We start from the raw sequence: 57671 nt of genomic DNA, 5'->3' as shown, positions 1-57671 counted from the left end.
TTGCGCACCCAGATTTAACACTTGCAGTTTTTTAGGCAATGGATTATCGCTGAACCTACAAATAAAGAAGACAAGTGGGTTGTTAAAATGCAGTTAAAACAATGGTTTAAAATGTTTCGGTTAACTTCTTGTTTGCTCTATTGGCAATGTGTTTATATTTTGTATCTTGTTTGTCTTTTTTATTGTTTTTTACTTATTGATTTTTAAAAGTATAAATATTTATATGTTTATTTTCATGGTTTTATAGTTATGTTTTTGGGGATTGTTTTGTTACTTTTGAGGTTTGTATCGTATAGGGTTAGCTTGATAATTTATTTTCATAAATTCAAGATTAAGTTCTGTCTTTTACCGCTAATACAAACTGTAAAGGGGCTTTACAGATAGCTTCCAAAGTTCAAGCAGTAGAGTTACTTTTTTTACTTTAATTGATACAATTAGGCGTCTTTCATTCATAAGGTTGTTCATGAAATATTTCTTATTAAATATTGCGTTATTATTTAGCTCATTGGTTTTAGCCGAGGAACCTGTCGATCTTGAAATAAATATGAAAAATACGGGCCTTGCGTATAAACAAGCAGTACAGGCAACTCAACTTAGTGAATTTAATACTGCGATTGATGAATTTATAAAGCTAGTAAAAGTAAGTAAAACAGGTAAGTTTTACAAAAAGCCTGAGCAGTCATTGCAGGGCCTTGATAAAGTGATTGCCCAAGCTGAGCTTGCTAAAAAAGCAGCGAACGAGCAGGGTCTAAGTGCAGCAAAAGAACCGTTAAAAAATATAGATAATTTACGTAAAAAATATCATGAGCTACATGAGCCTCCAGGGTTCTTTGAATTACTGTTCGGTTCATAAACCTAAACTATATGTATCTTTAGTCGCTACTTTTAAGCTAACTGCGTTAAAAGTATCTGCAGCAATAAATATAAGGAAACACAATGGAAATTTCAGTTTCAATGTTAGAAGGCCAAAAGCAAAGCGCTAAATTTGGCGACCTAGAAGTAATCAGCGATCAAAGTGTAAACGCTGGTGGCAACGCAGAGCATCCAGAACCGTTTGATTACTTTTTAGTAAGTATGGTTTTATGTGCAGGTTTTTATGCACGTACATTTTGTGAGCAGCGTGATATTTCAACGCAAGGTATGACGCTTACTCAAAATAATGAAAATGTAGATGATAACGGTAAAAAGTTATTTTCAATTGAGATTAACCTACCAGACGGTTTTCCTGATAAATATAAAAAGGCGCTTATTGCAGCCGTTAATACCTGTACGGTAAAAAAAGTAATTCAGGCAGTGCCAGAGTTTTCAGTAGTGGTAAAATAATCCTCCCTAAATTAGGTAGCCTTAACAGGCTACCTAATTATGTATAGTGCCCCACGGCTTAACTTATTTCTTTTTCATTCCTTGTACTGCTTTAAAGCGTGGGTTGTTTTTGCAAATTACAAATACACGACCTTTGCGTTTTACAATTTGACACCCCGGGCGTTGCTTCGCACTTTTTAGGGAACTTAATACTTTCATACCTTTTCCTTTTTAACAGTCGATAAACTTTTAAAACGACGGTTAAACTTTGCAACACGGCCATCTGTAGCAACAGTTTTTTGCTTGCCTGTATAAAATGGATGTGAGTCACTTGATATGTCAATAGGTACATATGGATAAGTATTACCGTCTATTTCTACTGTGCGGCTTGTTTTAATGGTTGAGCCAATAATAAAGTAAGAATCGGCAGCAGTATCGTGAAAAGCAACCACTTGGTAATCAGGATGAATATTTGGTTTCATAATACGCCTCAACAAATGATATGTGATAATGTATCATTTTAATTTAACGTATTTATTCTCTCATTGCAAATTATTTAAATGTTCCTCAAAAGGGGCGTAATTGCTGGCTATTTGTGCAAACAAATCAAAAAATAAGCACTTAAATTAAAAATGCTGGCTATTGGCGTTTAGGCTGTTATAACTATATTTAAGAGTTAAAACGTTAACAAATACGGTTATAAAGTTATTACAGAGGTTATGTATGAGTGACGCAACACAACAACAAGAACAAATTGACCAAGGGGTGATGGAAACCCTAAGAGAGCGCGACCACAGTACCTTGGCGCAACAAGTAAATCCGTTAACCTGCAACCACAATGATATTGTAGAGTTACTAGCAAGGTATATGGCACTTAGTGAGCAAGAAGATGATGAGCTGTTTGATACTTGGTTTGATAACCTAACTAAAGAGCAACATACTGTTTTAAAAGTATTTGAAGTTTACCGTGGACAATATGAGCACCAAAATTAAAGTGTTTATTTTTGTAAGTATGCCAAATCCAGTGGTTATTTAAATAAAACTAAATAGCCACTACTACTTTTTAACTAGAAAGTAGTAATGTTGTATCAACCACTACTCCCACCTGTTTTCATCATAATTTTTTGCGGATTTAATCTTATCTTTATTTAGGTACGACTTACTGATATTCATAAGTATTTATTGCTATTTTAAGGTAATGTTCTAGTTTTAATAGACAGACTGTTTATAATTTAAATAAGTTTATGGGTTATATACTCGAAAATATTCGCTCCCATTTCGTAATTCATAAAACACTTAAAATTAATTGAGCTTTAATGATTAAACCTGAGATCCCAAGTAACGAAGCAGAGCGATTACATGCGTTAAAAACATTAAAAATTCTAGATACGTCGCATGAAGAGCGCTTTGATCGTGTTACTCGTATTGCCAAGCGTATGTTTAATGTTTCTATTTCATTGGTTACTTTAATTGACGAAGACCGCCAATGGTTTAAATCTAGGCAGGGGCTTGATGCGCCTGAGCTTCCTCGCGAAACCTCATTTTGTGGCCATACCATAAATCAAGACGAGCTCTTAATAATCCCAGATACAGCCCAGGATAAAAGGTTTTTTGATAACCCTTTTGTTACAGGCGATCCTAAAGTAAGCTTTTATGCTGGCTTTCCTTTAAAATTAAGGCAAGGGGTTATTATAGGCACTTTATGCCTTGCCGATAATAAACCTAGACACCTTAATGATGAAGAAAAACAATTACTAAGAGATTTAGGCACGTTGGTTGAGCAAGAGATTCAATCAATTCAACTAGCTACAATTGATGAGTTAACAAGAATCTCTAATCGACGTGGCTTTTTGAACCTTGCTGAGCATACGCTAAATGTATGTAGGCGAAACAAAGTATCAATGTCGTTTATATTGTTTGATCTTAATAAGTTTAAACAAATTAATGATGTTTATGGACACCACGAAGGCGATTTTGTATTGAATAAATTTGCGCAAATTATGCTTAGTTCATTTTGTGATTGTGAAGTAATAGGCAGACTTGGCGGAGATGAGTTTGTAGTAATGCTAAGTGATTTAGATGAAACAAAAGCTGAGTTTGTTTTACAAAGGTTTGCGGATGCAATTGCGCATGCCAATAATACCTTAAATAAGCCTTATAAAATCGATTACAGTGTAGGGGTAACACACTTTAAATACGATACAGGTAAATCGGTTGAGGATATGATTCAAGATGCTGATGTTGCAATGTATCAGCAAAAAAAGCAGCAATCACTTTAGTGAGCTATTTAGTTTAATTGCTGCTTGAACTTCACTTAACTTCCTCATGCTAGTACGAATCTTATAATAGGTAGTTATTGGCTATTGCAGTCATTTTTTGCAGCGGGTGATGCTAAAGACACATTTGGTTGCCAAATCCTGTCCCATATTTTATGAAGATTGTTTAAGTTTGGTCTTTGACTTATTTTTTCAAAGTTACCAATGCTCACCTCTAAATCATTTTTTTGACCCACTACAAAATTAAACACATAGTTGCATTCCATGCCCATACGTAAATCAGAAAGTACAATATTGCTTTGCTGTTGGCGCACCGAATAAAACCCTTTAGTAAACCACTGCAAGCGTTTTATAGCCCATTCATCGCTAATATTATTTAACAATGAAGGCGTTGTTTGATAAGGCGTTAATGTAACATCGCTGGGCGCGTCAAATACTGATGCATAACCTTCGTAGTATTGTCCGTCAGACATCACAACAATACGCCACAGCAAAGTGGTTAGCGGAGCAGGCGTACTAACGTACGCATTTACTGGTATTTGCCTGTTGTTGAGAGCCGTTTTTACTTTGTCATCAATATTTACTTTTAAAATTAAAGCGCAAAATAAATATAGACTACTTAAAACTAAAGCCGCTGCATTTATACGATAAGCCGTTGCTGCTTTTATTTTGGGTATTAGCGTACATATTACGCCAATTAATAAAGGAAGCGTGTAAGCGGGGTCAATAATAAACACACTAGAAACCGCAAAGGGGTACTCAGTAAAAGGCCAAAGTAATTGTGTACCGTATACCGTTAGGCTGTCTAATATGGCATGTGTAGATAAACTTAAAAATACTAGCCAAAACCAGCGCACTTTATAAGTTTTCATTCCGGTGTGTATTTTTAATATTAGCCATACAATGAGCGGGCTAATTAATAAATGTATTAATAACGAATGGCTAAAGCTACGGTGGTAAGTAAATGCTTCTACAGAGCCACCATATGGCAAAAATACATCTAAATCAGGGAGTGTGCCTAAAATTGCTCCCCATAAAACGGCTTTTCGACCTATTTTATTGCCTAATACCGCATAACCTACAGCACTACCTAATGCTACCTGCGTTAAAGAATCCATTTTGATTAATACCTTTAATTACGACTTTTATTATTTATACTTTTTGATTATTCAAAAGCGTCAAAAAATAATGTGAAATATTTGATAAGCACATCAATGCCCAAAATTTATAAACTAAGCCTGGGTTTTATAAAATCTAAAAATGCTGTAATGCGAGACGATACAGCACTATTTTTATAATACACGGCTTGTACAATTTCTCGGTTATTAGGTGAGCTAACTGCACTGGGTAACACTTCAACTAATTTACCTGTTTTTAGGTCATTGCCAATCATAAAGTGAGAAAGTAGCGCCACACCTTGGTTTGCAATACATAGTTGGCGCACTGTTTCACCGCTGCTTGCGCTAAGCGAAAACGTAAATAAAGCGGGTTTTACTAGCGGCCAGGTGTTTAATTTAGGGGAGTCACTAAAACCAATTAACTTATGATTTTGTAAGTCATCAATTTGCGCAATTGCTTTGTTATTATTTATATATTCTGGGCTGGCTACAATACGCAACTGGCTGCTGCCAAGTCTACGAGCATGTAAGTTTGAGTCTTTTAAATCACCAATGCGTATGGCTAAATCGGTTTTATGTTCAAGTAAATCAATAATGCTGTCGTGCGAGGTTATATCAAGCATTATGTGGGGGTATTGCTTGGCAAATTCGCCAATTAAAGGCGTAAGTTGGTGCAATACAAAAGGGCTTGCCGCATCTATTCGCAGCTTGCCACTTGGCGCTTGTTTTAAAAGCTTTATGGCTTCTTCACCGGTATAAAGCGTATTTAACCCTTCGCGCGCATATTTTATAAAAGTATGGCCTTCTTCGGTAAGCTCTAATCGGCGTGTTGTTCTGTTTAGCAAAGTGCATTGCAGTGTATTTTCAAGGCGTGATACAGCTCGCGACACTTTAGCCACCTGTTGATCGAGCAAATTAGCCGCCCCCGAAAAGCTTCCGCAATCGACTACCGTTATAAACGTTTCTAAATCTTCAGTTTTTGAATGAACAGCCATAAATATACCAACACCATCTTTGCATTATTAACAAAAGTATTTTGTCACTAATGCTATTTTTTGCAAACGATATTTTAGCCAAACTACATTCTTCAAATATTAATGAGGATATAACTATGCCATTGGCTTTGTGGGCGCTTACCTTAAGCGCATTTGCAATAGGAACAACTGAGTTTGTAATAGTGGGATTAGTACCCACCATTGCAAACGACTTAGGCGTAAGCCTACCTTCAGCAGGTTTGCTTGTAAGTTTATATGCGGTTGGCGTTGCCATCGGTGCGCCGGTGCTAACGGCTTTAACGGGTCGCTGGAATCGTAAAGTGGTACTAATAAGCTTAATGGGCTTATTTGTTTTAGGTAACTTACTTGCATGGCAAGCGCCAGGTTACGAAACATTAATACTTGCGCGCATTTTAACGGGGCTTGCCCATGGTGTGTTTTTTTCAATCGGATCGATGATTGCCACTAGCCTAGTAAGCAAAGACAAAGAAGCCAGTGCAATAGCCATTATGTTTACCGGACTTACTGTAGCACTAGTAACTGGTGTGCCACTAGGTACATGGATTGGACAACACTTTGGTTGGCGTGCAACGTTTTTAGTTGTGTCGGTATTAGGTTTAATTGCATTAATCGGCAGCTCTATTTTAGTACCAAAAAACTTAAAACAATCAATACCAGCGACGTTTAAAGAGCAACTACAAGTAATCGTAAAACCGCGTTTATTACTCGTATATTTAATGACGATATTGGGCTATGGCGGCACGTTTACAGCGTTTACTTATTTAGCACCTATTTTAGAGCAACAAACAGGTTTTGCGCCTTCGGCTATTGCCTTAATAATGCTTGTTTACGGCGTATCGGTAGCGATAGGTAATATTTGGGGTGGAAAGTTGGCCGACAAACGCGGCCCAATTAGCGCACTGAGCATTATATTTAGCGCTTTGAGTATTATTTTACTGATATTTACCTTTACGATGGAATCAAAAATTGCTGCTGTACTTACTATTTTAGTATGGGGCGCATTTGCTTTTGGTAATGTGCCAGGCTTGCAACTTTATGTAGTAAAGCAAGCACAAAAGCACACGCCAAATGCGGTAGATGTTGCATCAGGTTTAAACATAGCCGCATTTAATATTGGTATTGCACTTGGCTCAATTATTGGTGGTAGCGTAGTAGAGAACATGACCCTGCAAGATACAGCATGGATAGGCGCCGTTATCTCTGTTTTAGCACTTGGTGTTACACGCTACAGCGGTATGCTTGATAAACGTGAAATTCAGCAAGCATAAAGCCTTAGCAGGGTCTGTTGACCTTTTAGGATTAAATTTGTTCAATCTAGGGACAAAGAGTAAATCCACCCTAGGAAGAACCTAAAGGCAGCGCGTATTTGGCATTTATGCTGCGTTATCGCCTATTAATGTGGAACAACCACACTGCATAGGCTCTGCCTTGCCTAAATACCAAATACACTGCTGCAAATGTAATCTCTAAAGATTAACAGACCCTAACCTTGAAACTAAAATTAATGACCTCATACCTGTTATGAGGTCATAGATTTTTAAGTGACAGTCGTAATAAGAAGTAAAAGGTGTATTTCGTAAAACTTTTAAAAGTTTGTATTTCAAAACCGATTATTTTATAAGGATAAACCATGACAAAACGTGTAATAGAAATGCCAGAACTAGGTATGGGAACATTCCGCTTAGAGGGCGACACTGCCTATAACTCAGTAAAAATGGCACTCGAAGTTGGGTTTCGCCATATTGATACTGCACAAATTTATGGCAACGAAGAGCAAGTAGGTCAAGCCATAAAAGATAGTAATATTCCGCGCAGTGAAATATTCTTAACCACCAAAGTGTGGAATAACAAATTAAATAAAAGCGACTTTATCCCAAGCGTTAAAAAGTCACTTGAAAAGCTACAAGTTGATTCGGTCGACTTACTACTAATTCATTGGCCATCGCCTGCTAACGACGAGCCAATGAGTGAATACCTCACTGAATTACTAAAAGCGAAGCAACTTGGTTTAACTAAGCACATTGGTGTATCAAACTTCACTATTGCAAACTTAAATGAAGCAATGCAAACGCTTGACTCGCGTGAAATATTTACCAATCAGGTTGAGGTTCACCCATATTTAACTAATACTAAATTGCGTGCATTTTGTGCTCAGCACGATATACATGTAACTGCGTACATGCCATTTGTAGTAGGTAAAGTACTTAAAGATAAAACCATTATCGACATTGCTAACAAGCACGATGCAAGTCCAGCACAAGTTGTTTTAGCATGGGTTAACGCAAGCGGCATGACGACAATTCCATCATCAACTAAGCGCAAAAACTTAGAAGATAACTTTAACGACCACGTTAAGTTAGATGATGAAGACATAGCCCGCATTGATGGCCTAGATTGTGGCGACCGCCAAGCAACACCAGACTTTGCGCCGCAGTGGGATCAATAAACTTATCTCAAACGCAAAGTTAAACTAAATATTTTAAGGTGTAGATTATCTACACCTTAACTTTTAAAAGGAATACACATGTTAACGGTTATAGCTGCACTGTCGTGCAAAAATATTGATGCAGATGTGATGCTTACAGCACTTGAAAACTTACAAAAGTCATCGCGCCAAGAAGTAGGGTGCTTACGTTATGAACTATCGGTAAAAAGTGATGATGAACATACCGATTACGTTGTTAGCGAACAGTGGGCGTCTGATGAGCACTTTGAAGCGCATAAAAACGAGCCACACTTTAAAGCGTTTGGTACGCAAGTTACTGGGCTTTTAACCAATAGTAGTATTGATGTATATAAATCAATTGGTTAAATTCTTTTTATAGTGCCTTTTATGGTACGTATTAAAATACTTAGCTAAATTACATATCATAAAGTAAATACCCAAATAGGTGCTGTTAACCTACATCACCTTTTATTCTTACACTCCAACCTGCCTAAATACCCAGCTTCGCCAATATCAATGAAACCTATTAGGACTCTTTTTTGTTAATTCGCACTCGTAGTGCTTCGAAATCAAAAGAGGTTTATAACTTTATTAAATGTCGTTTTGGTATCATAACCCACTCTAATAAATAGCCTATTTAATTTGTTGTTTACATTAAAGTTCTCTGGTGTAAATTATAGAAATATAACATGGCATTTTAGTCAGCCGTAAATAGTTCGAGTGGTACTCAATGTGAGGCTTAAAATAGCAAACTATTTATATATTTTTTGTGTGTTATATTTTTAGAGCTGAGTTAATTAAACTAATAATGGAGACATGGGTATGGAAATTAATAAATCTAATCAATCAATTCTTATTTTTGTAATCCCTTTATTAACTGCGTATTTTGGATCAAAAGTTATATTTCACTTATTTGCTTTTGAGTATCTTGTGTTTACAGATACTTTTGACATTCTAAAGCTACTCATTGATATTAGTGTATTTGGAGTGTTGTTCTATATTAGTTCGCTGGGCGTTGGTTATGTCATCAGAGCTAAAACATAAGTTTTTAATCATTAGCTGGTAAATTGCTAGCTAAAAAATCACAGCCAATAAAGCCTTAATAGCTTTAAACTGTATAATTTATATGGAGATAATAATGAAAAAATTAATCGCAATAGTAGCGTTGTTAGGCTTTGCCTCATTTGCACAAGCTAATGATAGTTTTGTAGTGAATGCTAAATTTTATGATAATAAAAACTTAATTGGTTCACCTATTTTAGTAGTCAATTCAAACGAAGAGGCGTCAGTTTCAGTTGATAATTTGTATAGTTTTGCTCTTACAGTAACGCCAATTGATGATTCTACTGTTAGTTTAGTAACTGACCTAAAACTAGGTGGAAAACATATGGCTCCCTCTTTAATTGTTGAAATAGGCAAAGAAGCAAGTATTAATATTGATGGTAAAGAGCTGTCAGTTTTAGTAAGCAAATCAAGCAGCTAATAATACCAACCTGCATAAATCTTTGATCAATTTAACGAATTAAATTGCACTATAACGTCGTTAAAAATTTTTTATTTAGAACAACTAGATATAAAAATTTTTGCCTAGTTCTAGCGTAATTTTCTTAACGTTAAATAGACCCCATATATAAGCAGATTGGTATAAGTTAAAAATTAGGAATATAACTAATGAGAAACTCAAGAAATGAAATAGTAAAATATGGAGTCTCTTTTGGTACGGCCCTAGCAATTGCTATTTCATGGAGTGCTAATGAGTCTGTGTTATGGGCAATTTTGCACGGTTTTTTATCTTGGTTTTATGTTATTTGGCATATAATTACGCGATAAGTATTTTCGCGTGTGCACTGATTGATTATGTAGATTGCGGTCAATGTTAATACTCGAGCAATTACCATCTAAAACTATTAAGTCAAAAATATAAAAGGAATAATTAATAATGAAAGGTGCTGGTGGAAGCTCTGGTGGTATTGGGCATTTTTTTATTGGTTTAATTATGATGTGCGGTGGCTTTTATATGCTGCTAAACGCAATTTCGGTGACCTCTAATTTTGGACTAAGTTCTCGCATTTATAGTGTTAATGCTTTAGGTGGCTTTGGCGTTACAGGCGGCATGGTTATGATCCCATTTATTTTTGGTGTGGGTCTGATTTTTTATAATTCTAAAAATATTTTAGGCTGGGTGCTATCTCTTGGCTCGTTAACCGCACTCATATTTGGTGTTATATCGAGTGTTCGATTTAGTATGCGAACTATGACGTCGTTTGATTTGATTGTTATTATAATTTTAGCGTTTGGTGGCTTAGGGCTATTTTTACGCTCTCTAAAATCTATTGATACTTAAATAATTGCCACGCTTTGTTTTCAATACAATTTTAATTATAGGCATTTAACATGATGTTCCAATGCCTAAGCTAATACATTAATAATGTAATCCTTCCTATTTACTGTTTAACCAGTAACGTATTTTAAAGAGATTTATGTGAACAACTCAATACAGCTAAAACTAATTGCTACTCACTTATTAGCACAAAGAGAAGAAAACCCAGCACGTTCAAACTTTCCTAAAGAGTTAGTACTAGACTCGACTGACGATGCGATAGAAGTACAAAAGTTGATGATTTATTTAAATGATCAAACCGTATATGGCTGGAAGTGTATGCTGCCTTTAGATGATGGCTCAATTATATTAGCGCCTCTTTTACATGCACCTATAAAACAAGCTGAAAATTGCCCACTGTATACAACAAACAATAAAGCGCTGATTGAACCCGAAATTGCATTTATTTTACAAAGTGATTTACCAAGTAATAAAACCTATACAAATAAAGACGTAGATACTGCATTTGCCAGCGCCCATTTAGCACTTGAGCTTATTCAAAAAAGGTTTGATGAAGACACTCCAAGCACTCACATTGAAAAGCTGGCTGATGGCCTATCTAATCAAGGCGTGTATTTAGGCCCACAAATAGATAAAGCCAAAGCGTATAACGCAAATACTGTAAATATTAACGTTAAGCAAACTGAGCTGGAGTTAAACTTGGCAGGTGTGCATCCTGCAGAACTTGCGCAGCTTCCACTTTATTGGGCGGTTAATTACTTATCAGCAAAGGGAATTAATTTAAAAACTGGGCAAGTGTTTATAACAGGCTCTTATTGTGGTGTTGTTGAGCTTAATACAGATCAGTTAACCACGGTTAGTTACGAAGACTTAGGGTCTGTTAGCACTACGTTTTTATCAAAGTAAATTTAGCGTTACTTAATAGATAAATCATATTTTAAAATAAGCGCATCTATGTAACGGGTGCGCAAAGTGTGTTGTTTTTCATGATCGGCGCCATGCCCTAACGCTTTGTTTAAAAGCTTCATGGCGGGGTGTAGTTGTGCTCTTTCTTCTTGGTTTAAACTCGCTTTACTGCGCAGTTCTGTAATGTCGTCAACTAATAGTCTGCCAATATCTACCGAGACTATTTCGTCTATTAAACCATTCTGAGTAAGTACACCGTACTTACTGCATAAAAACTGTTGCCAAATTTGCTGTAAGTGCTCGTCTATTTCACAGCCAAATAGCTCTTCGCTAAACGCAAATCCTTGCTGAGCGAGCTTAGTTAGGCTTGCAGTATATTGCTGTGCAAAATAATTAAAAGCGTGGCTTGATGATTCTATTTTTTGTTTTAAAAGACCCAGCCCCCAATTAACACAGCCGCGCGGGTAATAGTCGTCATACTCTTCGCATTCATACAAGCCTGAATATGAGCTGCAGCTAAGTTGGCTTTTAATACAGTAACTTGGTTTTGGGAAAACACTTCGCTCTTGCCAAGCTAAAAGTGTATCTGCATCTATATTTAATGCTTGGCACAGTTCATCGGTGTTATAAAAATGAGTTGCTAAGTAGTCAGATAAACGCATAAAGCCTCTGGTATCGTTAAAAATAAAATACTGTTTATATATACAGTTATTCATTTTGTAATACCAAACTTAATAATACAAGAGATTTTATAATTAAATGTAGGCTTACACCTCCAAAAGTACCCGCAATTATGTTACAAATAGCGCAAGTTTTATAAATAATGATTTTTTATGCGCACCCTAGAGAAAATTAAACAAGCAAGCCTTATTACAGCTATTAAAACGCCATACTTAGCAAACGGTGAAATAGATCTCGCAAAGTACGATGAACTCGTAGAAATACAAATTGCAGCGGGCGTTGATGGCATTGTAGTCGGTGGCACAACAGGCGAAGGCCAGTTAATGAACTGGGAAGAGCATTTAATGCTTATAGCGCACAGTGCAAACAAGTATGGCGACAAACTGGTTATTGTTGGTAATACCGGTAGTAACAACACCCGTGAAGCGATTAAAGCAACTAAATATGGCTTTGCCAGCGGTATGGATGCAGCACTGCAAATTAACCCGTATTACGGACGTACTTCAATCGCGGGTGTTAAAGAGCACTTTAAACGCGTACTTGATATTGGACCTGCCTTTATTTACAACGTAGCAGGGCGAACAGGTCAAGACCTAACACCTGATATTATTGAGCCACTCGCTAAGCATGAATATTTTATTGGTGTTAAAGAGTGTGGCGGTAATGAACGTATTGCCCATTATGAACAACAAGGTATTGCATGTTGGTCGGGTAACGATGACGAAAGTCACGATGCGCGCCACACACATAAAGCGCACGGTGTTATTTCGGTTACTTCTAACTTAATACCTGGGTTATTTCGTCAGTTAATGGATACGCCAAGTAACGAGCTAAATGCGTCGTTACAACCATTAATGAACTGGTTGTTCTGTGAACCAAACCCGATTGCTATTAATACCGCATTGATGATGACAGGTGCAGTAAATCCAGTATTTAGATTACCGTATTTACCGCTTAGTGATGAACAACAAAAAGTAGGTTTGCCATTAATAAATGAGCTTAACAAACGTGAAGTTGTCGGTGGTAAAGCACAGTTATTAAAACAAAATGAGGTATTAACGCTTTCTTGAGTTGATAATCAATATTTTAATGACTTAACAAACTAATTTTTAGCTTTTAATCCAGTTTAAAGCTAACTGTTGACTCGTTTTTGCTGTATAATTTGCGACCCTTGATAATGTGGCCGTAGGTTATACAGCATGAATTTTAAATCTTTTAGTTTCGCTCCTGAAATCATCCAGGCGTTGGACGAACTTAACTATCACACTCTTACGCCCATTCAGCGCGCAGCAATCCCTGCTGTTCGTAAAGGTAAAGACGTTTTAGCCAGTGCACAAACTGGTACCGGCAAAACTGCCGCGTTTGCTTTACCTATCATCCAAAAATTGGTTGAGTCTGAACTCAGCACAACGAATGCACCTCATGCGTTAGTACTTGCTCCAACGCGTGAACTTGCAGAACAAATTGCAAATAATTTTAGAGATTTTGCAAAGCATACATCACTTAAAGTCGTTAGTTTATTTGGTGGTGTTAGTACCGCCGGCCAAGCAAACGCTTTAAAAGAAGGTGTTGATATTGTTGTTGCAACACCAGGTCGTTTATTTGATCATATTCGTTTAGGTAACTTAAGCCTTGCAAGTGTTAAGCACCTTGTTCTTGATGAAGCCGACCGTATGCTTGATATGGGCTTTATTGAAGACATGCAAAACGTGATTAAAAGCTGTGCAGAAGAGCGCCAGATTTTACTTTTCTCTGCTACTTTCCCTGCAGCAATTAAACAATTTGCATCTAAAGTATTAAAACAAGCTGAAATAGTGCGTGTTGATCAAACTAACAGTACAGCAAGTACTGTTGAGCATGTTGTTTACCCTGTTGAAGAACGTCGTAAGCAAGAACTACTTTCTGAATTGATTGGTAAGAAAAACTGGCAACAAGTGCTTGTATTCGTAAACATGAAAGAAACGGCTGATGAGCTTGTTAAAGAGCTTAACCTTGATGGTATTCCGGCAGGCGTTTGCCACGGTGACAAATCTCAAGGTAACCGTCGTCGTGCTTTACGTGAATTTAAAGAAGGCAAAGTACGTGTATTAGTAGCTACAGAAGTGGCTGCTCGCGGTATTGATATTGATGGTTTACCTCGTGTAATTAATATTGATTTACCATGGCTTGCAGAAGATTACGTTCACCGTATTGGCCGTACAGGTCGTGCTGGTCGTCAAGGTCAAGCAATCTCATTTGTTAGCCGCGAAGAAGAAAACACTTTGTTTGAAATTGAAACGTTAATCGGTCAAAAAATCAAACGTGTATATTTAGAAGGTTACGAAGTAAGTAACCGTGAAGTACTAATTGATAAAATTGGTAAAAAACCAGCGCATTTACGCCGTACACGTTCTAACAAGTTATCAGGACAAGCAACCGGTGAAGCGAGAGCAGTAAATCGCTCACGTATTTCAAGCGTTCGTAAAAGCTTAAAAGGCGAAAAACTGTCACTTAAAAAGTCATAGTTAACGCCGTTTAGTTTAAAAAAACCTGAGTTTACTCAGGTTTTTTTGTGCCTGATGATAACACCTCATCAATAATATTTGCGTATACATAAGCCGCTTGCTCGCCCTCTTTATTTGCTATTATGGACAAACCAACTGGTAAACCACTTACTTTGCCTACCGGCAGAGTTATGTGCGTTGTGCCTGCAATAGCAGATAACGAACTACTACTGCCATTAAAATTATCACCATTAACTAAGTCTGTTTTCCAGGCGGGTGATACTGTAGGCGCTATAACAATATCAAGCTTGTTGTTTTTATATACATTAACAATGGCTGTCGTTGCTAAAGTGCGATAGCGTTCTTTAGTCTCTTGGTATTTTTGTTTGTTAGTTAAATCAATAGCCTGCGATTGAACTAGTATATCTTGCTCAAAGTGGGGCATTTCTGTATTTTTATTTTGAATATTAAAATTAATAAGTGCTTTTAGGCTTTTAACAGCTACTTGTGCGGGAGTGATTGCAAGATAATGATTAATTTCGGCTTTAAAGTCGTAAAGTAAAATATAGTATTCATCAACAAATAGCGTATCTAAGTTATCAGTAATATCTACATTAATAACAGTGTGCCCAGCCTGTTTTAATGCTTGTAACTGCTTGGCATAAAGGCGCTGCGTTTCAACTGTAAATTTGTCGCTAGGCAGTGCACCAATAATAAGTGACGATTTTGATTTTAGATTACCTGTATTTAATTTAAACCCTGTAGTTGTTGCATCGAGAGAGTCCTCACCTTGCAAAACTGATAAAACCAGCAATGCATCTTTAAGTGAATGCGCCATCGGCCCTACTGAGTCTTGACTACTAGAAAGAGGCACAACACCTGAGCGTGATACTTGGCCCATACTCGGTTTTATTGCATAAACTCCATTTACTGAGGCAGGGCACGTAATTGAACCGTCTGTTTCAGTCCCTAATGCTATGGGCGCAAAGTTAAGTGCAACTGCCACAGCAGAGCCTGCACTAGAACCACATGGATTACGTGTTACATCGTGCGCATTATGTGTTTGTCCGCCTACGGCACTCCAGCCTGACGATGAATAGGATGAACGAAAATTTGCCCATTCACTTAAATTAGCTTTACCTAAAATTATAGCGCCCGCATTACGTAGTTGTTTAACAACAAAAGCATCATTATCAGTAACGTTATTTTTGAGTGCTAAAGAGCCAGCCGTTGTGGGAAGTGTGCCTTTAGTTTCTATATTATCTTTAAGAAGTACAGGTATTCCATGTAATGGACCTGTCCAAGTGCCTTTGGCGGCAAGTTCATCTAACGTTTTAGCTTGAGCAATCGCTGTAGGCTCAATACTAATAACTGCATTGTATTGTGGGTTAAGTTTATTAATTCGGTCTATATAATTTTGGGTGAGTTGCTGTGCATTAATAGAATTATTTTTATATGCACTGTGGATTTCATCGATGGTTTTTAGCTCTTGTGCTTTAGCGTTAAAAATTGCTAATACACTAAGCAACGAAAAGGTAAATGTTTTGATCATTGTTGAGGTGCTTGAGTTGTTATTATTTTCTATACATTTAGCACAAAAAAACCTCACAAAGTGAGGCTTTTCGATAAACAGCTTAAAAAAGAGGTTTAAGCGCTTTCTAACATAGACAGTGCGACTGCTTCAGCTGCTTTAATACCATCAATACCCGCTGATAAAATACCGCCAGCGTAACCTGCGCCTTCACCTGCAGGGTAAAGCCCTTTGGTGTTAATACTTTGGAATGTTTTATCACGCTTAATACTAATAGGCGACGAAGTACGTGTTTCAACACCGGTTAATAAACCGTCGTTAGTTGAAAAGCCACGAATTTGTTTATTAAACGCTGGTATCGCTTCGCGAAGGGCATCAATTGCAAATTGTGGTAACACTTTACTCAAGTCAGTTAACTTAATACCAGGTGTGTAAGAGGGTTGTACTTCACCTAAGTCTGCAGATGATTTACCTTTTAAGAAATCTCCAATTAACTGCGCTGGTGCATCGTAGTTGCTACCACCAAGCTCATACGCTTGCTCTTCAAGTTTGCGTTGTAAGTCTATTCCAGCAAGTGGATTACCAGGGAAATCTTGCTCTGGTGATATACCTACCACAATAGCGCTGTTAGCGTTACGCTCACTTCGTGAATATTGACTCATACCATTGGTAACAACACGGCCTTCTTCAGAGGTTGCCGCGACTACTGTGCCACCTGGGCACATACAAAAGCTGTAAACCGTGCGGCCATTGTCGCAGTGATGAACAAGTTTATAATCGGCAGAGCCTAAAATTGGGTTTCCTGCATTTGTGCCAAAACGACATTCATCGATCATTGATTGTTTATGTTCGATTCTAAAACCGACTGAGAATGGCTTTGCTTCAACATAAATCCCTTTTTTGTGGATCATATCAAACGTGTCACGTGCGCTGTGGCCAACGGCTAATACAACATGGCGAGTGTTTAGCTGCTCGCCATTTGAAAGCGTTAAACCTGTTACTTGCCCGTCGTCTAAATGAATATCGTCAACACGTGTGCTAAAGCGAATTTCGCCGCCAAGCTTTATTATACGAGCGCGCATTTTTTCAATCATGGTGACAAGTTTAAACGTACCAATGTGTGGCTTACTTACGTATAAAATTTCATCGGGTGCGCCTGCTTCTACAAATTCAGTAATGACTTTTCGGCCATAATGCTTTGGATCTTTTACTTGGCTGTATAACTTACCGTCTGAGAATGTACCTGCGCCACCTTCACCAAATTGTACATTTGATTCTGTATTAAGTGTGCGTTTACGCCAAAAGCCAAACGTGTCTTTTGTACGTTCACGTACTTCTTTACCGCGCTCTAATATAATGGGTTTAAAGCCCATTTGAGCAAGTAATAAGCCCGCAAATAAACCACAAGGACCAAAACCAATCACGACAGGGCGCTCTTTGATATTATTGTTAGCTTGGGCTACAAATTTATAACTTGTGTCTGGTGCTACTTTTACATGCTGGTCTTTTTCAAATGCTGCGAGTAGCTCGGCTTCGTTATCAACTTCTATATCGAGTGTATAAATAAGTAAAATAGCTGATTTTTTACGTGCATCATAACCACGTTTAAACACATTAAAACTGTGCAATTGTTCAGGTTGGATTTTTAGTTTATTTACAATTGCTTGACCAATTGCGTCTTCGTCATGATCAAGTGGCAGCTTTATTTCGGTTAAACGTATCATTTATATCTCTTTTAGGTGTCATAGCGGGGTATTATAACCGCTCACAATAAGGGGATGCAGGGCACAACGAGTGTGCAAACATTAGGCGCGCATTTTACGTTAAAATAGCCTGATATGGCACTTATTTATTGTATTTTTGGGGTGGATGGGTATGATCCACAACTGTTGTTCAAAATCTTAGGTATTAAAATAGTATGGCGTTTGTTGTCACCGAAAATTGTATAAAGTGTAAGTACACCGATTGCGTATCTGTGTGCCCAGCAGATGCATTTTTTGAAGGCCCTAATTTTTTAGCAATTAGCCCGATTGATTGTATTGATTGTGGCTTATGTGTCCCTGAGTGTTCAGCTGATGCGATATACCAAGAAGATGAGCTACCAGAGTCTCAAAAAGAGTTTACTGAATTAAATGCTGAACTTGCACTGGTCTGGCCGCGCATTACAGAGGTTAAACCTGCACCAGAGGACGCTGATGTATGGAATGGCATAGACGATAAGCTTAAACTACTCGAAACATAATACATAACAATTAGTTACTCCTTTATCATTAAATAGTTAATTTTTCATTTCAAAGTATTAACAAATGTACCTGGATAAATTACAATCCTCAGCTTAAGTTGCTCCTTATGAGTAATTACAGTCTAAATGGATGTTTATGCAGTACTTTATAACTATAATAAAAAAGTTTACCTTCCTATTTTTAAGTTTTGCTTTATTACTTTCAAGCCTTGATGTAGCGGCTAAAAAACAGCAAGTTTCCTTGTCTCGTATTGATTCAAATATCACCGTTGATGGTGTTATGGATGAGGCGCACTGGCAAAATGCAACACGTATATCTTTACTCTACCAAGATGAGCCTAACGAAAAAGGCACCCCCCCTGTAAAAACTGATGCCTTTATTTACGAAGATGGCACTAACTTATATGTTGCCTATGTTGCACAAGACCCAGACCCTGAGCAAATTCGTGCATCACTTCGTGACCGCGATACGCTATGGGAAGACGACGTAGTTATTCTTGTTATTGATACATTTAATGATGAACGCAGTGGTTATGAATTCCATGTTAACCCGCTGGGCGCGCAAGGCGATATACGAATGACCGACACCGATGGGTGGAGTTCTGATACCTCATGGAATACTATTTGGGATAGCGCAGGACAAATTAACGACAAAGGTTATGTTGTTGAAATGCGTATTCCTTTTAAAGCACTGCGTTTTCCTGAAAATAAAAATGAGCTAACGTGGGGTTTTTCTGTAATGAGAAACTATCAACGTGATGTGCTATATCAGCTATCAAATATGGGGTTTGATAGAAATGTGAAATGCAGCCTTTGCCAGTTTGATAAGTTAGTTGGCTTTAGTGACATTGAATCAAGTAAAAATATCCAATTAACACCTACATTAACCACACTGCGTAACGATAATAAATCTGCGTTGCCAGGTGATTGGGATAAGGGTGATATAGATACTGAAGTGGGTTTAGATTTACGCTGGGGTTTAACAAAAGATGCTGTTTTAAACGCGACAATTAACCCTGATTTTTCGCAAGTAGAAACTGACTCTTTAGAGCTTGATGTAAATACAACCTTCTCAATTTATTACGCTGAAAAACGTCCTTTCTTTTTAGATGGTGCTTCTTACTTTAAAAGTAGCTTATTTGAGCTTTTATATACACGTACAATTGCAGAGCCTACTTTAGGTGCAAAGCTGACGGGTAAAACGGGCGATCATAGTTATGCGCTAATGCTAGCTGATGACGACAATAGTAATATTTTACTGCCAACGAATCAGGGCTCTGGCTTTGCAAGCTTAAACGAAAAAACGAATGCAGCCGCAGGGCGTTATCAATATGACTTAGGTCAGCAAGGTACTATTGGTATTTCAAGCACGCACAGAGAAAGTGATGACTATCACAACACTGTATTATCAGTGGATGGTAGCTACTGGTTTAATCAATCGGATACTCTTTTGTATCAAGTGTCATCTGCTGATACTCGTAACTCTGAATTTTTAATTCAAAACTATAACTTATCTGAAACTCAATCAGATGAAGCTTATGCTCTAGAACTTACCCGCGATAAACGTGATTACAAATTATTTGCATCTTATGAAAATATTGGGCAGGACTACCGCACTGATTTAGGTTATCAAGCTAAAGTCGATTATGAAAAAGTAGGCTTTGGTGGCGGACAAACATGGTACAGAGATGAGTCTGATTTACTTACCTCATGGTCATACGAAGCTGACTGGGATAAAACGTGGGCGCAAAATGGCGACTTACTTGAAGAAGAATACGAAGGCTTTTTGAGTTTTAAAGGTCAAAAACAATCTATTTTTGAAATTGGTTTAGTACACCGTTATGAAAATTATAATGACAATTTTTATAATCAAAATATTGGTTACATTTATACGGGCTTTAAACCCACTAAAGATTTAAAGTTATCATTATATGTTGAATACGCTAGCCGCATTGATTATGCAAATGAGCAATTAGGCGATGCGTTTGACACCCAAACCCAAATGGTGTGGGATATTAACGACCATTGGCAGCTCGATGTAAAACATAACTACAGCCAATTAGATAACCCACAAGGGGAGCGTGTATTTACAGCTAACTTAGTTGATTTTAGGCTCCATTATAAATTTAGTATGCGTTCAATTCTTAAGCTTGTTTTACAATTTGAAGATATTGATAGAGACGAAAATGCCTACTTTTATCAAGTTAGCCAAATTAACAAAGACTACGGTAGTCAGCTTGTTTACTCATATAAAATTAATGCGCAAACACTGTTTTATTTGGGTTACTCAGATAGAGGTTACCAAGACGATTCACTTAAAAATATTGAGCGAGATCAACGTACCTTATTTACAAAAGTTAGCTATGCATGGCAGCTTTAAATATTAATAATAATTTTATTAGCGATAATTCCTACTAGTTTGAGTAGCAATGCATAATGCGCAAGAATAATTTTTAAATGATGTACGACAGCGGAGCAAATGCGATTAAGGTTGAGTAAATATAAGTACTTAAAGCTGTAGTGGTGAGGCATAGATTAATGCGGCAAAAAAACGACAAAGCTTATATACCGAATGTATTAAATTTTAAACAATTGAAACGTTTTTGTTTATTTTTATTAATCCCACCTATACTATATGTAGATATAGTTAGTTAATCCATTATCGTTACAATTTTTTGTTATTCTAATGGCTTAGGATTATATCAATGCTTGCGTAGTACTAAATGCAAGCGATATAATCCGCTTTTGGTAATAGGTTTGATAGGAGAAGCAAAATAGATGGATTTTTTTTATGAATAAACTTAAGCCGCTCGGTTTTATTTTCTTAATCATAGTTCTATTTTGTTTCTGCATAAACATAGAGTTAACTAATCAGATCAACCGTATAAATCTATTTCAGACTAATATTGATATACGAAGTTTCGAGATCACGAATACCTCCCTTGATATGGCTCCTTGGTATAATCCCATTTTAAATGGCCATTATATAATTGAGCAGCCAACAGCTGATTTTTTACTTATCAAAACCACTGATACCCAATTTGTAGCCGCTGATTCTAATAAGTTAATCATGATGACACTCTCATCACCCATGAACTTTTTATTTTTATGTATATTGATATTTGGCTCAGGTATCTACGTACGTAGAGAACGTAGAAAACGTCATTATAAAAATCAAATAGCGGAGCTCAACCGCCAAGCCAATAGCTTACTTACTGCATTTAATTTACAAGTTAAACCGGCAGAGAACCCATTAGGTGTAAGCAGCTTAAGTCAATCTATAAATAGCTTAAATTCACACGTAGTTAATTATGTAAAACAAACTCAAACAAGTATTTGTCAAGATAAACTGACGCTGTTAATTGACCGCCATGCATATATTGAACACATAGACAGACAAATAAATCATGCTAATCAGGAAGATCTCAAATGTGCGCTTCTATTTATCGACTTGGATGGCTTTAAACAAGTAAATGATTCGTTTGGCCACAGTTTTGGTGATGAAATATTAGTTCAAGTGGCCAGTCGACTTGCAAATGTTTTACGTCACCATAAGTTAAGTAATATTAATAGCGCTAATCAATTAGAGCAAAACTTATCAAGATTAGGTGGAGATGAATTCTCCATATTTATAGAACTACTTGATGATAGCGACAGAGTTGTTGACATTGCGAAGCACGTGTTAAGTGAGCTTGAAAAAGACTTTGTGCTTGGCAATAAAATAGTAAAAATTAGTGCCAGTATTGGTATTGCTGCTTACCCAGAAAGTGCGTCAACCCCACAAGCACTTTTACAATTAGCTGATGTTGCTATGTACAGAGCTAAGAGTGATGGTAAGGGAATATTTAAAGTTTACTCGCCAGAAATGGGCAACAAAATGCGCCGTTACCATTATTTACTCGAAGAATTGCGTTTAGCGCTCGCGTGTAAAGATTTTTACTTGTCTTTTCAGCCAATTGTACATGTTGAAGATTGTATGATTGATTATTTTGAAGCACTTACCCGGTGGGACCATCCAGTTGAAGGTATGATCCCACCTTCAGAATTTATTCCAATAGCAGAAGAGTCGAATTTAATTTTAGAGCTTGGCGATTGGATTATGCTTGAATCGTGTCGGCAAATGGCTGCATGGCATAATGCAGGTATGCGCAAAGTAAAAATATCAGTTAACGTTTCGGGCATTCAGTTAAAGCACCGTGATATTTATGATTGGATAATGAAGAAGCTAAAAAAAACCGGCTTACCGGCGACGTCTCTAATGCTTGAAATTACCGAATCAACATTTATTCAAGCCAGTCCTAGAATAATCAAAGAGCTAAGTAGATTAAGAGAAGAAGGCATCACTATTGCAATTGATGACTTTGGTACAGGTTTTAGCTCGTTGAGTACATTAGCGGATTTACCAATTGATGTTATTAAAATTGATCGCTCGTTCATAGCTCAAGCCAATAAAAGCCAAAAATATAACGATATATTAAATACAATTAGTGAGCTTGGACAAAAGCTGGGCCTTAAAATTGTAGCTGAAGGCGTTGAAGAAATAGGGCAGTTTGAGCTTGTTAAAAAAATGGGTGTGAGTTCAGTTCAGGGGTATTTAGTGAGCCGTCCTGAGTCATCAGTTAATGTATGCAATAAAGTATTACGTAATAACACCAGCAATCTTTCTGCATCGGTTACAAGTGCGTGGGATATTGTTAGTTAGTTAGTTAGTTAGTTAGTTAGTTATTTAGTTTGTTAGTTAGTTAGTTAGTTATTTTACAAATAAAAATGCCACTCTAAATAGAGTGGCATTTTTTGTTTAATCAGTAATTAATGTATTAAAGATCAAATGTGCGTGAAACAGCAAGTACAATACGCTCATCAGCATAATCGTAATCTAAGCTAGTGTTTTCAGCAGCCACTTCAATACCAAAACCTTCGTAGCTTGTTTGATAAGCTAGGCGGTAGTGCTTGTACGATTTTTTCTGGTTTGTATCCCAAGCCCACTTTTCACCATCAAGTGAGTTTGAAATATCAAAACTTGCACGTAGTGCATGATTTGGAGCTAGTTCATAAGTGTGAGCAACCATTGAAATTACATGACCCGCACCTGTTCCAAAGTAATCCCAGCTATACCAAAAGTTAAGCTCAGTTTGGCCGTATTCACTTGCATAACCAAACTTAGTGTAAGCTTCAGCGTAGTTACCGTCACTGTTATTACCTTGATAAGTGTAATAAGCGATACCGTAATCAACGCTGAATTGCTCATCAAGTTGTACATATTTACCTAAGTAAGCATCAAGCTCAAAATCAGTGTCGTCACCAAAATCTACGTTTGAGGCCCAAACACCAGCGTAAACACCACTATCAAAGGCATAATCTAAGCTGCCTTGAATTGCAGGGTCGCTATCGGTCTGTGTTACACCATTAAAAGTGTAGTCAGACGCTGCAGTGATTGTTGTTGACCAATCAGCTGCTGCAGTTGTTGATAAAAGTGCAAATGGTAGTGCTACTACAAGTTGTTTTAGTTTGTTATTCATTATTAATCCCTAGTGTACTGTGTCTATTTTTGTGTAATCAATTGCGTTTGCTTTTGGTGAGCTATCTATATTCGTTACTGTTTTAAATTTACTGTAACCAATAAAGGCTGCACAGATAAAGAACAAGCCGATAACTAATGCGCCTACCCACTGAATTTGTAAAAATTCTAATTTAAACAATAGTGTAAGTAATGATAGAGCAACAACATTTCCGATTATGTATTTCATTTTGCCAAAACGCTTTACGGTAAAGTTTAGGTTATCTGTATATAAACGCACTAACGAATCAAGTGAGTTAATTACAAATACAATACCTACAAATACCATAGCGAAGTTTTTAATACCTTGAGTTGGGATGCCCGCTTCATGGTAGTGATAAAGTACGCTAAACCAAATCGCAATAGGAATAGAAGGGAAAATCAACATTGCAGCTAATACTTGGTATGTTTTAAGTCCACCAACAAAGCGTGATGTAAATTGACCAATCATTATGCTCCACGCAAACCACCAGAATAAGTAAAACTCATGGTAATCATTAAGCGGTAAAACAAATTCATTAATGTTTGCAAAGTAAGTACCAATAGAACCTAAGTTATCTGTAAATGCTGACATTTGACCATCACCTATCACAAATGCGCCAGTCCACATAAAGGCGATTAAAGCTAAGAATAACCACGTAGTAGAAATACTTAAAATACGTACATATTTAATATCAGTACTTGAGTACACAGCAAAACAGATAGCAGCAAACACAATTAAGTAAAACTCAGAAACTATACTTGTTCCATCACCTAATTCGGGTAAATACCACGGTAGGTTTGTAAGCAGCAAATAAGCGGTAAATGCACATGTACCAATAATTACAACGTTATTGATAAATTTAACCCAAGGAATTTCGAAAAATTTCACTTTAGGTTCTATTACACAGAAATAAAAGCACGTAAGAAAGTAAAATCCCCAGATCAAAAATCCCCAGTAGCCAAACTCAATAGCCAGTGGATTTGCAAACGCGTATTCTGGGCTTGCTTTTATGTCTGCATAACCTGCAAACTCAGTTAAAGGAAACATAATAAGGCCAACATCTAGGCCAGAAGTAAATAGTATTGCTATAAAGGTAAAGGTTCGAACTGGTGTTACACCTACTACGCGAACATTACCCCATTTAATTAAAATAGTGATAATAGCAAGTAAGGTAAAAATGATGCCTGCATTAAGCCAAATAGTCATTGTTACCCTCCAGTAATGAATAAAAATAATTCATAAGCACTCCGTATTTTATTGTTTTATTCTCGCATTAACACAACGTAACCTATTTACATCGTGTGCCACTGCAAGGCACGCATTGGTTTAGCCCGACGAGACTAAACCTAAGCATGTGGCTAAAGTTAGATCTCCGTACTACGTTGTGTTTCTTGCCAGTTTGTTGTTATGGCAACATTCACATCCGATTTCTGTAATGGTTCTTTACCTAAAATTATGTCAGCTGCTTTTTCGGCAACCATAATAGTAGGCGCATTCAAGTTTCCGTTAGGAACTGTTGGGAATATAGATGAGTCAACAACACGTAGTCCTTCAATACCATGTACTTGCGTATTTGAATTAACAACGGCCATATCATCTTCACCCATTTTGCATGAGCAAGAAGGGTGGTAGGCACTTTCTACGGCTTGGCGTACAAAGGCATCTATTTCTTCATCTGTTTGAATATGTTTACCTGGTTGAATTTCTTCATCGCGGTATTCATCAAAGGCACTTTGTTCGATTATGTCGCGTGTTAAGCGAACGCACGCTCTAAAGCCTTCAATATCGTCTTGGTGTTCAAGGTAATTAAATAAAATGGTTGGTGGTTGCTCAGGGTTCGCAGAAGCAATAGTCACACTACCACGGCTTTTTGGTTTGTTATGACCAACATGTACCTGAAAACCATGACCTGCAAATGCACTTCTACCGTCGTAACGCATAGCCGCTGGTAAAAAGTGATACTGAATATCTGGCCATTCAACACCTGGTTTTGAGCGAATAAACGCACACGATTCAAAATGATTCGTTGCACCTAAACCCGAACGCGTTAATAACCAGCGCGCGCCAATCAAACCTTTTGAAACAATGCCTAGCTTGCCGTTAAGCGTGATAGGTTGCTTACACTTGTATTGAAAGTAAAACTCAAGATGATCTTGTAAGTTTTGACCAACACCTGGTAGATGATGCTGTACTTCAACGCCTGCTTTTTCAAGCGCTTGTGTGTCACCAATACCAGAGAGTTGTAAAATATGTGGAGAGCCGATTGGGCCTGCACTTAATACAACGTCTTTTTCAGCATATGCAGTTTTAACGTCGCCATTTACTTTGTATTCGATGCCAGTAGCTTTCTTGCCATCTAAAATCACGCGCTGTGCTAGTGCACCTGTAATAATCGTTAAATTACTACGCGATTTAACCGGGTCTAAGTACTCACGAGAAGCAGAGCTGCGCACGCCGTCTTTTACGGTCATGTGCATTGGGCCAAAACCCTCTTGCTGCGACGCATTATAATCATCAGTAGAAGCATAACCGGCTTGCACACCTGCTTTTATAAAGGTGCGGTAAAGCGGGTTTTTCATTTCGTTGCCGTTATTAACGCCAAGCGGACCTTTGCCACCTCGGTAAGTATTTTCACCAAGGTAAAAGCTTTCTGCCTTTTGAAAATACGGTAAACACGATTTGTAATCCCAGCCGTTTGCACCGTGTTGCTGCCATTCGTCAAAATCTTTTGCATGGCCGCGTACATACACCATGCCATTAATAGATGACGAGCCGCCTAATACTTTGCCTCGTGGGCAATGCATTTCACGATTATCTAAATGAGGCTCAGGCTGCGTATGAAACTGCCATGCGTATTTTTCACTATTCATAGGAATAGATAACGCGGTTGGCATTTTTATAAAAATACTTTTATCGCTACCGCCAGTTTCAAGTAGTAACACGCGGTTACTTGAATCTTCAGATAAACGGTTGGCTAAAACACAACCCGCCGAACCCGCGCCAACAATAATATAGTCGTAATGATTACTCATAGTAGGGCGCCTTAAAATGGGCTTTCTATGTCGGCCATACCAACATAAATAGACTTAGTTTGCGTGTATTTATCAAGCGTTTGTATACCATTTTCACGGCCAATACCCGATTGCTTGTAACCGCCAACTGGCATTTCAGCCGGTGAGTTACCGTATGCATTAATCCAACAAATACCGGCTTGTAACTTATGAATTACGCGGTGAGCACGTTTAATATCACTCGTAAATACGCCAGCAGCTAAGCCTAGGTGTGTACCGTTAGCGCGTGCAATCACATCGTCTTCATCGTCAAAAACAAGCACGCTCATTACTGGACCAAATATTTCTTCTTTAACAATAGTCATATCGTCATTACAATCAATAAACACAGTTGGTGCTACAAAGTATCCATTAGGTGCAGATTCAGGTGAAAGCGTTGTACCACCGGTTAGTAGTGTTGCGCCTTCTTCAATACCTTTATTAACGTAGCTCATTACTAGTTCTTGATGCTTTTTAGAGATAAGTGCGCCAAAGTTAGTATTTAAATCTTGTGGGTCGCCAGCAATAATGTTTTTCTCAGTGCGCGCTTTAAGCTCATCAATAAACTGCTGATATACATTTTTGTGAACGTAAATACGTGTACAGTTAGTACAAATTTCGCCTTGCGTATAAAAGTTACCTAACATAGCAGCGCTAACCGCTTGCTCTATGTTGGCATCATCAAATACTAATAGTGGAGATTTACCACCAAGTTCCATCGTGACATCTTTTAACGTACCGGCAGCACTCGCTACTACTTTTTTACCTGTGCCTACTTCACCCGTAAACGATACTTTATCAATATCGCTATGCTGCGTTAGCCACTGGCCTACATCGCCCGCGCCTTGAACAACATTAAACACACCTGCAGGTACGCCAGCTTCAACAAATACTTCTGCAAGTTTAATTGCGCCAAGTGGTGTTTCTTCAGATGGTTTGAATATAAATGCATTCCCAGCAGCAAGAGCAGGGCCTGACTTCCAACATGCAATTTGTAGTGGGTAGTTCCATGCACCAATACCCGCACAAATACCTAATGGCTCTTTGCGTGTGTAGTAAAAGTCATCACCAACCATTTGTTGTTGGCCTACCTGTGCTGGCGCAAGACCTGCAAAGTATTCAATTACATCAGCGCCAGTTTCAATATCAACACAATTTGCTTCTTGCATTGGTTTACCGGTGTCGAGTACTTCTACAAGTGCTAGTTCATCGTTACGCTCGCGTAAAATAGCCACTGCTTTTAATAAAATGCGGCTACGTTCAATGGGTGTCATTGCTGACCACTGAGCAAAACCTTGCTTTGCACTCTCAATGGCTGCGTTTTGAATAAATTTGTCGGCAATTTCTACTGCGTAAATAACCTCGCCCGTTGCTGGGTTTGTTACATCAAATGTTTTGCCGTTCTGGTTTGCAAGAAAATGGCCGTTAATAAAATTTTGATAGACAGGTGTAGTCACGCTAGGCTCCATATTGCTTGATAAGTGAAAGTACATAGCTTTTTGCTAACTTTTCACAGTGTTTAAACTGATTATTGTCTGATTTACTCAGTACTGCTCTTAACCATAGGCCATCGATCATTGCGGCGCTAAGTTCTGCAGCTTGATTTGCTTGCTCAATAGGCATTAATTGTTTAAAAGAAAATGCTAAATTACTTTGCAAGCGTTTACTGTTTACATTTTGTAGTCGGTGTAATTCTTCATCATGCATCGATTGCGCCCAAAAACTTAACCACGTTCGGGTTGTATCATTACGCTGTTGTACAAGCGCAAAGTTGGCTTCGATAATAAACATTAAACGTTCAGTCGCATTTGTTTGATGATTTACTTTGCCTATCAAGTCTTGTTTTAAGCTTGTCAGTAAGTATCGAACAGTGGCTTCAATCAACCCCTGCTTACCACCAAAATAATGACTAATAATACCCGACGATAAACCTGCATTTTTACTAATGCTGTTTATAGTCGTTCCTTGTAATCCATTCGTCGCAACAGATTCTATAGTTGCGTCAATTAGCTGCTGACGCCTGACAGGTTCCATTCCAACTTTAGGCATAATTTTTATTAATTGAACGTTCAATAAAGATAAGCTTAAGGTAATAGCTCTAACAATTCAAGGTTGAGGTAAATATCTAGATGCCAAAATGTAGATTAATCATTAATAAAAGAGCAATTAATAGGACAAAGAAGATGTGGTTTTTATTTATTTAATTTTATTTAAAACAGTAGCTTGAGAATTTAATTTTTAAATTTAATAATAGTAATGATTTGTTTACAGAAATAAATGAATAAAATGTCAAAAAACCATTAGAACAATAATAGTTAGAGTACTAATAGTATTATTTTGATACAAAAGAACACTAAACCTGCAATTGCTTAGTGCTCTAATAAATTTATATGGAGAGTAAACTTTGTGGTTTTATCGCTTTAAAGCGCTTAGTATTGAAAGGTTAGGCATTATTAATAACGCCTTTAAAAAGTAGGGGGTAACGTCTTAGTCTATTGCCAATGTAGTCATCAGCTAAAATTTGCTGGCAAATGAAATCAATATCTTTGCTTGCTTCAAATACCCAATCAAAGCGCTCTATAGCCAGTAAAAAACCACGCTTTAAATGAGTTTGAGAACGGTACTGTTCTAGGTTGTCTTGAATAATAGAGACTTTACTTGGATTAGCTTTAAGCTCTTCTACTACTTGATTAATAAAAGTAGTATTGAGCTTACTGGTCGGGCGGTGTCTGAGTTTTCGTGGGTGCATTAGCTCTCGTTTGCAATGTTATATAATTTTTTCAAAAAGTCGTCTTTATGCTTTTCATGCTCGTAGTTAAGGTGGTAAGTATTATGAAAACCAAAGCGCAGTTCTACGCCGCTACCTTGTAGATATACGGTGTAACCGTCTACGTCTGAATATGCAGTAACTCCCTGATAATGTTTGCCTTCATCAGTCATTTCACCTTTTTGAATTATGCGTTCATATACGGCTAAAATCTGTTTATTGTCGAGTTCGTTTTTCATGTTTTATACCTTTTATTAAAAAGCTAATACGATATAGATATGAGGGTCGATCATCTTAAAAACAATAGCTAAAAAAATGTGATATTGCTTTGTAATTTGGCCTTTTTAAATTATGCTCAAAACTTATTTATTGTTGAGCTTACACCATGATAGACAAGGCGTTACTACTAAAAACTCGTGAGTTATCGGATCAATTAATTGCATTGCAAACGCCTATTAGGATACTCGATGCTATTAATTGGGATAAACAAACTAAAGAGGAGTTTTTTAGACAAAAATGTCAAAAAAATCCACTGATCGATCGTGCATACTATCAACAGCGCGATCTTGGTTTTGTACCTAGCGAGTTACGCCAAGCGTTTTCTACTTTGCACCGTAACATTATTAACCAATTGGGTCAGTTAAATCCCATAGCTCAATACATGGGAAAAATGTGCACAGAGTATAAAACAGTATTAAGCATGCTTGAGTATCGTGGCACACCAGAGTTTCATGACTTATCGGTGGAGTTATTTGGTCACCCTAAAGATTTATTTCATGCCGGTGAGCCCTCACTTTCTGAGCTAGCTAATATGCTAGATAAACCGCTGCAAAATTTACTTATAGCCGACATACTGCCTGACGACCCTAAAAATATTGATGCTGTTGATGCAGTGCGTATTTTGTCTGAGCAAGTAACCGCTAGTATGGCAGGAATAAACGTAGAGGTGATGCTTAGCGATGGTATTGTTAGTGATGCAGCCGCAGGTGCTAATAATATAAAGCTTAATCAAGATGTTAAGTTTTCGCAGCGTGAACTTGATATCTTAGAAGTTCACGAAGGGTGGATACACGTCGGTACCACTCAAAATGGTTTAGCTCAGCCTTATTTAACGTGTTTGAGTAAAGGTACGCCAAGCTCTACTATTACCCAAGAAGGCTTAGCGGTCCTTACCGAAATTATTACATTAAAATCAACCCCAAGGCGTTTATCTAAATTAGTGAATCGTATTCAAGCCGTTACAAAGGTAATAGATGGCGCTGAGTTTGTAGACATTTACCGTGATTACGTAGCGCAAGGTTTATCAAAAGATGACAGCTACACACTTGCGCAGCGTGTATTTAGAGGCAGTACGCCAACAGGTTTGCCTTTTACAAAAGATATTGCTTACATTAAAGGCTTTGTACTGGTTTATAACTTAATACGCGTTGCAATACAGCTTGGTCGAATAGATAGACTCCCTTTATTACTGGTAGGTAAAATATCGATAGATGATTTTAGATTAATATCGCAGCTTCATGATTTAGGTGTAATAGAGAGCCCACAATTTGTGCCACCACACTTTAAAGACTTACGTGGTTTGGCAACTTGGTTGAGCTTTGGCCGCTTTATTGGCGATTTATCGTTTGAAAAGTTAGAAAACGATTATAAACCGTTATTTTTATAATTAATCAACATAACCTACCGACATAAAAAAAGCCCATAACGGGCTTTTTAAAATAAGGTACTTTAGGTTTTGCTATCGAGCATTGGTGCTTTCAAATATTTTGTCAGCTGAGGCTGCAACAAAACCAGTATAAAGCTCGCCGTCTGCTTTAGGGTAACGAATAGCAAACTCATAAAAGCAGCTAGGAATGCTCATATCACCGTCACTAAAGGTAACTGAGTATTCATCAGCAAGTGTTGACGATTGCTCTAGTAACACCTCTGGTGAGCCTTTAACTTCACCGCCTGACGTATTAAGCGAAAAGCCGGCGTCTTTTAGGGCTTGGTTAACATCATGAATGTTATCAAACTTAGCAAGCGTATTAATATTTACGGTAAAGTGATTGGCACGGTAACCCCACGCCGACATCCACGCTGCATATTCGCTTTCAGCTAGCAGTTGTTTGTAAGTATCGGTGCTTACTTGCCAATGCGTGCCTGAATATAAAAAGTTGTCTGCTGTAACTGCACTTTCGTCAATTTGACTTACCATATCTGTCACGATGGCTTGTAACTCTGGCGAGCATTTTTCTACTAATAGTTCAGAGATAAATACTTTTGGCTGACTAGGATCGCTATGCTCATAGTGTTTTGCGTAAAGTTTTTTAGCTTCAAAGTGGTACTCACCACATTCTTTGTAACCAATTGCTAAAAAGTGAGCGGCGAGCTTTTCAAGACCCACTTTTTCTATATTAAATGTACGCAGCGCAATATGATCGTTAATGATGTCATCTTTTTGCGTTGACCCTAAAAGGTCATGAATTTTATCTGCCGATGGAGTTACGTTTAAATAGTTTTCCCAAAGGTTCTCAAATAATGTGTTTACATCAGTATGCATGTTAAGTCCTTAAATCTAAAATTTGGTTTTATTGCTTATTCAATTACTAAGCCCGGCGCTAGGGTTTGCGGTAAGCTCACTTTGTCTGACTCCACAGATGCGACAGGGTATGCGCAATAATCGGCGGCATAGTATGCACTTGCTCTGTGATTACCACTGGCGCCAATACCGCCAAATGGAGCTGCACTTGAGGCACCCGTAATAGGGCGGTTCCAGTTAACAATACCGGCACGGATGCGCTTTAAAAAGTGAGTGTAGTCATCTTCACTGTCGCTAAGTAAACCTGCAGATAAACCAAAGCTTGTGTTGTTGGCTTCAATAATTGCGCTGTCAAAGTCGGTATAACGATACACTTTAATTAGCGGTCCAAAATGCTCTTCATCTGGCATGTCGGTAATGCTTGTTACATCAATAATGCCCGGGCTTACAAAACCTGTGCCTGGTTTTAATTGCTTAAGTTCAACAAGGATTTGTGCACCTTTTGAGACTAATTCACTTTGCGCGGCGACCATACCCAGTGCTGCTTTTTCGCTTATCATTGCACCCATAAAAGGCTGCTCTGTAGCAAAGCTGTCGTCTACAACTATGTTTTTAGTTGCGCTTATTAGCTTTTCTAAAATAGCATCGCCGTTGGCTGATTTTCCAATAAATAAGCGACGTGCACACGTACAACGTTGACCTGAGGTAATAAAGCCTGATTGAATAATATCGTGTACAGCGGCGCTTATATCGCTCACATCTTTTACAATAAGAGGATTATTGCCGCCCATTTCAAGCGCTAAAATTTTGCCAGGGTGTCCTGCAAACTGTTTATGTAATAAGTGGCCTGTGTTTGAGCTACCGGTAAAAAACAAGCCATCTATATCTTTATGAGAAGCAAGCGCTTTACCAGTTTCAATTTCACCTTGCACAAGGTTAATAACACCCGCTGGCAAACCTGCTTTTAACCAAAGTGAGAGGGTAAATTCTGCAACGTGTGGAGTCAATTCTGATGGCTTAAATACAACAGTATTACCGGCTAAAATTGCAGGAACAATATGCCCGTTTGGTAAATGCCCCGGAAAGTTATATGGGCCAAAAATAGCCACAACGCCATGCGGTTTGTGTCTAATAAACGCTTTAGCACCGGGCATTGGGTTTTCGGTTGTACCTGTACGCTCATGGTACGCTTTTACAGATATAGCTACTTTACCTGTCATTGCGCCCACTTCGGTGCGGGTTTCCCATAATGGCTTACCCGTTTCGCGTGCAATAATAGTAGCAAATTCTTCGCTGTGTTCTTTTAATTGTGCTGCGAAGTTTTCTAAAATGGCGATACGCTCTTTAAGTGGTTTGTCTGCCCATTGTAATTGCGCGGCTCTAGCTGCTTTTATAGCTGAATTTACTTGATCAGTGTTTGCGCCATTACCTTGCCATACCACATCGCCATTACTTGGATTGATTGACTCAAATGCTGGACCAAGTCCCACATGCCACTGATTATTAATTAGGTGTGTATTCATAAATTATTTACAGGCGAAAAAATCGCGCTGCATCTCCTTGGCTTAAATTAAGCGCATTAGCCACATCTTGGCTAATGACGAGGGTATGTTTTGCATGATTGTAGTGTGCGTCTTTGGTAAATGTTGCTCTAAAGCCACTTACGCCTTGATTACATACAGCCAGCGTATCAGAGCTATTTTGTGATATGTGATCAAGCTCACCAATAGTAATAGGGCAAACTTGAGAGTCGCGAATGCTGCGAATATTACCAAGCTTTGCTTCAACCGTTGGGCCTGCGTCAAATAAGTCAACGTAGCCTCTGTGCTCAAAACCTTCCTTTTCTAATAGTTTTAGCGCAGGTTTTGTTTTTTCATGCACATGGCCAATCACTGCTTGGGCTTTTTTACTAAGCAAGTTCACATAAATAGGGTATTTAGGCATTAACTCGCTAATAAACACCTTATCGCCTAAGCCAACTAAGTGATCCGCTTGTGGAAATTCGATACTAAAAAAGTGCTCTTGTAGCCATTGCCAAAAAGGAGAATGACCGTCTTCGTCGCTAACACCGCGCATTTCTGCGATAACAGTATCGGCAAAACGCTCGCTGTGCTGAGCCATAAACAAAAAGCGTGAACGAGATAAAAATCGACCCGTTAGGCCTTTACGGCTATTTTCGCGCAAAAATAATGTACATATTTCTGAGCAACCAGTGTAGTCGTTACACATGCTTAAAATATCAACGGTGTTATATACATTTAAGGTAGGCGAGTGGTGTACTGTTTTACCCAAATGATAATGATATAAAGGCACCGATAAACCTACCGCGGCTTCTATAGCGGTTGTGCCAATAACGTCACCTGTTTCACTGTCTTCTAAAACAAATAAATAGCTTTCATCAAGTGGCTGGTTAATGTTTTTGGCAAAGCTTTTTTCAGCACGTTCAATTTTTTCTTTAAGCTGTGTATCGTCCACAGGTAAAGAGGTAAACCCATGACCGGATTCAATCGCTATTTGTTTAAGCGCGTCAAAATCATTGGCAGTAATAGGACGTAATACTTGCATTTATTGCTTGCTCCAATAGCACGCCATTAGGCGTGCTAATTTAAACTATATTAACCGTTTACTACGTCGCTAACGGCTTTTTCAAAGCGCGCTAAGCCTTCTTTAATATCTTCAAACGGAATAATTAAAGACGGTGTAAAACGAATTACATTCATACCCGCTACAAGATTCATCAAACCATTATTAGCACTGGCTATTAAAAAGTCGCGTGCGCGGCCTTCAAATTTGTCATTTAGTACTGCGCCAATTAATAAGCCTTTACCACGTACTTCGCTAAATACGTTATATTTTTCGTTAATTGCGTTTAATCCGTCACGGAATAATTGCTCGCGCTCTTTAACACCGTTTAGTACGTCTGGTGTATTTACTGTATCAAATGCCGCTTCGGCCACAGCACAAGCAAGTGCGTTTCCGCCATAAGTAGAACCGTGAGTACCAATTTTTAAATGCTCAGCAATAGGTGTACGAGTGATCATAGCGCCAATAGGAAAACCACCACCCAATGCTTTTGCCGTTGTTAAAATGTCAGGAACAACCCCTAAACCTTCATAGGCGTATAAATCGCCTGTGCGACCAACACCCGTTTGTACTTCATCAAAAATAAGTAACGCGTTATGTTTAGTACAAAGTTCGCGTACTTTTTTAGCAAATTCATCTGTTGGTGAAATAATACCGCCTTCACCTTGTAATGGTTCCATCATAACAGCACATGTTTTATCGCTGATCAGCGCTTCAAATGCCGCTATATCGTTAAAATCACAATGTACTATGTCCGCAGGTTTTGGACCAAAGCCATCTGAATAAGCCGCTTGCCCGCCCACAGTTACTGTAAAGAATGTACGACCATGGAAACCTTTATTAAATGCAATAATTTGCGTTTTTTCAGCGCCATATACGTCCAATGCATAACGACGCGCTAGCTTGAGGGCTGCTTCGTTTGCTTCTGCACCTGAGTTTGCAAAGTAAACTTTATCAGCAAATGTTGCTTCAACCATTTTTTGAGCTAAACGAAGTGCTGGCTCATTGGTCATAACATTTGATAAATGCCAAATTTTTTCGCCTTGCTCTTTTAATGCTTTAACTAATGCAGGATGACAGTGACCCAAACAGTTAACGGCAATACCACCGGCAAAATCAATGAACTCATTGTTATTTTGATCCCAAACGCGTGAACCTTCACCACGAACTGGGATAATTGCTGATGGGTTATAGTTTGGTACCATTACGTCGTTAAATAAGTCTCTTGTTACTTGCATTTTTACACCTAAATTTAATGGGCTTAGATAAAAGATTAGTTGCTAACTCAAAGAAGAATATAGCCTTTATTCTTCAGCAAACACGTTATTATTTCTTATAGAGGTCATTATCGAAGGTTAGCTGTTAAAATTGCAGTGCTATTTTGTGAAAAATGATTAAAATAAAAGTCAAAATAACGAAGAAAATAACCATTATGATAACTCCACAAGATGAAAAGCTACTTTCTGTACTAAAAACAAATGCAAGAGCGAGTATTTCTGATCTTGCGCGAATGCTTGACTTGTCTCGTTCAACAGTACAGAGCCGAATGCTCAAATTAGAACAAACCGGTGTAATTAAAGGCTATAGCGTTGATTACGGTGACGACTACCTTAGTAAAATGGTATCAGCTCATGTGTCTATAAAAGTAAGACAAAAATTAACGACTAAAACAAACATTGAGCTTAAGCAAATTGATGCTATTTCACAGCTATATGCCATAAGTGGTGAGTTTGATTTAATTGCGGTGGTACAGGCTCAAAATTTAGAACAGCTTAGTCATTTGTTGGACGATATAGGAAATCTTGATGGGGTGGAGCGCACAACATCTTCTGTTATTTTAGAAACTAAATTTAAGCGCTAGAGTCAGTGAATTTTTTGTTTTAGTCGTTAAGTGAACACTCGGTATACTCTAGGTCAATAATAATAAAAAGGCTAGGGTCTGTTGAACCTTCAAGGTTAAATTAACAGCCGCCAAAAGGTTCTTCCTAGGCGCTATTTTCTCTTGGTTGCGTACATAGATTTAGGGTAGGGGCGTGAGCAGGGCGCGGAAGCATTGCTCGGTTTTTACTTATTCTTACATGGATATAAGCAATTAGAATAACGCAGGAGCAGTTATCGAGCACACTAGGTTATAAATCTTGCGCCGCAATTAAATAGCGCCTAGTGTGAGCAAATTTTTATCCACAAAGATAAACAGACCCTAGATATAAATGCATTAATTTAAATATTTAAGCGTGCTTCTTATAAGTTAATAGCAATAAATCATAGATTTAAATATTGAAGCCATTGATAAGGTACAAAATTTTGTAAAGAAAATTAATAATTTTTTATATGCATGACTATACTTATTTTAATTTGTACAATATTTAGCAATGGATTATGCCCGTATATCTTTTTACTCTTTTGTTAGGTTTAACTGAGCCTCTCCAGTTTGGGACAAACTTACCCACCACAGCACCTAATAATGCAGTCAACCAAGTCGAGTGTATTTTATTTGAAATGGGAGCCCCTTTTCAGCTACAAACCTTGCCATGGTTACGTGCTCGTAGAGAAGTAAAGTTAGAGCGCTTAGATGGATATTTCACAACCCATTTAATGCCTGAAATGGAAGCTTATGGACGTATATCATCCCCCATTTTTTTAGAAAGCTGGTACTGGTTTACCCACCCAGAGAGCATTAATAAACCAAAAAACAAAATGCGTTACGGTGCAGTAAGAGGAAGTTATCAAGCAAATTGGTTTAAAACTCAGAATATTATTGCTGAGGTAGAGGTAAATTCATTAGAAGAAATAGTAAATGTAATGCACCATAAACGGATTGATAGAATCCTACGTGATTTAGACGATTTTGAATTAGCAGCCTCTAAGCTAGGGATTAATAAAGACGAGTACCAAAAAGAATTTTTTAGATATGTACCTTTGGGATTATTTGCTTCGCATTCACTTCTCAAACGCCTTCCTGAATTTATGCAGCAGTTCGATGAAAATATAAATACTTGTGCGCAAGCTCCATTTTCACTATCAAAAAGTGAAGAAAAGCAAATACTTGATAGGCTCGATAGTAGCGCTAAAACCTTATTAAACTTACCTAGTTTAGTCGAAGAAGTTCAAATAAGTAATGAGTCTCCTTTGAGTGAGCCTGAAATTATGAAACGAGACCAGCTATGGATAAAAGAAAGTAAACACGTTGGGCATGCTGATGCGTTAACTATGCTTGATTTACCGTTATCTAAGGTATTTAAAAAATGGCAATCGCAGTTTAAAGGTGTTGTTACTGAGCTTATATTGACTGATAGCCAAGGAAAAAATATAGCAATAAGTAAGTTAACCAGTGATTACTGGCAAGGAGATGAGAATAAGTTTACTAAAATATTTAAACAGTCAAAGGACTATAACTTTGATAGCGTTACATATGATGCATCAACACATCATTTTCAAGTACAGCTAAGTTTTCCTGTTTTAGATAATAATAGCCATATTGGAGTGTTGATTTTAGGTGTTGATGTAGAAAAAGCACTCCATTCGTCAAACGAAAAGAGTAACTAACTCGATACCTTTTACATAAGTTAGCTAAGCTTTGGAACTTTTGCTTAGCTAACATTATATTATGGATGTATTTTTTCTGAGGTCGGCTTTTTTCTTATAATTTCTTTTTTGGCTTCATCAAGCTTTATAAAATAAGCATTACCGCCAATACCTTTAAACTCTTCATCTGTAAATACAATAGTATTGTCATCAAAAAAAGTGACAGCTTCTTTTTGAGTTACTATTCCTAAGTCAATTTTTGATACATCGCCAGAAAAAAACTTATCACCCTCAAAATTTTCGAATAACCAAATACTGGTTGAATCAAGTAATATCAGCTTTTTACGATCAGGGCTTAAAGCAGCCGATGTTATCCAGCATAGCTTTTCTAAAGTGGTACATGTTTTAAATGAATCTATTAACTCGGCTTTAAAATTAGCAGCATGATCGCCCACTTTATAAACCTTAGTAATACCATCAAATGGCTCTGTGCGGTTTTTAGTAAATAAATATAAGTGACGTCCTAGAGCTACAAATGCCTCTAAATCAAAATTACGGTTATTAGGCTTTATAGGACTGCCATCCATTTCGGGGTAGGTAAACTTAATTATTTCTGCTTGAGTCGTATCTGTTTTTATATCTATCGGGTTTTCTATTTTATAAATAGTGAGCCATCTACGATCGTTTTTGTTATTACCAAAATCGCCTAAAAAGAAGTGCCCAAATTTGTTTTGGGTCATGTCTTCCCAATCAATGTTTTTAGCGTTTTCAACTAAAATTTCTTTAGCAATAGAACCGTCTTTATTGAGTCTGTATAGCTTTGGTTCATTGCCTCCGTCGTTAATAGCCCATAAACGTTGTTGTTTATCAAATTCTATTCCTGATATTTCTTTTAATTTAGGATCAACTGAGATTTCTTTTTTACTGTATAGGGTATAAATTGAGGTACCAATAAATGCAGCTACAACTAAAAAAATGATGGTGGTAGTTATTAAAATGGTTTTTTTCAACATGAAATTAATGATATTTCAGAGTATTAGAATGATGTGTATTATCCATGATGAAGTAATATAAAAAAAGTAATTTAGGATTTTAAATTTTCTTCGGATATTTGCAGCTATAAATATTTATATATTGAACTAATGAGGTTTTTAATAGTTTGTTGGTTTGAATATTGCTCTGTATGTTAAGTATCATTTAAAGCGTATTGTATATAAGGTTAATGCACCTTTTTGGTGTAATTGAAATGTTATTTGCACTGTAATAAAGCGTAAATAAAGTTTTGTTTAACTAATAACACGTTTAATGATTTTTAGATGGTTACCACATCGCCTTTTTGTTTAGTTGTATGGCCTGTGGCAAAGATTAAGTACCCTTTTTGGTTTAGTTGGAGCCTGCTATGTTGAATAAACGTTTTTTTAAAACAAAAGATGAAGCTGAAGTTACTTTTGAATTTTCTCATCCAGAGGCAGAAGAAGTTTGCTTATTAGGTGAATTTAATGATTGGAAACCAGTGCCAATGAAGCTTTATAAAAAACAAGGTGTGTTTAAATTTAAGCAACGCTTACCTATCGATCAACAATTTCACTTTCGTTATCTGATTAATGGAGACATTTGGGATAACGACCATCAAGCTGACGGTTATATCGGCAATACATTTGGCACAGAAAACAGCATAGTAAATACTCAACGCACTAATTAAGGCGATTCAATGGATGCTCTTTCGCAGTTGTTTTACCTGCATGGTATTGGCTTTGAATTCACTAAGTATACAGGTGAACAGGTATTTTTTAGCGAAGAAACGCGTAAACGTGCTTTGCAATGTTGTGGTGTTGATACAAATAATGAAGCAGGAATAGCTCAACTAACTTATGATTTAGATGCATCGCTTTGGCTTGATTTAGTACCTAGTGTGAGTTTAGTTGAGCAAACTGCATGTTTGTTAAAGCTTCGTATAAATGAACGTCAGCAATATTTAGCCGCTAATATCGATGTCCCTTCACTTGGAATGCATTTAGCATTTGATAACCTTTATAACTTGGCTGTCACTGGTGAATATTACTTGCATGGCGTTCGCTATATTGAGCTGGCACTACCCATTGGTAATATGCCAATTGGCTATCATGACGCTAATGTTCAGGTAGGTGAGCAACACGCTATTACACAAATTTGGTGCGTGCCTGAGCAAGTCTATCAAGTGGGAGACACAAAGCGCACTGGATTATCTATTCAGCTTTACACATTAAAAAATAGAGCGAATTTTGGTATTGGCGACTTTGACGATTTATTAGCGCTTACAAAACTATGCAGCTCCCAAAACATGGATTATATATTACTTAATCCACTGCATTTGTTATTTGCTGATATGCCAGAGCGAGCCAGTCCTTATAGCCCTAATAGTCGCGCTTTATTAAATCCTCTTTATATTTCTATCGTAATAAGCGAAGACGCAATAAATAACGAAAACCTTGACGCCATTATGCAGCAAGATGATGTCGCTGCACTTATTAAAAGTAATGATCAGTTTATAGATTATGAAAATGTAAGCCGTATAAAGTATACGTTATTTGAAGCGCTTTATAATCAGTTTGAATTAACGGCAAGTGATGAGCGTCGCCAAGCGTTTACTGATTTTTGTAATGCTCACTCTACTACGTTAAATACCCTCGAATCAGATAACCTAACATTTGCTTATTACCTGCAATGGCAAGCGCATATGCAACTTGCACTGTGTCAAAAAAGTTGCGCAGAGAGAGGCATGGCTATTGGCTTAATAAACGACTTAGCTGTTGGTTGTGCTGGCGATGGGGCTGAATTTAAAAACCAGCAATCGCTGTTTAGCCAAGGTGCAAGTGTAGGCGCTCCACCCGATCCATGGGCTGAAGCAGGTCAAAATTGGGGCCTCCCAGCCCTCAATCCCCAAAGCCTTAGTAATAATCACTACCAATTTTACCGCTCGCTCATTCGCGCAAACATGCAAAACGTAGGTGGACTTCGAATTGACCACGTAATGGCTATTAGACGCCTATGGTGGTGCTTTGAAAGCAATGGCGAACAAGACGGCTGTTATGTTTATTATCCGTTTGAGCATTTACTTGCCATTTTAAAAATTGAATCGCATATTAATCAGAGTATTGTTATTGGTGAAGATTTAGGCATCGTACCGCCAGAGGTTAGGGAAGCTTTGGCATCTAGCGGTATTTTTTCCAACAGCTTATTTTATTTTGAGAAACAACACAGTGGAGAGTTTTTATCGGTAGATGAGCTAGCAACACATTGTTTGTTAATGATAGCCAATCACGATGTCCCTCCATTTACAGGCTGGTGGCAACATGATGATTTAGATATTAAGCAACAATATAAGCTTATAACTTGCAATGAATACGAGCAACTAAAGCAACAGCGAATAGAAGAGCAACAAAGGTTACTACGTTTTATTAATCACCATGGCAATACAACTGAGCTTTTATTACATAGTGAAGCAGTGACTGTTTATAGCGCACTTGCATTGTGTTTAGCAGGCTCTCAATCGCGTTTATTTGCAATACAAATAGATGACTTAGATGAGCAGAAGTATCCGGTTAATATCCCCGGGACAGATAAAGAATATCCTAATTGGCGACGTGTATTAACGCATACCAGTGAAGAAATTTTTACCAAAAATGCCTCACTTTTAGCTGCTATCGATTCAATAAGGAAAGGTTAAATGAGCAGTACAACTAATGAAAATAGTTACGATGCACAAGTACACGCATTAAATACAGGGCGATTTAAAGACCCATTTAGCTTCTTAGGGGCACATAAAACGGATGCTGAGGTTGAAATTCGTTTTTATCTACCTTGTGCAATAAGCGTAAGTGTTACATTAAATAATAAAAGTATTAAGGCGAAACGCTATCAGCAAAGTGACTTATTTATAGCCAAAGTTGATGCTTTGCCCACTGCGCCATATGAATGCATTGCTCAATACACAGATAGCAGCGTTACCTTTTATGATGAATACAGCTTTGAAAGCACACTTGATGCAGAGGCAATGTATTTATTTAACGAAGGCAGTCTTGAACATGCTTACTCGCATTTTGGTGCACATTTTAGTACTCAACAAAACGTAGACGGTGTACGTTTTTGTGTATGGGCGCCTAATGCGGCAAGTGTCTCTATTATTGGTGAGTTTAACTTTTGGCAAGCGAATCGCCACTTTATGCGCTTTCATCCTGCAAGTGGTGTATGGGAGTTATTTGTACCAGGCCTTAAAGCTGACATGTGCTACAAATTTGCAATTACCGCGCAAAGTGGAGAGGTGCTCGAAAAAGCCGACCCTTATGCATTTAAAATGCAACAAGCACCTGGCACTGCAAGTGTACTGCAGTATAAACCAGAACCTATAAAGCTTGGCGAGCAGGCACTTCAAAACAGACAAAAGCGTAACCATATAGATGCACCAATTAGTATTTATGAAGTGCATTTAGGCTCATGGCAACGGGCTGAAAACAACCGCTATTTAAGTTACACAGAGCTTGCCGATAAACTCGTTAGCTACGCTCTTGAAATGAATTTTACTCACCTGCAACTTATGCCAATAAGTGAATACCCGTTTGATGGTTCGTGGGGGTATCAGCCTGTTGGATTATTTGCACCTACCAGCCGCTTTGGCGACTACAACAGCTTTAAATACTTTGTAGAGCAGTGCCACAAAGCTAATTTAGGTATTTTGCTTGATTGGGTACCAGGGCATTTTCCAAGCGATCCGCATGGCTTACATCGATTTGATGGCACCCATTTATATGAGCATGCTGATAAGCGCCAAGGGTTTCATCCTGATTGGAATACCTACATTTATAACTACGACCGTCCTGAAGTTAAAAGCTTTTTAATATCAAATGCTATGTATTGGCTACATCAATTTGGTTTAGATGGCCTGCGTGTAGATGCCGTAGCTTCTATGTTGTATTTAGATTACAGCCGAAAAGAAGGCGAGTGGGTTGCTAATTGTTACGGCGGGCGTGAAAACTTAGGTGCAATTGAGTGCCTAAAGCAAGTCAATATGCGCAGCTATAAAAACAACCCAGGCATTATGATGGTGGCTGAGGAGTCGACAGCATGGCCGGGTGTCACCCAAAGTGTTGAGCACAACGGTTTAGGCTTTGGTTATAAGTGGAACATGGGTTGGATGAACGATAGTTTGCATTACATGCAACACGACCCACTTTATCGTCAGCATCATCATCACGAAATGACTTTTTCGATGGTATACGCGTTTAGCGAAAACTATATATTGCCATTAAGCCACGATGAGGTAGTACATGGTAAAGGCTCGTTAATTGAAAAAATGCCAGGCGATGATTGGCAAAAATTTGCAAATTTACGCGCTTATTACGCATTTATGTGGGCACACCCGGGTAAAAAACTCTTATTTATGGGCGGTGAAATTGCACAGCGAAAAGAGTGGGGGCACGATCATTCTATCGATTGGCATTTACTTGAGCACCAAAGCCACAGCGGTATAAAGCACACCGTAAAAGCGCTCAATACCGTTTATAAAACCCAACCCGCGTTGTATGAGCTTGATTCGAGCGCGGCTGGTTTTACCTGGATAGATAACAATAATAATCAGCAGAGCATTTTAAGCTTTGTTCGCTATGCTAAAAACGCAAAAAACTTTGTGGTTGTTATTGCTAATTTTACCCCCGCGTCCTATGAAAACTACGTTATTGGCGTACCGAGTAAAGGGCGTTACAAGGTCATTGTAAATACAGATGATACTCAGTTTTTTGGCTCTGGCGTTGAGGTAACTAAAGATTCTTCGCTGATAGTTCAGGCAATAAACGAATCAAATCATGGTTTTAAACACAGTATTTCAATTGCCATTGGTGGCTTAACTACTATTTATTTACAAAAGGTTGATGATGAGTAACCGATTTGATGTAGCACCCGGTAATGTAGAACCACTTGGCTCTAGTGTTATTGATAATGGGGTCAACTTCGCGCTTTATGCGCCTGGGGCGAGCCAAGCTTATGTATGCCTGTTTGATAAAAGTGGCCATTCAGAAATACTAAAAATGGCGATGAATATCAACGAAGGGGGTATTTGGAGTATTCATATTTCGCCATTAAACGCCGGTGCGCTTTATGGTTTTAGAGTTGAGGGTGAATATAACCCTAAAAATGGTCAACTGTTTAACGAAAATAAGCTGCTGATAGACCCATATGCAAAAGACTTGTTTGGTGAGTTTACTTGGAGTGAACGCCATTACGGGCAAATGCCCATCGGTACTAAAAGCACTGTAAATAATGCGATTGATATACCTAAATCAAAAGTAGCGGCTCCTACGTTGTATAGGCATAAAAAGCCTAACCACCGTTGGTCAAACACGGTTATTTATGAGTGTCATGTAAAAGGTACAACGTGTCGTCATCCTAAAATTCCCAAATCTCTACAAGGGAAGTTTTTAGGGTTAAGCCACCCAAGCTTTATTGAACACTTACAAAGCTTTGGTGTTACAGCCGTTGAGCTTTTGCCTGTTCATTCTTTTATTAGTGAGCAATTTTTAACAGGGAAAGGTTTGCAAAACTACTGGGGTTACAACACGCTTAACTTTTTTACGCCCCATAAAGACTATTTGGTAAACGATGATATAAACGAGTTTAAGCAAATGGTTCAAGAGCTCCATGCTGCAGACATAGAAGTCATATTAGATGTTGTTTACAACCATACAGCTGAAGCAGGGGCGGATGGCCCTATACTATCGCTTAGAGGCTTTGATAACTTAGCCTATTACCGCACAGTAGAGGGGCAGCCTGACGTATATATAAACGATACCGGCTGTGGTAATACCATAAATATTGACCACCCTAAAACACTGCAACTTGTACTTGATAGCCTTCGTTATTGGGTTGAAGAAATGGGAGTTGATGGTTTTAGGTTTGATTTAGCGACCATTTTAGGCCGCTCAAAAGCAGGCTTTAGCTCCGCACATACTTTTTTACAAGTAGTTGCCCAAGACCCTGTGCTTAACAAAGTTAAGTTAATAAGTGAGCCTTGGGATATAGGCCCAGGTGGTTATCAGCTTGGTGCATTCCCGCCGCCATGGCGAGAATGGAACGATCAATACCGCGATGTAATTAGACGTTTTTGGCAAAGTGAAAAGGGTATTATTGCCAACGTTGCAAAACGTTTGCATGGATCGTTTGATATTTTTGAGCACAGCCAACGTGGGCCGCTCAATAGTATTAATTTTATAACGAGTCATGATGGTTTTACCCTTGCTGATTTAGTGAGTTATGAGCATAAACATAACGAAGCTAATGGCGAGCAAAATCGAGATGGGCACAGTGCAAATCATTCGTTTAACTGTGGGGTAGAAGGTTTTACCAGCGACTCTAAAATAAACGCACTGCGCTTACAGCAACAAAAGAACTTTTTACTTACTTTAATTCTCTCAAAAGGTGTTCCCATGATTGCTGCTGGTAGCGAAATGGCGCACTCGCAAGGGGGGAATAACAATGCTTATTGCCAAAATAATCGCACTAGTTGGCTTGCCTGGAAAGATTCTCAACTTAATCATTCGTTAACACGATTTATTGATGATGCATTAAAAATTAGACGTGCGCACAGTGCGTTTAAACACAGTGTATTTTTAGATGATATAGACGAGCGTTTTACCGTTAAGTGGTTTACCGAACAAGGTAAAACCATGACTGATGCTCACTGGCATGAAGATACCAGACAGTTTTTAATGTATAGCTTACTTGATAAGCAAAACAATCATGCATTGCTGATTGTATTTAATGCCAGTGAAAAAACAATTTTTTGTCAAATGCCCCCATCGCCAATTAATGCGCCGTGGCAAATGATTCTATCAAGTGTACATAATGCATCTGTGAGCAGTAATGAAGATGCGATGGTTGAAATTTCAGCACAAAGTAGTTGGGTTTTTAGTGCCAATTTAGAGGATGTAAGTCATGGCTAAACAAAGTGAACAAGTGTGTGTAGTAAAGGGCTGGCAAGAAGGTCCTGTTATAGATGAAAGTACGCTTAAAGATGACTTAACACGGCATTTTTATTATACCCTCGGCCGAGATAAGGTGGGTGAATCGCAGCATTATTTGTATCACGCATTAGCGCTTACTATTCGCGACAGACTTGTGGCCCGCTGCAGAGAAACGAATCAACAAATTAAGCAAGAGAAACGCCGCAAAACGGCTTACCTTTCTCTTGAGTTTTTGATGGGGCGTGCGCTAGGTAATGCTGTTTTAAATCTAGATTTAGATGAACAAGTAAGCTCAGCACTACAAGAGTACTGCACAACAATAGAAACAATTGAAGACGCCGAGCACGACGCTGGCCTAGGAAATGGTGGGCTAGGGCGCCTTGCAGCCTGCTTTTTAGATAGCTGTGCTAGTTTAGCGTTGCCTGTTATTGGCTATGGCCTACGATACGAATACGGCATGTTTAATCAATCGATTAAAGATGGTAACCAAATTGAGCAACCAGATAACTGGCTACGTGAAGGACATCCATGGGAGCTAGGCGCACCAGAGCATGCAAAACGTGTGAAGTTTGGTGGCTATGTGCAAAGTTACACAGATAAATTTGGCAGAGAGCACCGTCAATGGATGGGCTCACAAGATGTATTAGCTGTACCGTACGATGTACCTGTCCCTGGGTATAAAAACAATATCGTAAATACACTACGTCTGTGGAAATCAGAGGCAACAGATGAATTTAATTTAACCGAATTTAATGCGGGCAGTTATTCAGAAGCCGTAGCACAAAAAAATCTAGCCGAACAGATCACCATGGTTCTGTATCCAAATGACAGCAGCGAAAATGGTAAGGAGCTTAGGTTACGCCAACAATACTTTTTATCATCGGCGAGTATTCAAGACGTAGTAGACCAATGGGTTTCCCAACATGGCGAGAGCTTTAGTGACTTTGCTGATTTTCATGTTTTTCAGTTAAACGACACGCACCCAAGTATTGCTGTTGCAGAGCTAATGCGTATTTTAATTGATGATTACGAATTAGATTGGAACGACGCTTGGCAAATTACAACTAAAACAATGGCCTACACAAATCATACGCTACTTCCTGAAGCGCTTGAAAAATGGTCTGTTTCGTTGTTTTCAAAATTATTGCCACGCATTTTAGAAATAATTTACGAGATAAATGCACGCTTTTTAGCACAAGTTGCACAGCAATGGCCGGGAGATGTTGAAAAGCAACGTTCATTGTCACTGATTGAAGAGGGTGATGAGCCGCAAATTCGTATGGCTTATTTAGCTATTGTAGGTAGTTACTCTGTAAATGGCGTAGCAGCACTTCATACTGAACTGTTAAAAGCGGGATTATTTAAAGAATTTTATGCACTGTGGCCAGATAAGTTTAATAACAAAACAAATGGTGTAACGCCTCGTCGATGGCTTGCGCATTGTAATCCAGTATTAAGTGAATTAATTGGTGAAAAAATTGGCCATGATTGGGTTAAAAACTTTTCAAAAATTAGTGACCTACGTCGTTTTTATGACGACAAGGCATTTCATGAGCAGTGGCAAAATGCTAAACGTGAAAACAAACAACGTTTAGTTGATTTAGTTAAGGCGCGCTGCGATATCGATTTTGATGTATCAATGATGTTTGACGTACAAGTAAAACGTATCCACGAATACAAACGTCAGCTATTAAACATACTTCATGTGATTCATTTATATGACCGTATTCGCCGTGGGGATACCCAAGGGCTTGTTCCTCGTTGTGTTCTATTAGGTGGTAAAGCAGCGCCGGGTTATTACATGGCTAAAAAAATTATTAAGCTTATTAATAACGTGGCAGAGGTTATAAATAAAGACCCTCAAGCTGCGCCATATTTACGCGTCGCCTTTTTGCCTAATTACAACGTAACCGCAATGGAAGTTATTTGTCCTGCAACTGATCTCTCAGAGCAAGTATCTACCGCAGGCAAAGAAGCGTCTGGTACTGGCAACATGAAATTTATGATGAATGGTGCATTGACAATAGGCACGCTGGATGGCGCAAACATTGAAATTAGAGATGCTGTTGGTGCTGATAACTTCTTTTTGTTTGGCGCACAAGCGCACGAAATTGACGATATTAAATCACGTTATAATCCAGAGCATTTAATATCGCAAAATAGCGATTTAAAGAATGTGATGCAATTACTCGAGAGCGGGCATTTTAATTTATTTGAACCATGCTTATTTGACGACATAACAAATGCAATTAAGAGCCCGCACGATCCATGGCTTGTTGCTCACGATTTTGAAAGTTATGTAGCAGCTCAAAAAGAAGTTGATAAAGCTTACGCAGATCAGACCTACTGGACACAAATGAGTATTTTAAATACAGCAGCCAGTGGTATGTTTTCAAGTGACAGAACCATAAGCCAATACAGTGAAGATATTTGGCATTTAGAACCCCTCAATATTAGTGAAACAGACTTAACGACAACTAAAAGCCATGCCACTAACAGCCTAGACTAAATGGAGAGAGTATTATGCCTAATTATGCAAATCGCTACATAAGTAGCCTAACCAGAGAAACTTACGCGTTAATACTGGCAGGCGGTCGCGGTTCTCGCCTGCATGAGTTAACCGATTGGCGAGCAAAGCCAGCAGTTTACTTTGGTGGTAAACATCGAATTATCGATTTTCCACTATCAAACTGCATTAACTCGGGTGTGAGACGTGTTGGTATTGCTACACAATATAAATCACATTCATTAATACGCCATGTAAACCGCGCATGGGGGCACTTTAAAAAAGAGCTAGGAGAGTCGGTTGAAATACTACCTGCATCTCAGCGCCAAGGTGATGATTGGTATTGTGGAACCGCAGATGCTGTTTTTCAAAACATAGATATTATTCGTCACGAGCTTCCTAAATATGTGATGATTTTGTCTGGAGATCATGTGTACCGTATGGACTATGGTGCTTTATTGGCTGAACATGTGCAAAAAGGCGCAGATATGACTGTGTGTTGTATTGAAGTCCCAGTAGAGGAAGCCGCAGACACGTTTGGTGTAATGACCGTTGATGAAGAAAGTAGAGTGTGTCGTTTTGATGAAAAACCAGCAATGCCGAGCTCCGTACCCGGCAAGCCAGGTACATGTTTAGCATCAATGGGGAACTACATTTTTAATACTGAATTTTTGTTTGAGCAACTTAAAAAAGATTCTGAAAATGAAGGCTCTGGACGCGATTTTGGTCACGATATTATTCCAGCGATTATAGAAGAGCATAATGTGTTTGCCTTCCCATTTAGAGATCCAAACCAAGAAGGGCAACCTTATTGGCGAGATGTAGGTACGCTTGATTCGTTCTGGGAAGCTAATATGGAACTGGTAATGCCAGAACCACAACTTGATTTATACGATCCAACGTGGCCAATATGGACTTATCAAGAGCAACTACCACCTGCTAAGTTTATTTTTGATGATGAAGATAGACGTGGTATGGCTTTAGACTCAACAGTCTCGGGTGGGTGTATTATTTCGGGCTCTGCGGTTAGAAAATCCCTGTTGTTTTCTAACGTTCACGTTCGCTCATTTTGTACCATTGAGCAGTCGGTGATTTTACCCGGTGCGGTTATAAACCGAGGTTGTAAAATTAAACGCGCAATAATAGATAGAAGCTGTGAAATACCGGCAGGTCTTGAAATAGGTTTTGACAAAAAAACAGATGAAGAAAACGGCTTTAGAGTATCTAAAAAAGGTATCGTTCTTGTTACACGTGATATGCTCACTGAGCTTGCAAAAAAGTTAGAACGCCAAGCGCGAGAAAATAAAAAGCTAGCGTAACAACAAGTTAGATAAGCACGACAACATAGCTTGCTCATTTGTGAGCAAGCTCACACAGGTTTAAAGGAAATAATAAATTAATGCATGTATTAATGGTTGCAGCAGAAAATGACGCGTTACCAGGCGCAAAAGTAGGCGGTGTGGCAGATGTAGTACGCGATGCACCTAAGGCTCTCGCAAAGCAAGGTATAACGGTTGATGTTGTTATTCCTGATTACGGGTTTGAGCCGCTTGAGCGTATTTATATAGGTGAAGTAACCGTTGCATTTAATGCTCAACCCCATGTATTAACCATTTTTAAAGTACAACAAGCCCAAAATAATGTAAGCCAAATTGTTATTAGCCACCCGTTATTTAGTGAATCAGGCAGTGTATATTGTAATGATGCACCGGGGAGGCCTTTTGCAACTGATGCGACTAAATTTGCTCTATTTAACGCAGCCGTCTGCGAAGCGTTATTACAAGGTGTATTAAAGCGCCCTACAGCGCTGCATTTACATGATTGGCACAGTGCCTGCGTTGCAGTTTTACTTAAGTTTGAGCCACGTTATAGCTCACTTAATACCTTACCCATTGCCTTCACAGTGCATAATATTGCACTGCAAGGTATTAGGCCTTTCAAACATGATGATTCAAGCTTAGAGGCGTGGTTTCCATCACTTAGTTATAATGGCCAGCAATTATGCGACCCGCGTTACCCTCATTGTTTTAATCCCATGCGCAGTGCAATAAATCTATGCGATAAAATACATGTTGTATCGCCAACTTATAGCCAAGAGGTTCTTGAACCTAGTAATTACGAACATGGTTTTTTTGGTGGCGAAGGGCTTGAGCAAGATCTGCAAAATGCAGCAAGCCAAGGCAAGCTTGTTGGTATTTTAAATGGCTGCGAATATCCAAGCAATGCACTTGAAGGAGCAACTCTCGCTGATTTTTATAGCCAAGCTGAGAGTACTTTGTTTGGTTGGATGACCAATTACGAGCAGTTACAAAGTGGTTACTATATTGCCCACCAACGACTACAACAATTTAAAGCAACGGTTAATAACGGTCCATTAGTTACAAGCGTTGGCCGTCTTACTGAGCAAAAAGTGTTGTTATTGTGCCAGCAGGTTAATGGGGTTTTAGCTATTGATAAAGTGTGCCAATTAATTAATGAACATAACGGCAGACTTATTATTCTCGGCTCGGGTGACAAAGAGCTCGAAAGCATATTTACCAAAGCAATGGCGCGTAATTCCAATCTTTTATTTTTAAAGGGGTATGGGCAAGGTGTTGGCGATTTAATGTATCAATTAGGTGACTTATTTTTAATGCCAAGCTCGTTTGAACCGTGTGGTATTAGCCAAATGCTAGCAATGCGAGCGGGGCAACCGTGTTTAGTACACAGTGTTGGCGGATTAAAAGATACTGTTAAACACCACGAAAATGGTTTTAGCTTTAATGGAGACACGTTGGCAACGCAAACGCGTAATTTAATTAGCTGTTTAGACGAAACTCTCTTAATTAAAAAGCAAAATCCTAAAAAGTGGCATAAAATTAAGCACAGCGCAGAGCAAATGCGTTTTTCGTGGCCACAAGTGGCAACTGATTATATAACAACCTTATACCGGTAAATCGTTTCTGTACTTTAAAGTTTAGTGACAAATCTACCTGCTTAGGGTTTAATTACTTAGTATTATATAAAAGCTAAGAAGTAGGTAATGTGTCTGTATTTGTTGCAAGGCAAGCAATATTCAATCGAAGTAAAAAAGTAGTAGCCTATGAGCTACTTTTTCGTGATAGTCCAAAAAATTATTTTCCAGATATTGCAGAAGGCCAAGCAACAGCAAGGCTTATTATGGAAAATCAATTAAATTTAGGTACACGCCATATTACATCAGGCAAAAAAGCGCTTATAAATATAGGACCTGAATCATTAAAACTCGATTTATGTGCTTTCTTACCATGCCAAGACGTTGTGATTGAGTTGCTCGAAACCATAGAACCTACCGACGACAACTATGAGCTATGCCGAGGTTTATTTCATAGTAACTACAAACTCGCGCTCGATGATTTTGTATATAAACCACAATGGGATCGTTTTCTAAAGCTTGTGAAGCTCATTAAATTTGATATTGCAATTACACCTCTTAGCGAAATACAGCCCATAGTTACTAAGTTACAAGCGCATAAACAAATAAAAATACTAGCCGAAAAAATAGAAACACAAGAAGACTATGAGCTTGCCTTTGATATGGGGTTTGATTATTTTCAAGGCTATTTTTTTGCAAAGCCTACCATGATCAAGCAAAACGACATTGATTATAATTATGGTTTAGTCGTCGCTATTTACGCAGAAATAATGAAGCAAAGCCCTGACATTAAAACAATCGCAAGCCTGTTTGAGCTAGATGCTGCACTCGCATATAAGTTACTGAGATTAATAAACAGCGGTGTGTTTCCTATACAAAGCCAAATATCGTCATTAAAGCAAGCGCTCGTGTATTTAGGACACGAACGCCTTAAAAAGTTTGTGAGCCTTATTGTTACTGCTCATACAGCGGGTAAAAAACCTGCAGAGCTAATGCAAGTGTGTGTTGTACGTGCTCGTTTTTGTGAGCTTGTGGCAAAAAAGGTTAATAAAAGTCAGTCAGGCGAAGCATTTTTAACAGGGTTATTCTCGTTACTAGATGCAATCCTTGATCAACCAATGAGCTTGCTTGTTGAAAAGTTACCTTTCCCTGATGAAATAAAAACGGCATTATTAGGGGACAAAAACACACTTTATTATATTTTGAACGTTGTTAAAGCATATGAAACAGGAAGCTGGTGGGCACTTGAACAAGCTGTACTTTTGCTAAATATAGACAGTGCTATACTACCTCCACTTTACCAGCAGTCAGTCGATTGGGCTGACAGTTATAAGAATAATATTTAACGGATAATAGCTTTAATGCGCAATTATAATATGGACTTTATTCGCGGCGTTGCCGTGCTTGGCCTTGTTTACATGAATGCTTACGCCTTCGGCATTTTTGAATATGGGTATAGCTCCTTAACTAATCCTCCTGTTAGCGACTCAATTATTCACACCCTTAGCAGCGTGTTTGTAGACGGACGTTTTAGAACGCTGTTTAGTTTGCTTTTTGGTGCTGGGCTTTACATTCAGTGGCAACGTTACAAGTCTGAAGTGCAAATAAAAAGCAGGCTCTATTGGTTAATCCTCTTTGGTTTAGCGCATGGTTTTTTACTTTGGGCCGGTGATATTTTATTTGTTTACGGTGTATCTGGATGGTTTGTTATTAAATATTTAGAAAGTGATAGCAACGTACTTTTAAAAAGAGGGTTTGCATTTACCTTGTTGTCGGCTGTGGTTACCTTACTTGTTATATCTAGCGTACCCGATGAAATAATTTACCGCGATACAGCACAGTTTATTGAATTATATAACCCACACTATATTGATTACTTTATTAGTAACCTTGCTATGAACACGTTAATGCTTGTTATGGTGCCAATAATGACAATGTGGATGTGCGTGGGCCTTATGCTCATTGGCATTTATTTATATAAACAAGACGTTTTTAGTAAAGGCTTAACGACTCAGCAATTAATAGTTTGCGGTGCAATGACCCTTGTTTTTTGTGGAATCAGGCTTTATGCATCACAGCTTAATGGCAGCTTAGGATATGGGGTGCAAGAATTTATAAATATGTTTGCGGCGCTAGGTATGGCTACGCTGTATATTCATTTAATTGTTAAATTTTGCAATAACAGCGCACACGTTGGCACGCTTATTCAACAAGCGGGGCGCTTAGCATTTACTTTATATATTAGCCAAACACTCATACAATTATTGTTATATAAAGTGCTATTTACGCACTGGGTGCTCAATTTTGATCGTATTGACTACTGGTTAGTTGCAACGGCATTAGTTGCACTGCAGCTCATATTTACCTTTATATACAGCCGCTATTTTAACCAAGGCCCGCTTGAATTTGTATGGCGTAAATTAACGAAAGCAAAAATTAATGCTTAAACACCTATAAATTTTAAATTAGGGGCGAAAAAATAGTGTGGGTGGTTTACACTACTCGCCTTAAAAATTACTACGCTATAAGTGCCATGACCGAATTAAAACGTTTAAATAAATTTATTAGTGAAACAGGATTTTGTTCACGCCGCGAAGCCGATAAATATATTGAGCAAGGTCGTGTCAGCGTTAATGGCTACTCGCCTGAAGTGGGCGTAAAAGTTGCTGCTACCGATGTTGTATTGGTTGATGGCAAGCCACTTAAAGCCACACCAAAGCGCGTTTATATCGCTTACAATAAACCAGTTGGTATTACGTGTACTACCGAAAGTAAAATTCAAAGTAATATTATTCGCGCGGTAAATTATCCTACGCGTATATTTCCAATAGGGCGTTTAGATAGACCTTCTGAAGGGCTTATATTTTTAACTAACGAAGGCGACATCGTTAATAAAATTTTGCGTGCGGGTAATAACCACGAAAAAGAATATGTTGTTACGGTTGATAAACCGCTTAATCGTCAGTTTGTTACAAAAATGGCCAATGGCGTGCCTATTTTAGGTACGGTGACTAAAAAGTGTAAAGTGACACAAACTGCCCCTAAAGAATTTAAAATAGTACTTACCCAAGGCTTAAACCGTCAAATACGCCGCATGTGTGAATACTTAGGCTACGAAGTTGTAACCTTAAAACGTACGCGCATAATGAACGTAACACTTAAAGGTTTAAAAGTAGGGCATTGGCGTCATTTATCTGATACTGAAATGGCGCAAATAAACGACTCGATTTCTGACTCAGGTAAAACTCAAGAACATTCGCTTGATGCTAATAAACAATCAGAAAATAATACGCCGTCGATTCCTAAAAAGCGTGATTTTCAGGGTGAAAATCCTCGCCGTTTTAATAAAGGCGAACAAAGTGGCGAGCGTAGTACTGAGCGAAATTCAAGTCGCAACTCTGATCGCAGTAATGCTAATGGCGAGCGCAAAAATGAGCGCAGTAAAGCACCTTATCAAAAGCGTTCTACCACGTATGTTGGTAAGCCAAAAAGTATTAAAGAGAACAAGTCGTCACAGTCAAAACCTAGCTCGGGGCGTACCCTTAGCTTAAAAAAATAATCTGCACCAAGTGGTATTCTACTACCACTGTATTTCTTGTACTATATTGCCAAGTGGGCTTGTAACGCCCACTAAATTTATATTGTTATTTTGCAAGCTCACCAACTTACTCTTATCTAAATACCATCTAAAACTGTGTTTCCTGTAGCTTTTTAAGTCAAGCACAGTCAGTTTTGAGCAACTGTATTCATAATCAGTTGGGCAAGTGCCTACTTCAAGTAATTGATATTCTTGCTGCCATATATTGTCGCTGTATTTATTGGCATGTAACTTTGCTGAAATACATACCGACGTCCACAACCATAAGTAAATTAAAATAGGCAAAAACAGTGGTATAAATGCGCTGCGGAACTTCCCATGCACATCAATATAATCTTTGACCGTATGTTTAAATTCAAAGTTACTATTATACTTTTTATATAAGTGCCTAAATAAAACTACCGACAGCACTATCGTCATTATAGGAAATAACGTAAACGTTAAAGTGTCATACATACCATTGGAGATAAAAGCGGGATCGGCTTGTTCATCCCATGCAAGTAAAGCAAGTGGGGGAGCCGTTGCTAAAAATAGCAGAGCGCTATTGAATAGTTGTTTAAAGGTCACAGGTTATCCGCTTATAAAGTGTTGCTTTGTATAAAGCTTCAATTAGCTCTTAAATGCTAAAACAATGTAAAATAAGAGTATACCTAAATAAATTGCAATCGCCGATAATGCGTTTTTAGAGCGCAGGCGTTTAGCTATATCGCGTGTACCATCAACCATGGCGGAAACTACCAGCAATAAGCCTCCTGTAAATCGGTAGTTGTTTAAGTTTACGTTACCATTATCGTCAGTTATAAAGCGTAAATAACCAAAAAGTATAAAAATGCTGCCCGCTATTAGTATCGCAGTTTTAAAATTTTCCAAGGCTTTTCCATAATATTGAGTTAGATACTAAAACGGCACTAAGTTGAGTTATGATAATTTTACTATATTTCGAATTTAAATTTTGCCTAAATCCATTAAATGGCCTCATTATGTCGCTATATTAGGCGTATATACGCTAAAGCCTGATTTATATTGTGCATTATCAAGTACACTTAGTTATATGAAGGGTAAGCTGTTAAGATGCGCCGTCTTAATAATGCAGAAAGGTTATAGAAGTAACATGTCAAAATTTTTCTTTATGGGTAAGCCCGACATAATGGGTAAAAATAACAGTAATGGATTTGCACCAAAACGTACTGCAAAGCCAGGCACAGAGTTACACCCGTTAACGCTAATTGTAAACTCAGTTGCACGACAATCAGAAATAGAAGCAATATTAGAAGAGCATTCGCTGTTTGCTTCAATTGAAGTTAAAGCTGAAGTACCAGAAGATATTCGCGAACTAGACTTTGCGCTTAGCAAGTCAACACCACAAGTATTTGATAAAGTACCAGAGCGTAACGCACCTTGTGTATGTGGTAGCGGCAAAAAATATAAGAAGTGTTGCGGTTAGTTTCTTAACAACTAAATATGTAGCCTTTCTTTTTTCATCGGTATTAAATAAAAATGCCACTGACCTTGAGCCAGTGGCATTTTTTAATGTTAACCGATTATATGTTTAACTACTTACGCGGTTCGTAATCAATTCTAAATATAACCGTGTAAAGTACTGGCACTACAATTAGAGTCAAAATTGTAGCAAAGCCTAGACCAAACATAATCGTTACCGCCATTGACTGGAAGAACACGTCAAATAACAGCGGGATCATACCTAAAATAGTAGTTATAGCCGCCATAGCAACTGGGCGTACACGGCTCACACCAGAGTCAAACACGGCTTCATAAGGCGATTTACCTTCACTCAATTCGAGATTTATTTGATCAACTAATACAATACCGTTTTTAATAAGCATACCGCTTAAGCTTAATAAACCAAGTAGTCCCATAAAACTAAACGGAGCATTCATAGCTAACAAGCCCGCGCTTACACCGATAATAGCTAACGGAACCGTTGCCCAAATCACAAGTGGTTGCTTAAGCGAGTTAAAAAGTAATACGGTTACTGCAAACATCGCTAAGTAACCCAGTGGTAATGAGCCAAATATTGCTTTTTGAGCTTTGCTTGAAGATTCAAACTCGCCGCCCCATTCTAGTTCGTAACCGCGCGGTAATTCCATGTTTTCTATTGGTCCGCGAATACGTGCAAATAGTTTGGCAGGGGTTTCATCCCCTAATACATCGTGATCGGCCATAATCGTAATTGTACGTTTGCGATCGCGGCGCATTATTAGGCTGTCTTCCCACTGCACATCAAATTCGTCTACAACTTGGGTTACTGGTACAAATACACCAAGTACTGGGCTGTATATTTGAAGGTCGTGTACGCTTTCTACGTTTAAGCGCTCGTTAGCAGGAGATCGTGCA

At 38.2% G+C, this 57671-nt stretch carries 52 protein-coding genes (1 of these 52 only partly in view); 30 read left to right on the top strand and 22 right to left on the bottom strand.

Annotated elements, in window-relative coordinates; translation table 11 throughout:
- The first annotated feature begins 463 nt into the window (after nucleotides 1-463).
- Nucleotides 464-853 carry a cytochrome b562 gene (locus tag H5161_RS04075; RefSeq protein WP_154902890.1) on the top strand — a complete coding sequence of 130 codons (390 nt, stop codon included), beginning with the start codon at nucleotides 464-466 and terminating at the stop codon, nucleotides 851-853.
- Nucleotides 854-936: 83 nt separating this feature from the next.
- Nucleotides 937-1323 carry an OsmC family protein gene (locus H5161_RS04070; protein WP_182768738.1) on the top strand — a complete coding sequence of 129 codons (387 nt, stop codon included), beginning with the start codon at nucleotides 937-939 and terminating at the stop codon, nucleotides 1321-1323.
- A gap of 63 nt (nucleotides 1324-1386) precedes the next feature.
- On the opposite strand, the gene ykgO is transcribed toward H5161_RS04070, so the two are convergent.
- Nucleotides 1387-1521 carry a type B 50S ribosomal protein L36 gene (ykgO, locus tag H5161_RS04065; RefSeq protein WP_002958669.1) on the bottom strand — a complete coding sequence of 45 codons (135 nt, stop codon included), beginning with the start codon at nucleotides 1519-1521 and terminating at the stop codon, nucleotides 1387-1389.
- Nucleotides 1518-1784, bottom strand: a complete 267-nt coding sequence (locus H5161_RS04060) for a type B 50S ribosomal protein L31 (protein ID WP_182768737.1) — start codon at nucleotides 1782-1784, stop codon at nucleotides 1518-1520. Before H5161_RS04060 ends, ykgO begins: the two co-directional genes overlap by 4 nt.
- A gap of 241 nt (nucleotides 1785-2025) precedes the next feature.
- On the opposite strand from H5161_RS04060, the gene H5161_RS04055 reads away from it, so the two are divergent.
- Together H5161_RS04055 and H5161_RS04050 are read left to right on the top strand one after the other, a co-directional pair.
- Nucleotides 2026-2295 carry a hypothetical protein gene (locus tag H5161_RS04055; RefSeq protein WP_039487544.1) on the top strand — a complete coding sequence of 90 codons (270 nt, stop codon included), beginning with the start codon at nucleotides 2026-2028 and terminating at the stop codon, nucleotides 2293-2295.
- A 323-nt stretch (nucleotides 2296-2618) separates the two neighbouring features.
- Entirely contained in the window at nucleotides 2619-3581 is a 963-nt protein-coding gene (locus H5161_RS04050) for a sensor domain-containing diguanylate cyclase (protein ID WP_182768736.1), read from the top strand.
- Between the two features lie 74 nt (nucleotides 3582-3655).
- Here H5161_RS04050 and H5161_RS04045 read toward each other — a convergent pair whose 3' ends face one another.
- Together H5161_RS04045 and H5161_RS04040 are read right to left on the bottom strand one after the other, a co-directional pair.
- Nucleotides 3656-4696: a metal-dependent hydrolase gene (locus H5161_RS04045; RefSeq protein WP_182768735.1), complete on the bottom strand. Its 1041-nt coding sequence runs from the start codon at nucleotides 4694-4696 to the stop codon at nucleotides 3656-3658.
- Nucleotides 4697-4803: 107 nt separating this feature from the next.
- Complete coding sequence (locus tag H5161_RS04040) at nucleotides 4804-5691, bottom strand: LysR family transcriptional regulator (RefSeq protein ID WP_182768734.1); 888 nt, start codon at nucleotides 5689-5691, stop codon at nucleotides 4804-4806.
- A gap of 116 nt (nucleotides 5692-5807) precedes the next feature.
- Here H5161_RS04040 and H5161_RS04035 point away from each other — a divergent pair, with 116 nt between their 5' ends.
- From H5161_RS04035 to H5161_RS04005, 7 genes are all read left to right on the top strand, one after another.
- On the top strand, nucleotides 5808-6980 hold the full coding sequence (locus H5161_RS04035) for an MFS transporter (protein WP_182768747.1): 1173 nt from the start codon (nucleotides 5808-5810) through the stop codon (nucleotides 6978-6980).
- 362 nt (nucleotides 6981-7342) lie between these two features.
- The gene (gene dkgB / locus H5161_RS04030; RefSeq protein ID WP_182768733.1) at nucleotides 7343-8158 is read left to right on the top strand and encodes a 2,5-didehydrogluconate reductase DkgB; all 816 of its coding nucleotides are present in this window, start codon (nucleotides 7343-7345) and stop codon (nucleotides 8156-8158) included.
- A 78-nt stretch (nucleotides 8159-8236) separates the two neighbouring features.
- Entirely contained in the window at nucleotides 8237-8524 is a 288-nt protein-coding gene (locus tag H5161_RS04025) for a putative quinol monooxygenase (RefSeq protein WP_002958660.1), read from the top strand.
- Nucleotides 8525-8980: 456 nt separating this feature from the next.
- A complete protein-coding gene (locus tag H5161_RS04020; protein ID WP_029753242.1) occupies nucleotides 8981-9202 on the top strand; it encodes a hypothetical protein in 222 nt (73 codons plus the stop codon).
- Nucleotides 9203-9296: 94 nt separating this feature from the next.
- Complete coding sequence (locus H5161_RS04015; protein ID WP_182768732.1) at nucleotides 9297-9641, top strand: hypothetical protein; 345 nt, start codon at nucleotides 9297-9299, stop codon at nucleotides 9639-9641.
- 456 nt (nucleotides 9642-10097) lie between these two features.
- Entirely contained in the window at nucleotides 10098-10502 is a 405-nt protein-coding gene (locus tag H5161_RS04010; RefSeq protein ID WP_002958658.1) for a hypothetical protein, read from the top strand.
- Between the two features lie 138 nt (nucleotides 10503-10640).
- Nucleotides 10641-11405 (top strand): 2-keto-4-pentenoate hydratase, encoded by a 765-nt coding sequence (locus H5161_RS04005; protein ID WP_182768731.1) that lies wholly within the window; start codon nucleotides 10641-10643, stop codon nucleotides 11403-11405.
- Nucleotides 11406-11413: 8 nt separating this feature from the next.
- On the opposite strand, the gene H5161_RS04000 is transcribed toward H5161_RS04005, so the two are convergent.
- Nucleotides 11414-12067 (bottom strand): DUF6058 family natural product biosynthesis protein, encoded by a 654-nt coding sequence (locus H5161_RS04000; RefSeq protein WP_024606143.1) that lies wholly within the window; start codon nucleotides 12065-12067, stop codon nucleotides 11414-11416.
- A gap of 171 nt (nucleotides 12068-12238) precedes the next feature.
- Here H5161_RS04000 and dapA point away from each other — a divergent pair, with 171 nt between their 5' ends.
- Together dapA and H5161_RS03990 are read left to right on the top strand one after the other, a co-directional pair.
- Nucleotides 12239-13156 (top strand): 4-hydroxy-tetrahydrodipicolinate synthase, encoded by a 918-nt coding sequence (gene dapA / locus H5161_RS03995; protein WP_182768730.1) that lies wholly within the window; start codon nucleotides 12239-12241, stop codon nucleotides 13154-13156.
- Nucleotides 13157-13285: 129 nt separating this feature from the next.
- Nucleotides 13286-14590, top strand: a complete 1305-nt coding sequence (locus H5161_RS03990; RefSeq protein ID WP_002958629.1) for a DEAD/DEAH box helicase — start codon at nucleotides 13286-13288, stop codon at nucleotides 14588-14590.
- Between the two features lie 31 nt (nucleotides 14591-14621).
- Here the strand turns inward: H5161_RS03990 and H5161_RS03985 are convergent, their stop codons facing one another.
- Nucleotides 14622-16121, bottom strand: coding sequence for an amidase family protein (locus tag H5161_RS03985; RefSeq protein WP_182768729.1), 1500 nt, complete (start codon nucleotides 16119-16121; stop codon nucleotides 14622-14624).
- Nucleotides 16122-16216: 95 nt separating this feature from the next.
- The gene (locus tag H5161_RS03980; RefSeq protein WP_182768728.1) at nucleotides 16217-17824 is read right to left on the bottom strand and encodes an NAD(P)/FAD-dependent oxidoreductase; all 1608 of its coding nucleotides are present in this window, start codon (nucleotides 17822-17824) and stop codon (nucleotides 16217-16219) included.
- A 194-nt stretch (nucleotides 17825-18018) separates the two neighbouring features.
- Between H5161_RS03980 and fdxA the strand changes: the two genes are divergently transcribed.
- From fdxA to H5161_RS03965, 3 genes are all read left to right on the top strand, one after another.
- Entirely contained in the window at nucleotides 18019-18342 is a 324-nt protein-coding gene (fdxA, locus tag H5161_RS03975; RefSeq protein WP_002958626.1) for a ferredoxin FdxA, read from the top strand.
- Nucleotides 18343-18478: 136 nt separating this feature from the next.
- Nucleotides 18479-20722 carry a carbohydrate binding family 9 domain-containing protein gene (locus H5161_RS03970; RefSeq protein WP_182768727.1) on the top strand — a complete coding sequence of 748 codons (2244 nt, stop codon included), beginning with the start codon at nucleotides 18479-18481 and terminating at the stop codon, nucleotides 20720-20722.
- 567 nt (nucleotides 20723-21289) lie between these two features.
- Entirely contained in the window at nucleotides 21290-23044 is a 1755-nt protein-coding gene (locus H5161_RS03965; RefSeq protein ID WP_404936161.1) for a putative bifunctional diguanylate cyclase/phosphodiesterase, read from the top strand.
- Nucleotides 23045-23159: 115 nt separating this feature from the next.
- Here H5161_RS03965 and H5161_RS03960 read toward each other — a convergent pair whose 3' ends face one another.
- The 7 genes from H5161_RS03960 to H5161_RS03930 form a co-directional block, all read right to left on the bottom strand.
- Nucleotides 23160-23861, bottom strand: coding sequence for a TorF family putative porin (locus tag H5161_RS03960; protein ID WP_024603578.1), 702 nt, complete (start codon nucleotides 23859-23861; stop codon nucleotides 23160-23162).
- 9 nt (nucleotides 23862-23870) lie between these two features.
- On the bottom strand, nucleotides 23871-25088 hold the full coding sequence (locus H5161_RS03955; RefSeq protein ID WP_182724772.1) for a BCCT family transporter: 1218 nt from the start codon (nucleotides 25086-25088) through the stop codon (nucleotides 23871-23873).
- 158 nt (nucleotides 25089-25246) lie between these two features.
- Nucleotides 25247-26914, bottom strand: a complete 1668-nt coding sequence (gene betA / locus H5161_RS03950) for a choline dehydrogenase (RefSeq protein ID WP_182768725.1) — start codon at nucleotides 26912-26914, stop codon at nucleotides 25247-25249.
- 11 nt (nucleotides 26915-26925) lie between these two features.
- Nucleotides 26926-28389 carry a betaine-aldehyde dehydrogenase gene (gene betB / locus H5161_RS03945; protein ID WP_182768724.1) on the bottom strand — a complete coding sequence of 488 codons (1464 nt, stop codon included), beginning with the start codon at nucleotides 28387-28389 and terminating at the stop codon, nucleotides 26926-26928.
- Nucleotide 28390: 1 nt separating this feature from the next.
- Nucleotides 28391-28966, bottom strand: a complete 576-nt coding sequence (gene betI, locus H5161_RS03940; RefSeq protein ID WP_024603276.1) for a transcriptional regulator BetI — start codon at nucleotides 28964-28966, stop codon at nucleotides 28391-28393.
- Nucleotides 28967-29375: 409 nt separating this feature from the next.
- Nucleotides 29376-29681: a hypothetical protein gene (locus tag H5161_RS03935; protein WP_002958617.1), complete on the bottom strand. Its 306-nt coding sequence runs from the start codon at nucleotides 29679-29681 to the stop codon at nucleotides 29376-29378.
- Entirely contained in the window at nucleotides 29681-29938 is a 258-nt protein-coding gene (locus tag H5161_RS03930) for a DUF3081 domain-containing protein (protein ID WP_024594831.1), read from the bottom strand. The genes H5161_RS03935 and H5161_RS03930 overlap by 1 nt, the downstream gene beginning before the upstream one ends.
- 146 nt (nucleotides 29939-30084) lie before the next feature.
- On the opposite strand from H5161_RS03930, the gene H5161_RS03925 reads away from it, so the two are divergent.
- The gene (locus tag H5161_RS03925) at nucleotides 30085-31365 is read left to right on the top strand and encodes a flavohemoglobin expression-modulating QEGLA motif protein (protein WP_002958615.1); all 1281 of its coding nucleotides are present in this window, start codon (nucleotides 30085-30087) and stop codon (nucleotides 31363-31365) included.
- Between the two features lie 72 nt (nucleotides 31366-31437).
- Here H5161_RS03925 and H5161_RS03920 read toward each other — a convergent pair whose 3' ends face one another.
- The 4 genes from H5161_RS03920 to H5161_RS03905 are packed head-to-tail and all read right to left on the bottom strand — an operon-like array spanning nucleotide 31438 to nucleotide 36041.
- Nucleotides 31438-32241 carry a DUF1338 domain-containing protein gene (locus tag H5161_RS03920; protein WP_182752613.1) on the bottom strand — a complete coding sequence of 268 codons (804 nt, stop codon included), beginning with the start codon at nucleotides 32239-32241 and terminating at the stop codon, nucleotides 31438-31440.
- Between the two features lie 35 nt (nucleotides 32242-32276).
- Nucleotides 32277-33743 carry a succinylglutamate-semialdehyde dehydrogenase gene (gene astD / locus H5161_RS03915; RefSeq protein WP_182768723.1) on the bottom strand — a complete coding sequence of 489 codons (1467 nt, stop codon included), beginning with the start codon at nucleotides 33741-33743 and terminating at the stop codon, nucleotides 32277-32279.
- Nucleotides 33744-33750: 7 nt separating this feature from the next.
- A complete protein-coding gene (gene astA / locus H5161_RS03910; RefSeq protein ID WP_039487594.1) occupies nucleotides 33751-34785 on the bottom strand; it encodes an arginine N-succinyltransferase in 1035 nt (344 codons plus the stop codon).
- A gap of 50 nt (nucleotides 34786-34835) precedes the next feature.
- Nucleotides 34836-36041 (bottom strand): aspartate aminotransferase family protein, encoded by a 1206-nt coding sequence (locus tag H5161_RS03905; RefSeq protein WP_182712441.1) that lies wholly within the window; start codon nucleotides 36039-36041, stop codon nucleotides 34836-34838.
- 194 nt (nucleotides 36042-36235) lie between these two features.
- On the opposite strand from H5161_RS03905, the gene H5161_RS03900 reads away from it, so the two are divergent.
- Both H5161_RS03900 and H5161_RS03895 read left to right on the top strand, forming a co-directional pair.
- On the top strand, nucleotides 36236-36664 hold the full coding sequence (locus H5161_RS03900) for an Lrp/AsnC family transcriptional regulator (protein ID WP_182768722.1): 429 nt from the start codon (nucleotides 36236-36238) through the stop codon (nucleotides 36662-36664).
- 518 nt (nucleotides 36665-37182) lie between these two features.
- Nucleotides 37183-38349 (top strand): cellulose-binding family II protein, encoded by a 1167-nt coding sequence (locus H5161_RS03895; protein WP_182768721.1) that lies wholly within the window; start codon nucleotides 37183-37185, stop codon nucleotides 38347-38349.
- Nucleotides 38350-38408: 59 nt separating this feature from the next.
- Here H5161_RS03895 and H5161_RS03890 read toward each other — a convergent pair whose 3' ends face one another.
- Nucleotides 38409-39341 (bottom strand): hypothetical protein, encoded by a 933-nt coding sequence (locus tag H5161_RS03890; RefSeq protein WP_024595451.1) that lies wholly within the window; start codon nucleotides 39339-39341, stop codon nucleotides 38409-38411.
- Nucleotides 39342-39727: 386 nt separating this feature from the next.
- Between H5161_RS03890 and H5161_RS03885 the strand changes: the two genes are divergently transcribed.
- From H5161_RS03885 to rluF, 10 genes are all read left to right on the top strand, one after another.
- On the top strand, nucleotides 39728-40030 hold the full coding sequence (locus H5161_RS03885; protein ID WP_024595450.1) for an isoamylase early set domain-containing protein: 303 nt from the start codon (nucleotides 39728-39730) through the stop codon (nucleotides 40028-40030).
- Between the two features lie 9 nt (nucleotides 40031-40039).
- Nucleotides 40040-42034 (top strand): 4-alpha-glucanotransferase, encoded by a 1995-nt coding sequence (malQ, locus tag H5161_RS03880; protein ID WP_182768720.1) that lies wholly within the window; start codon nucleotides 40040-40042, stop codon nucleotides 42032-42034.
- Complete coding sequence (glgB, locus tag H5161_RS03875; RefSeq protein ID WP_182768719.1) at nucleotides 42035-44242, top strand: 1,4-alpha-glucan branching protein GlgB; 2208 nt, start codon at nucleotides 42035-42037, stop codon at nucleotides 44240-44242.
- Entirely contained in the window at nucleotides 44235-46298 is a 2064-nt protein-coding gene (gene glgX, locus H5161_RS03870) for a glycogen debranching protein GlgX (protein ID WP_182768718.1), read from the top strand. Before glgB ends, glgX begins: the two co-directional genes overlap by 8 nt.
- On the top strand, nucleotides 46291-48828 hold the full coding sequence (locus H5161_RS03865; RefSeq protein WP_182768717.1) for a glycogen/starch/alpha-glucan phosphorylase: 2538 nt from the start codon (nucleotides 46291-46293) through the stop codon (nucleotides 48826-48828). Before glgX ends, H5161_RS03865 begins: the two co-directional genes overlap by 8 nt.
- A 14-nt stretch (nucleotides 48829-48842) precedes the next feature.
- The gene (glgC, locus tag H5161_RS03860; protein ID WP_182694922.1) at nucleotides 48843-50144 is read left to right on the top strand and encodes a glucose-1-phosphate adenylyltransferase; all 1302 of its coding nucleotides are present in this window, start codon (nucleotides 48843-48845) and stop codon (nucleotides 50142-50144) included.
- Nucleotides 50145-50224: 80 nt separating this feature from the next.
- Nucleotides 50225-51760, top strand: coding sequence for a glycogen synthase (locus tag H5161_RS03855; protein ID WP_182768716.1), 1536 nt, complete (start codon nucleotides 50225-50227; stop codon nucleotides 51758-51760).
- A gap of 89 nt (nucleotides 51761-51849) precedes the next feature.
- On the top strand, nucleotides 51850-53064 hold the full coding sequence (locus H5161_RS03850) for an EAL and HDOD domain-containing protein (RefSeq protein WP_149603661.1): 1215 nt from the start codon (nucleotides 51850-51852) through the stop codon (nucleotides 53062-53064).
- A gap of 30 nt (nucleotides 53065-53094) precedes the next feature.
- Nucleotides 53095-54165, top strand: a complete 1071-nt coding sequence (locus tag H5161_RS03845) for a DUF418 domain-containing protein (RefSeq protein WP_182768746.1) — start codon at nucleotides 53095-53097, stop codon at nucleotides 54163-54165.
- An 86-nt stretch (nucleotides 54166-54251) separates the two neighbouring features.
- The gene (gene rluF / locus H5161_RS03840; RefSeq protein ID WP_182768715.1) at nucleotides 54252-55277 is read left to right on the top strand and encodes a 23S rRNA pseudouridine(2604) synthase RluF; all 1026 of its coding nucleotides are present in this window, start codon (nucleotides 54252-54254) and stop codon (nucleotides 55275-55277) included.
- A 21-nt stretch (nucleotides 55278-55298) separates the two neighbouring features.
- Here rluF and H5161_RS03835 read toward each other — a convergent pair whose 3' ends face one another.
- Nucleotides 55299-55883, bottom strand: coding sequence for a hypothetical protein (locus tag H5161_RS03835; RefSeq protein WP_182768714.1), 585 nt, complete (start codon nucleotides 55881-55883; stop codon nucleotides 55299-55301).
- Nucleotides 55884-55925: 42 nt separating this feature from the next.
- A complete protein-coding gene (locus H5161_RS03830) occupies nucleotides 55926-56186 on the bottom strand; it encodes a MetJ regulator of methionine regulon (protein WP_182768713.1) in 261 nt (86 codons plus the stop codon).
- Between the two features lie 241 nt (nucleotides 56187-56427).
- Between H5161_RS03830 and H5161_RS03825 the strand changes: the two genes are divergently transcribed.
- Complete coding sequence (locus tag H5161_RS03825; RefSeq protein WP_024595073.1) at nucleotides 56428-56760, top strand: PBPRA1643 family SWIM/SEC-C metal-binding motif protein; 333 nt, start codon at nucleotides 56428-56430, stop codon at nucleotides 56758-56760.
- Between the two features lie 109 nt (nucleotides 56761-56869).
- Here H5161_RS03825 and H5161_RS03820 read toward each other — a convergent pair whose 3' ends face one another.
- Nucleotides 56870-57671, bottom strand: partial view of an efflux RND transporter permease subunit gene (locus H5161_RS03820; RefSeq protein WP_182768712.1) — the 3' portion only. Its footprint extends 2267 nt past the window's final position; only the last 802 of its 3069 coding nucleotides appear in the window; the start codon falls outside the window, past its right edge; it ends in the stop codon at nucleotides 56870-56872.

It is taken from the genome of Pseudoalteromonas sp. SG43-5 (genome assembly GCF_014164345.1).
Taxonomy (GTDB): domain Bacteria; phylum Pseudomonadota; class Gammaproteobacteria; order Enterobacterales; family Alteromonadaceae; genus Pseudoalteromonas; species Pseudoalteromonas distincta.
Note: the sequence above shows the minus strand (reverse complement) of the source record. Positions and strands in the feature narration are given on the sequence as shown.

What these genes read in the sequence shown, in the direction of transcription:
- H5161_RS03990 (WP_002958629.1), top strand. Translation starts at nt 13,286, where the DNA reads ATGAATTTTAAATCTTTTAGTTTCGCTCCTGAAATCATCCAGGCGTTG.
- glgC (WP_182694922.1), top strand. Translation starts at nt 48,843, where the DNA reads ATGCCTAATTATGCAAATCGCTACATAAGTAGCCTAACCAGAGAAACT.
- H5161_RS04055 (WP_039487544.1), top strand. Translation starts at nt 2,026, where the DNA reads ATGAGTGACGCAACACAACAACAAGAACAAATTGACCAAGGGGTGATG.
- H5161_RS04045 (WP_182768735.1), bottom strand. Translation starts at nt 4,696, where the DNA reads ATGGATTCTTTAACGCAGGTAGCATTAGGTAGTGCTGTAGGTTATGCG.
- H5161_RS03905 (WP_182712441.1), bottom strand. Translation starts at nt 36,041, where the DNA reads ATGCAAGTAACAAGAGACTTATTTAACGACGTAATGGTACCAAACTAT.
- H5161_RS04035 (WP_182768747.1), top strand. Translation starts at nt 5,808, where the DNA reads ATGCCATTGGCTTTGTGGGCGCTTACCTTAAGCGCATTTGCAATAGGA.
- H5161_RS03845 (WP_182768746.1), top strand. Translation starts at nt 53,095, where the DNA reads ATGGACTTTATTCGCGGCGTTGCCGTGCTTGGCCTTGTTTACATGAAT.
- malQ (WP_182768720.1), top strand. Translation starts at nt 40,040, where the DNA reads ATGGATGCTCTTTCGCAGTTGTTTTACCTGCATGGTATTGGCTTTGAA.
- H5161_RS03855 (WP_182768716.1), top strand. Translation starts at nt 50,225, where the DNA reads ATGCATGTATTAATGGTTGCAGCAGAAAATGACGCGTTACCAGGCGCA.
- fdxA (WP_002958626.1), top strand. Translation starts at nt 18,019, where the DNA reads ATGGCGTTTGTTGTCACCGAAAATTGTATAAAGTGTAAGTACACCGAT.
- H5161_RS04075 (WP_154902890.1), top strand. Translation starts at nt 464, where the DNA reads ATGAAATATTTCTTATTAAATATTGCGTTATTATTTAGCTCATTGGTT.
- H5161_RS03890 (WP_024595451.1), bottom strand. Translation starts at nt 39,341, where the DNA reads ATGTTGAAAAAAACCATTTTAATAACTACCACCATCATTTTTTTAGTT.
- H5161_RS03935 (WP_002958617.1), bottom strand. Translation starts at nt 29,681, where the DNA reads ATGCACCCACGAAAACTCAGACACCGCCCGACCAGTAAGCTCAATACT.
- betI (WP_024603276.1), bottom strand. Translation starts at nt 28,966, where the DNA reads ATGGAACCTGTCAGGCGTCAGCAGCTAATTGACGCAACTATAGAATCT.
- H5161_RS04025 (WP_002958660.1), top strand. Translation starts at nt 8,237, where the DNA reads ATGTTAACGGTTATAGCTGCACTGTCGTGCAAAAATATTGATGCAGAT.
- H5161_RS04015 (WP_182768732.1), top strand. Translation starts at nt 9,297, where the DNA reads ATGAAAAAATTAATCGCAATAGTAGCGTTGTTAGGCTTTGCCTCATTT.
- H5161_RS04020 (WP_029753242.1), top strand. Translation starts at nt 8,981, where the DNA reads ATGGAAATTAATAAATCTAATCAATCAATTCTTATTTTTGTAATCCCT.
- glgX (WP_182768718.1), top strand. Translation starts at nt 44,235, where the DNA reads ATGAGTAACCGATTTGATGTAGCACCCGGTAATGTAGAACCACTTGGC.
- H5161_RS03825 (WP_024595073.1), top strand. Translation starts at nt 56,428, where the DNA reads ATGTCAAAATTTTTCTTTATGGGTAAGCCCGACATAATGGGTAAAAAT.
- H5161_RS03930 (WP_024594831.1), bottom strand. Translation starts at nt 29,938, where the DNA reads ATGAAAAACGAACTCGACAATAAACAGATTTTAGCCGTATATGAACGC.
- dkgB (WP_182768733.1), top strand. Translation starts at nt 7,343, where the DNA reads ATGACAAAACGTGTAATAGAAATGCCAGAACTAGGTATGGGAACATTC.
- H5161_RS03960 (WP_024603578.1), bottom strand. Translation starts at nt 23,861, where the DNA reads ATGAATAACAAACTAAAACAACTTGTAGTAGCACTACCATTTGCACTT.
- H5161_RS03865 (WP_182768717.1), top strand. Translation starts at nt 46,291, where the DNA reads ATGGCTAAACAAAGTGAACAAGTGTGTGTAGTAAAGGGCTGGCAAGAA.
- betA (WP_182768725.1), bottom strand. Translation starts at nt 26,914, where the DNA reads ATGAGTAATCATTACGACTATATTATTGTTGGCGCGGGTTCGGCGGGT.
- ykgO (WP_002958669.1), bottom strand. Translation starts at nt 1,521, where the DNA reads ATGAAAGTATTAAGTTCCCTAAAAAGTGCGAAGCAACGCCCGGGGTGT.
- H5161_RS03920 (WP_182752613.1), bottom strand. Translation starts at nt 32,241, where the DNA reads ATGCATACTGATGTAAACACATTATTTGAGAACCTTTGGGAAAACTAT.
- H5161_RS03925 (WP_002958615.1), top strand. Translation starts at nt 30,085, where the DNA reads ATGATAGACAAGGCGTTACTACTAAAAACTCGTGAGTTATCGGATCAA.
- glgB (WP_182768719.1), top strand. Translation starts at nt 42,035, where the DNA reads ATGAGCAGTACAACTAATGAAAATAGTTACGATGCACAAGTACACGCA.
- H5161_RS04000 (WP_024606143.1), bottom strand. Translation starts at nt 12,067, where the DNA reads ATGCGTTTATCTGACTACTTAGCAACTCATTTTTATAACACCGATGAA.
- H5161_RS03970 (WP_182768727.1), top strand. Translation starts at nt 18,479, where the DNA reads ATGCAGTACTTTATAACTATAATAAAAAAGTTTACCTTCCTATTTTTA.
- H5161_RS03955 (WP_182724772.1), bottom strand. Translation starts at nt 25,088, where the DNA reads ATGACTATTTGGCTTAATGCAGGCATCATTTTTACCTTACTTGCTATT.
- dapA (WP_182768730.1), top strand. Translation starts at nt 12,239, where the DNA reads ATGCGCACCCTAGAGAAAATTAAACAAGCAAGCCTTATTACAGCTATT.
- astD (WP_182768723.1), bottom strand. Translation starts at nt 33,743, where the DNA reads ATGAATACACACCTAATTAATAATCAGTGGCATGTGGGACTTGGTCCA.
- astA (WP_039487594.1), bottom strand. Translation starts at nt 34,785, where the DNA reads ATGCAAGTATTACGTCCTATTACTGCCAATGATTTTGACGCGCTTAAA.
- H5161_RS04060 (WP_182768737.1), bottom strand. Translation starts at nt 1,784, where the DNA reads ATGAAACCAAATATTCATCCTGATTACCAAGTGGTTGCTTTTCACGAT.
- H5161_RS03885 (WP_024595450.1), top strand. Translation starts at nt 39,728, where the DNA reads ATGTTGAATAAACGTTTTTTTAAAACAAAAGATGAAGCTGAAGTTACT.
- H5161_RS04040 (WP_182768734.1), bottom strand. Translation starts at nt 5,691, where the DNA reads ATGGCTGTTCATTCAAAAACTGAAGATTTAGAAACGTTTATAACGGTA.
- H5161_RS04050 (WP_182768736.1), top strand. Translation starts at nt 2,619, where the DNA reads ATGATTAAACCTGAGATCCCAAGTAACGAAGCAGAGCGATTACATGCG.
- H5161_RS03985 (WP_182768729.1), bottom strand. Translation starts at nt 16,121, where the DNA reads ATGATCAAAACATTTACCTTTTCGTTGCTTAGTGTATTAGCAATTTTT.
- H5161_RS03965 (WP_404936161.1), top strand. Translation starts at nt 21,290, where the DNA reads ATGGCTCCTTGGTATAATCCCATTTTAAATGGCCATTATATAATTGAG.
- H5161_RS03900 (WP_182768722.1), top strand. Translation starts at nt 36,236, where the DNA reads ATGATAACTCCACAAGATGAAAAGCTACTTTCTGTACTAAAAACAAAT.
- H5161_RS04010 (WP_002958658.1), top strand. Translation starts at nt 10,098, where the DNA reads ATGAAAGGTGCTGGTGGAAGCTCTGGTGGTATTGGGCATTTTTTTATT.
- rluF (WP_182768715.1), top strand. Translation starts at nt 54,252, where the DNA reads ATGACCGAATTAAAACGTTTAAATAAATTTATTAGTGAAACAGGATTT.
- H5161_RS03895 (WP_182768721.1), top strand. Translation starts at nt 37,183, where the DNA reads ATGCCCGTATATCTTTTTACTCTTTTGTTAGGTTTAACTGAGCCTCTC.
- H5161_RS03980 (WP_182768728.1), bottom strand. Translation starts at nt 17,824, where the DNA reads ATGATACGTTTAACCGAAATAAAGCTGCCACTTGATCATGACGAAGAC.
- H5161_RS04070 (WP_182768738.1), top strand. Translation starts at nt 937, where the DNA reads ATGGAAATTTCAGTTTCAATGTTAGAAGGCCAAAAGCAAAGCGCTAAA.